Below are 57,671 nucleotides of genomic sequence, written 5' to 3'. Positions count from 1 at the left end.
GCGCTGGCGGCCGGCAAGCACGTACTGATGGAGAAACCCCTCGCGCAGGACCTGGTCACGGCACGGCGGATGGCGGAGGCCGCCGACGCGAGCGGGCTGACGACCGGTGTGCTGTTCCCGACACGGACGGATCCCCGCTTTCTCCGCGCACGCGAGGCGATCGAGACCGGGGCCATCGGAGCGCCCCTCGGCGTAGCGGCCCACTACCTCGTGGACAAGGACGCGGAGTACTTCCACGGCGGCCTCAGCGGCCGGTCCCCGTCCACGTGGCGGCTGTCGAAGGCCCGTTCCGGCGGCGGGTTCCTGATCATGAACCTGATCCACCAGGTCGACACGATCCGCGCGCTGCTCGGCCGCGAGGCCGACCACGTGTACGCCGAGACCGCCCCGTCCGTCGTGGTCGACGCCCCGGACATCGAGGACGCGGTGACCCTGGTCATCCGGTTCGGCGGTGTGATCGCCACCTTGGTGGGCGCCTCCAGCGTGGTCGGCGGGGACGGGCAGCACACCCGCGTGTGGGGGGAGGAGGGGCACGTGCAGGTGATGCCTCACTACGCGGTCACGACCCGGGGCCGTTCCGCCTCGGCGGAGGCCGCCCCCGCCAAGCCGACCGCGATCGACCTGCGGGCCTGGGCCTTCACCAGGTTCTCGGCTTCCGTGCGCGACGGCGCGCCCGTCGACGTCAGCCTGTCCGACGCGCTGCGGACGCAGGCTGTCGTCGAGGCGGCGTACGCCTCCGCCCGGCTCGGCCGGGCGACCGTCCCCGCGCCCGACGACGCCGGGGGTGCGCGGTGAGTGGCTGGCGGCACATCCCCCGCCGCCCGGACGGCGGCTACGTAGTGCCCGACGAAACCGGGCCGGACACGGTGTACTTCGTCGAGGGGACGGCCGAGACGGAGACCTGGGGACACGGCTACCCCGCACAGGGCGCCGACGAGGCGGCTGCCCGGGCATGGGCCGCCACCGCCCAGGCCACTGCCGAGGCCGCCGCCCGGGCCACTGCCCAGGCCGTCTCACAGGCCGCGGATCAGGCGGCGGCCCAGTCCGGCGCGGCGGTGGCCGTCGTCGGCGAGGGGGCGCTCGCGGTGCTCGTGCGGATGGCGATGGCTACGGCTCTGCCAGCCGGTGGCGTACGCCCGGACGCCCCGCCCGACGTCGTCGTGGAGACCACCGGGACCGCCGCGGGCATCACCCGGGCCCTCCGGGCGGTGCGCGCCGGAGGGCAGGTGCTGCTCGCCGCCCGTCCGCTGGCGCCGACCACTCCCGTCGACACCTATCGCGACGTGCACGTGCGCGACGTACACCTGGCGTCGGTCCCCTGGGCGGGTGAGGACGCCCGGCCCGCGCCGGAGCACCTCGTCTCCTGGGCGCTTGCCCACCTCGGCTCCGCGCGGCCGGACCGGCCGGACCGGCCGGCACCACCGGGGCACTGGCACCGTCTGACGGAAGGCCCGGCCTGATCGACAAGACGCCCCTGGCCGTGTCGTGCCGATCAGGCCGGGCTCGCGGCGAGGGCGGCGCGCCGGCCGCCGTACGAGGAGATCTCGCGGGCGCCGTCCAGCGCCTCGGGCTCGCAGAGGAAGTGAACTCGGCCTCGACCAGGCGGCTGCCCTCGGGCACCGCGAGGGCCGCGTCCACATCGGGGAGGAGCCCGGTGCCGGGCGCGAGCGGCACCCCGGTCGACTGCCGCCTGGGCGGCGGCGCGTGCGGTGTGCTTCGTCCCGAACAGTGCCAGCTGTTCGGGGGTGGGGCCGACGAAGACGAAGACGATGCCGGCGTCGGCGCTCGGGCGGCCCTCCCGTGCTCGGCGGGAACCCGTCAGGCCAGTTCGGCGGCGCCGAAGGACACGTCGAAGCGGTCGCACCAGATGGTGACGCTGGTGAGGCCGGTCAGATCGACGTCCGCGGGGACGGCGTAGTTCTGATCGCCCCTGTTGCCCTTCAGCTTGCCGAGAGCGACGTGCGTACCGTCGTCGAACACGCGCCAGCCCGCGGTGCCCTCCTTGACGGGGGCGTCGGTCAACCAGACGCGTAGGTCGGGGCCGTTGCTGGTGTCCAGGTTCTCCAGACGCACGGTGTGCGAGCCGTCGGACAGCCGGATGAGCTTCACTGTCCCGGAGGTCGTGTGCTCATGGCTGATGAAGGTGCCCTCGGACACGGTCGTCGGTCCGGCCGGTGTGGCCGATGTGGCCGGTCCGGCCGGTGTGGCCGGCTCCGTCGCCTTCCCCGTCGCATTCGCCTTCCCCGTCGCGGTCGCGGTCGGCAGCGCCTCGTGCACGGTCTCGTCGACCCAGAGGGCCCAGGGCTTGAACCACATCAGTCCGGCCACCAGGACCGCCGCGCCCAGCACCGCCGCCCCCGCCCACCACTTCTTCCGCACGACACGCCCCACGGCGCACCTCCTTCACCCGCTGCCACTGTTCCGGTCCATCCAACGCGACCAGGCCGCGGATCGGGAGGCCTGGCCCGATGACGGACGTCTTACGGCCCGGCGCGGGCCGCATACGGCCGGCGCGATCCGCATCGCCGAGCGGCGCGGCATGACGTGGCGCGGCACCGGGCGTCGGGCGTCGTTGCGGGCACCTGCCGCGCGGTGACGCCGGAAGTTGGTGATCACAGGCAACTCACGTCTCCTGAGACAGCGTTGACACGCTCCGTACTCGATCGCTAACTTCACGTCGTCGTCGCCACACCAGGAGCACCAGGCTCCATCGGGACTTGCGACGCGGAGGACACTCTCCGTTGACGACGTTGACCACCGCGACACACACAACCCCTTCCTCTCCCCCTTCCGCCGAACTCTTCGACGTTCGGCCCTACACCCCGCATTGCCAGGTGATCCAGGCGGCCGGGGACCACGCCCTCATCGGCATATCGCCCGGCAACAGCTACTTCTCGGCGCAGCGGGTCCTGGACCTCGGCCGCTGGGGAGCCGAGAGCTTCCGCCGGGTCGACATCCTCTACACCGACCTGTACGTGGCCGAGATGTACGAGGCCTTCGGATACGACCCGATCGACGCCCAGCGCAAGGCCGTCAAGAACCTGCGCGGCGTCCGGGCCAAGGTGAACAACGCGGCGGCCGCCCTCGATCAGGGCGACGGCACGATCCGTGCCCGCGCCCTGTCCGAGTTCACCGACCACGAGGCGTACCGCGAGATCCACACCCGGATCCTGCGGCTCCTCGACTCCGACCACGAGTTCCGCCGGATCTGCGAGGAGCTCGCGACGTACTTCCTGTCGACCAAGGCGGCCGGCCCCAGCACTCGGCGGCAGCGCGAGGTCTGCCTCGACTACATCTGTGCGGAGGCCCCGCTGTTCCTGGACACCCCCGCCATCTTCGGGGTCCCGTCCTCGCTCAACTGCTACCACCAGCTACTGCCCATGGCAGAGCTGCTGTACTCCCGAGGCGCCGGCCTGCGCGCCTCCCGCAACCAGGGCCACGCCATCATCACGCCCGCCGAAGGAGCCCCCGATGCCCGTTGAGACCCTGACGTCCCCTGAGGTCCTGACGCCCGCCGCGGCCCCGATCGGCTTCCCGTTCGACTGGCGCGGTGACCGGCTTCCGGCCGAGATCGAGGCGCTGCGCTCGGAGCCGGTCAAGAAGGTCCGTACGATCGCGGGCGACGAGGCCTGGCTGGTGTCCTCCTACGCCCTGTGCAAGCAGGTTCTGGAGGATCCCGGATTCAGCCTCAAGGAGACCTCGTCGCCGGGCGCGCCCCGACAGTACGCCCTGACGATTCCACCCGAGGTCGTCAACAACATGGGCAACATCACCGGGGCCGGCCTGCGCAAGGCCGTACTGAAGGCGATCAACCCGAAGGCCGAGGGTCTGGTCGACTGGATGCGCGCGCATGCCGCCCGGCTGATCGACGAGATCGTCGCCACCGGTGCGCCGGCCGACCTTCGCGGCGCGTTCACGGGCCCCTACTCGGAGGCGCTGCACTGCCGGATCCTCGGCATCCCGTTCGAGGACGCGCCGAGGCTGGCGGCCAGCCTGGACATCGCGTTCATGAACTCGGCCTGCCCGGTGACCGGCGCCCGGCTCAACTGGGACCGCGACATGGCCTACATGGTGGACCGACTGGACGACCCCGCCACCACCGGGTTGATGGCCGAGCTCGCCGCGCTGCGCGAGGACCCGGAGTACGCGCATCTGACCGACGAGATGCTCGCGACGGTCGGTGTGACCTTCTTCGGCGCCGGCGTGATCTCCACGATGGGCTTCCTCACCATGGCGGTCTTCGCGTTGATGCAACACCCGGAACTACAGGCGGAGTTGCTGGCGGACCGGGCGAAGATCCCGGCAGCCGTCGACGAGTTGCTGCGGATCAACCTGTCCATAGCCGACGGCCTGCCGAGGCTGGCCACGGAGGACGTGGAACTGGGCGGGGTCCTGGTGAGGAAGGGTGAGCTGGTCCTGGTCCTGGTCGAGGCCGCCAACTTTGACCCGGAGGCGTTCGAGAACCCGCACAGGGTCGACCTGGCGCGGCCGAACAACCACGCGCACCTGTCCTTCGGGCTGGGCGGCCACTACTGCCCGGCGACCGCGCTCGCCAAGAAGCACGCCGAGATCGCCCTGGAGGCGCTGCTCGACCGGATGCCGGACCTGCGGCTCGCGGTGCCGGTCGACCAACTGGTGTGGCGCACACGCTTCATGAAGCGGCTTCCGGAGCGCCTGCCGGTGATGTGGTAGCCCGCCCCGCCTGAGCGCGGGCGGGCGGATGCCTGGCCGGTCGGTGCGGTGCGACGCGGTTCGTGGTGCCCGGTTCCGGCGACGGCCTGTCGGGCGTCGCCGGAGCCGGACTTGCCGAGAAGCGGCACCGTACCGGCCGGACTCGGTTCCGCCCTGAGGCAGTGCCGACGGGCGGGGTGACACGGGAGGATGACCCGGCGGACACCACTCGACGTCACGGGGGAGACATGGTCGCACTGTCACGCCAGGGAAACGGCGAACCACGCTCCAGGGGGCACATGGTGGTCTGCGGGGACGACGGGCTGGCGCGCCGGCTCGCCTCCGAGCTACGGGAGGTCTACCGCCAGCGGGTGGTGCTCGTCGTCCCCGCCGAGCAGGCCGAGCAGCACGTGGCCGAGGCCGGCCCGGCGGTGACCGACACGATGAGCGGCGCCACGGTCTTCCCCATCCGGGTGGAGACCGCGCGGGCCCCCACGACAGAGGTTCTCCTCCACGCGGAGGCGGACAGAGCCACTGCCCTCGCGCTGCTGTACGAGGACGACGAGACGAACCTGCGTGCCGCGCTCGCCGCTCGTCGTCTCAGCCCCGGCCTGCGCCTCGTGGTCCGCATGTACAACCGCAAGCTCGGCCAGCACCTGGAGGAGCTGCTCGACGAGGCGGCCCTCGTGGCCGTGCCCGGTATGGACAGGGCCGTCCTGGACGCTTCCACGACCGTGCTCTCCGATGCCGACACGGCCGCGCCGGCGCTCGTGGCCACCGCCATCGCCGACACCTACAAGGTGGTCCAGGCCGACGGTCTGCTCCTGCGCGCCGCCGAGCGCCCGGTGCCGGGCCGGGGCGAAGTACCGGATCCGGGACTGTGCACGCTGGCTCTGCTGTCCTCGACGGCGGCCGACCCGGCCGGCGCCGAGGGCTCGGACACGAGCGGGACGCCCGCCCCGGAACTCCTTCCCGACGACCGGACCTTACGCGGCAATTCGGCGCACGGCACCGTCGTCCTGGAGGCGGTCCGTCGCGAGGGACCGGCCATACCCGTACGTCGCCTGTCCCGCCGGGGAGTGCCGCTCGGGGAGGTGATCTCGGCCCGGCTGCGATGGGCGCTCGCCGGCATCGTCGCGGCGGTGCTCGCCCTCAGTGTCACCACCACCGTCCTCACGGACGCGGGCCCCGTACACGCCACGTACCTGACCCTGCTCGACCTGTTCTCCATCAACGATCCGGCACTCCAGGACTCCACCACCCGGCAGATCCTGCAACTCCTGTCCGGCCTGGTCGGACTGGCCCTGTTGCCCCTTCTGGTGGCCAGTGCCCTGGAAGCCCTGGGCACCTTCCGTACGACCGGGGCACTGCGCCGCCCGCCCCGCGGACTGTCCGGTCACATCGTGCTGCTGGGGCTGGGGAAGGTCGGCGCGCGCGTCCTGGCCAGGCTGCGCGAGCTCGACATCCCTGTCGTCTGCGTCGAGAAGGACCCCGACGCACGGGGCATCGCGCTCGCGCGCGACCTGGGCGTGCCGGTGGTCGTCGGTGACGTCACCGAGGACGGTGTCCTGAACGCGGCCCGCATCCACCGCGCCGCCGCCCTCCTCGCCCTGACCAGCTCCGACACCACCAACCTGGAGGCCACCCTCGCCGCCCGGGTCCTCAAGGGCGACGTGCGGGTCGCCCTCCGGCTGTACGACGACGACTTCGCCACCGCGGTCTACCGCACGTTGCGCTCCGCCCACCCCGAAGCCGTCACCCGCAGCCGCAGCGTCTCCCACCTGGCCGCCCCCGCCTTCGCCGGCGCCATGATGGGCCGCCAGATCCTCGGGGCCATCTCCGTCGAGCGGAAGGTGCTCCTCTTCGCCGCGCTCCCCGTGGCCGGACATCACCAGTTCGAAGGCCGTACGGTCTCCGAGGCCTTTCGGGCCGGCGCGTGGCGGGTCCTGGCACTCGACACGGCGGGGCCCGAGGCCCGCTCCCCCGACCTCGCGAACACGGGCCACGACGGACACCCCTCGCTCCTGTGGGAGCTCCACCCGGGACACGTCCTGCAACCCCACGACCGTGTCGTCATCGCGGCGACGCGACGAGGGCTCGCGGAGCTTCTCGACCCCACCGCGCCGTCCAGGCAGACCACGAGGTGACGAGCTCGGCGTACCCCGGACATGGGGCGGCGCCAGGCACACCGAACTTGCACTACCTAAGGCCCCTAGGTTAAACCTAGGGGCCTTAGGATCACGAGGAGGGTGTATGGGGCGGGCCGGGCTGACAGCGGAGAGTGTGACGATCGCGGGCGCCGAGCTGGCGGACGAGGTCGGGTTCGACAAGGTGACGATGTCGCAGGTGGCACGGCGACTGGGGGTGAAGGATGCGAGCCTCTACACCCATGTCCGCGGCCTGGAGGACCTGCGCGGACGGATCGCGCTGCTGGCGGCGGACGAGAAGACCGTCCGGATCGCGGAGGCGACCTCCGGGCGGGCGGGCAAGGACGCGCTGGTCGCGTTCGCCGACGCCTGGCGGGAGTACGCCCACGCTTATCCGGGCCGCTACGCCGCGACGCAGACAGCGATCCGGATCGACCCCGAGCTGGCCGCGACGGCTCCCGGACCGCGGCGCGCGGTCTCGCTGACCTACGGCATGCTGCGCGGCTACGGACTGGCCGAGCCCGACCTGACCGACGCGGTCCGGCTACTGCGCAGCACGTTCCACGGGTTCGTCGCCTTGGAGGCCGCCGGCGGGTTCGCGCACGAGCGGTCGCCACAGCGGTCCTGGATCCGCGCCCTCGACGCCCTCCACACCCTCCTGGAGCACTGGCCCCCGTCCCGAGAAGGAGACCCCGCATGACCGACCCGACCCTCGGCACCCTGCGCGTACACGGCGCGACCCTGCACTACGAAGTACGCGGCCAGGGACCGCTCCTGCTGCTGATCCCCGGCGGGGCGGGCGGTGCGGCCTCCTTCGACGGCATCGCCGACGGCCTGGCCGCCGAGTACACCGTCGCGACCTACGATCCGCGCGGCATGTCCCGGAGCACGCTGGACGACCCCGAGGCCGAGCAGCACGTGGCCGAACACGCCGACGACGCACTCCGGTTGCTCGAACTCCTCTCGCCTGAGGGCCCCGCGTTTCTCTTCGGCTCAAGCTCGGGCGCCATCACCGCGCTGCATCTGCTCACGGCCCATCCCGAACGCGTCGCGCGCCTGGTGGCGCACGAGCCGCCGGTGGTCGAGGTCCTGCCGGACGCCTCCGCCCATCGCGCACTCATCGCGCGCGTGGAGGCGACCTTCCACGCGGAGGGGCTCATGCCGGCCATGGCCGTGTTCGCCGCGGGGCTGAAGAAGGACGGCGACACCACCGAGCCGAGGGCCGCGACCGAGCTCCCGCCACAGGCAGCGGCACGGGCCGAGCGCACGATGGCCAACCTGCCCTTCTTCGTCGGGCGCATCGTGCCGCGCTTCATGTCCTACGCCCCGGACATCCACCTGCTGGAGCCCCTGACGGACCGGCTCGTCCTCGCCGGCGGCCAGAACTCACACGGCGAACTGCCCTACCGCGCGGCCGCCTTCCTGGCCGAGCGCCTCGGCACGGAACTCCGACACTTCCCCGGCGGACACACCGGCGTGACCACCCACCCCGCCGACTTCGGCGAACTCCTCCGGAAGGCCTTCCGCGCCTAGGGCTGTCCGACTCCGAGGGTAGGACCGTGGCGGGGACAGCGGTCAGTCGGGAAGGCGGTCAGTCGGGAAGGCCGTCAGTGCGGTAGACCGACCGCGCGTTCGCCGCTGCGGCGCTGCTGGATGACGACGGCGATGACCAGCAGCGCGCCCTGGGCGACGTTCTGCCAGAAGGTGTTGATGCCCTCGACCGTCAGACCGTTCTCCAGACAGCCGAGCAGGGCCACCGCGAGGAGGGTGCCGCCGATGCCGCCCTTGCCGCCCTTGAGGGCGGCGCCGCCGAGCGCCGCGGCGGTGATGGCCTTCAGTTCGAGGCCCTCGCTCCCGGAGACCGGCTGACCGGAGCCCGTACGGGCGGTCAGCAGGATGCCGGCCACCGCGGCCACCACACCGATCAGGGTGTAGACGCAGATCAGGTACTTGTTGATGCTGATGCCGGCCAGCCGTGCGGCGGTGTCGTTGCCGCCGATCGCGTAGAGGTTGCGACCGATGTCGGTGTACTTGAGCAGCAGGTGCACCGTCGCGGCCACGACGATCAGGATCCAGACCATGGCCGGGATGCCGGCGATCTTGCCGCGCCCCAGGAAGACGAAGATGTCGTCGTTGAGGACGTAGCCCTGGGCACGGCCGTCGGACAGCAGCTGGGCGAGACCCTTGTAAGCGGCGAGCCCGGCGAGCGTGGCGATGGTGGGATTGACCCGCCCGTAGACGATGACCAGGCCGTTCAGCGCACCGACGAGAACACCGACGCCGACGGCGGCGGCCATGCCGAGGAAGGCGCTCGACCCGGTCGTGGTGAACACCATGGCGCTGACGACCGACGCGACGCCGACCTGCGAGCCGACGGAGATGTCGAGTCCGCCGCAGATGATGACCACCGTCTGCACGATGGCGAGCAGTCCGGTGATGGTCGCCGCCTCGGCGATCACCTGCATGTTGGACAGGCTCAGGTAGTTGTCGTTGAGGAGGCCGAACAGGGCGAGGACGACGACGAGTGCGCCGATGAGGCTGATGTTCTGGCCGTCGACGCCGGCCGGGAACCCGGGCCGGAGCGAGGCGCCGCCGTCACGGCCCCGGGGGTTCTTCGCGGCCGGTGCGGGGGTGCTGGTGAGGGTCATGACGATGCTCCGGTGCCGGCGCCGACGATGTCGTCGGCCATGGCGAGTTCGAGGATGGCTGCTTCGGTGGCTTCGGCGCGGTCGAGTTCGCCGGTGATCCGGCCGCCCTGCATGACGACGACCCGGTCGGCGAGACCGAGGAGTTCGGGGAGTTCGGAGGAGATGACCAGGACCGCGACGCCCTCGGCGGCCAGGTCGGCGATGATCTGGTAGATCTCCGCCTTCGCGCCGACGTCGATGCCGCGCGTCGGCTCGTCGAGGATCAGCACCTTCGGTTTACGGGCCAGCCACCGGGCCAGCACGACCTTCTGCTGATTGCCGCCCGACAGCTTGCGCACCTCGTGGTCGATCGACGGGGTGCGCACCCTGAGCCGATCGGAGAACTCCTGCGCGAGCCGGCGTTCGGCCGTCCGCCGTACGAACCGGAAGCGCCGCAGCCGGTCCAGTACGACGAGGGTGGCGTTGTCCTTGACGGACTGCTGGAGGAACAGCGCCTGCGCCTTGCGCTCCTCGGGCGCGAGACCGAGCCCGGCCCGGATGGCGTCCCCCGGGCGGCCGCTGCGCAGCGGCACCCCGTCCAGCGTGGCGGTGCCACCGCGGACGGGCAGGTCGCCCGCGAGCGCCAGGGCGAGTTCGGAGCGGCCGGCACCGATCAGGCCCGCCAGGCCCACGACTTCACCGGCGTGCACGCGCAGCGAGATGCCGGTCACGTCGTCGGTCGTCAGGTTCCGGACGTCGAGGACCAGCCGGTCCGTGGCGACCCGCTGCCGTACGAACAGGGCGGAGAGATCGCGGCCCACCATCAGTCGGACGAGCTCGCTCTCGTCCGTGGTCCGGGCGTCCTGGACACCGACGAGGCTGCCGTCGCGCAGGACCGCGATGCGGTCGGCGAGCTGGAAGATCTCCTGCATGCGGTGCGAGACGTACACGATCGCGATGCCCTCGCCACGCAACCGCCGGATGAGCGCGAACAGTGCGTCGACCTCGTGCTCCGACAGGGAGGACGTGGGCTCGTCGAACGCGATGAGCCGGGCGGTGGTGCCACCGGTCAGCGCGCGCATGATCTCCACCAACTGCCGCTGTGCGGGGGTGAGCTGAGAGCCGATCAGATCGGGGTCGAGTACGTGCGCGAAGCCCAGCCGGTCGAGGTCCGCCCTGATCCGCCGGTCGAGTTCCGCCCGGTCGAGGAGGCGCCCCCTCTTCCGGGGCAGGGCGCCGGCGTAGACGTTCTCCGCGACGGAGACGTGCGGGACGATCTCGGGTTCCTGGGGGATGATCCTGATGCCGGCGGCCCGGGCGCGGGCCGGGGAGTCCAGCGCGACGGGCTCTCCGTTCACGACCACGTGCCCCTCGGTGGGCTGGTGGTCGCCGGTGAGGATCTTCAGCAGCGTGGACTTTCCCGCGCCGTTCTCTCCCATCAGGGCGGTGACCTGTCCGGCGGGGAAGTCGAGCGTGACGCCGCTGATCGCCCGCACCTCGCCGAAGCGCTTGACGATGCCGGACACCCCGACGGACGAGGAGGGGGACCCTGTGGCGGAGGGCGGGTGATGCGATGGGCTCATGTCTCGGTTCACCTCGAAGGCAGAGGGCAGGCGGCGTGGCGGGGAGGGCCCCGACGCGTCGGGGAGCGGGGGTGGATGCCCGGCGCGTCGGGGAGCGGGGTGGGGGGTGGGGGTGGTCACCGGTCGGCGGACGCTTCCGTGGTGGCCGCCGGCCGGGGACACTCACCCGCAGGTGAGTCCGGCGCTCTTCCACGAACCCTTGTCGACCATGGTGGTCGGGGCGAAGGCCTCGGCAGGGAAGTCCTTGCCGTTCTTGAGCTTGTCGTACATGGTCTGGACGGCCAGGGCTCCGACGTCCTTGCCGTTGATGAACAGCGCGGCCTTCATGCCGGACGGCTTGTCCGACTGCCACTCCTTGCAGGCCAGGTAGGCGCCCAGGCCGACTCCGACGACGCGGTCGGGGGCCACTCCGGCGTTGGCGAGCGCGGTGACACCGCCCATCACGTTCTCGTCGTTGCAGCCCCAGATGACCCAGTTCTTCACGCCCGCGTTGGCGGTGACCGTCGCGGCGATCTTGTCCTGGGCCCCGGTGGGCGTGTTGTCGGTGGGGACGTCGATGGTCTTCACGCCGGGAACGGCCGCTTCGAACGCCTTCTTCGCGCCCGCGACCCGGTCACCGCAGACGGTCACGTCCTGCTTCCAGGCCGAGACGACCCGGGTGTCGGCGGCCGTCCAGCCGGCCTTCGCGAACTCGGCGGCGGCGCGCTTGCCGACCTCCTCGCCCATCTGGGCGCCGCTGAACCCGATCCGGGGCACCAGGTCGCTCTTGCCGCAGGCGGCGGGGTCGGGGCCGGTGGTGCAGATCTGGTCGTCGGAGGTCAGGAGCGCGACCTTGCCGTCCCTCGCGGTCTGGACGACCTGAGGGCCGACAGCCGGGTCCGGTACGACGATGATGACGCCGTTCGTCTTCTGGGCGATCGCCGACTGCACTTCGCTGACGGTCTTGTTGGCGTCGTTGCCCAGGTTGACGACCTTGAGGTCGATGCCGAGCTCCGCGGCCTTCGCCTTCGCGCCGGCGGCCTCGCCGATGAAGTACTCCTGGTCGCCCTGCTTCTGGAGGTACGTGATCGAGATCTTGCCGTCGACCTTGGCGACCGGGTCTCCGGTGGCGCTGCTCGCCGTCTGGCCGGACGAGCAGGCTGTGCTCAGTCCGAGCGTGACGAGAAGGCCGGTGGCGGCGGCCGTGCGACGGGGGGCGGATCGGAACATCGGGGGCTCCTTGATGCGGGCAGCGACCGGCGCACCCGGGGCGTGCGGGGCCGGTCGGAGAGGGAGGAGAGGAGAGGAGAGCGGAGGAGAGGAGAGGGAAGGAGAGGAACGGGCCGGGAGGCGCGGGGCGCCTCACCTGGGCATCACAAACCCTCGAACTCAAACAAATTCAAACGCTAGACTCCATGACACAACGCAACGCCCGAGCCGTCAAGGGGTACAGCGAGCCCGAGATGCGTCCGTAATCTCCAGATTGGATCCCCCAACAGCCTGACGAAGAAGGGAAGTTGAGTAATGGCATGCCCATGACATCTCCCTTCGAGAAATCAAACATAAATCACCATCCAACCCACCCGAGCGGCTCCGGCCGCCCCTCCAGGGGAGACCGGAGCCATGAACGCGCCAGCGCCTACTTGTTGACGGCGAAGCCCTGGTCCTTGCCGTACTTGACGGTCACGTCCTGCCAGGCCTTGAGGCCGTCGGAGAGCTTGGTCGGGGAGACGTAGGCCTTGCCGACGGTGTCGTTGAAGACCGAGTTCGCGTACACCTGGTAGGGCAGGTAGTTCCAGTCGGCGCCGACGTTACGGGCGGACTCGGCGAAGATCCGGTTGGCCTTCTGGCCGCCGAAGTACGGGAACGGGGCGTCGAGGAACGCCTTCGACTCCAGGTCGGCGCGGGTGGCCGGGAAGGCGCCCTCGGCGACGCGGGCGCTCGCGCCGGCTCCCGTGGTCGCGAACTCCGTGAAGGCGTAGGCGAGTTCCTTGTTCTTGCCGGCCTTCGGCACGGCGAGCGAGCTGCCGCCGTTCTCCGCGCTCGCCTTGGCGCCCTCCGTCCACTGCGGGAGCGGGGCGACCCTCCAGTCGCCGGAGGCGGAGGCGACGCCGGACGTGAGGTTGGCCGGCATCCAGGCGCCGATGGAGAGGGTGGCGATGGAGCCGTCGGCCAGGCCCTTGTACCAGGCGTCGCTCCAGGAGCTGATCGGCGCGACGAGCTTCTCGTCGAGGAGCTTCTGCCAGGTGGCGGTGTACGTCGTGGTGCCCTCGTCGCCGAAGTTCACGGTGACGTCGGTGCCGTCCGTCTTGTACGGGCGGCCACCGGCCTGCCAGATGAGACTGGTGGTGGCACCGGCGTCGCCCGTGTCGTTGGTGATGAAGATCTTCGGGTCGGCCTTGTGGAGGGCGCGGGCCGCCTCCACATACGCCTCCCAGGTGGTCGGCACCTTGATGCCGTGCTTGTCGAAGACCTTCTTGTTGTAGAAGAACGCCATCGGACCGGAGTCCATGGGCAGCGCGTGAATGGCCTTGTCGTCGGAGACCGCGTTCCACGGGCCGGGCGTGAAGCTCGTGCCGTACCGCTTGGCGCCGTAGGGGGAAAGGTCCTCGACGGACTTGCCGATCGTGAACTGGCCGAGGGCGTAGTACTCGATCTGCGCCACGTCGGGAGCGCCGGATCCGGCGGCTATCGCGTTCTGCAGGGCGGTGTACTGCTTGTCGCCGGTACCGGCGTTGACCAGCTCGACGTCGACCTTGGGGTACTTCTTCTCGAAGTCCTCCGCGACCTTCTTGAGCGTGGGTTCCCAGGCCCACACCGTCACCTTGCCGCCCTTCTCCAGAGCTGCCGTGACGTCCTTCGGGCCGGCGTCGGCGCCACCGCCGTCCGACGCGTCGGAGCCGCAGGCCGTCGTGGTGAGGGCGAGGGCGGAGACGGCGGCGAGCGCGGCGAGGAGTCTGCGGGTGGTGCGAGTTCTCATGGGGTGTGCTCCTGGTCGGTGGTACGGGCGTGAGGGTGTGCGGGAGGAAACGGAGCCGTCATTCCTTGACGCTGCCGGCGGCCAGGCCGGACTGCCAGAAGCGCTGGAGCAGCAGGAAGATCGCGACGATCGGGACGATCGTCAGCAGGGAGCCGGTGATGATGAGGTCGAAGACGGCCTCGCCGCCGGCCGTCTGGGCCTGGGCGTTCCAGGCGTTGAGGCCGAGCGTCAGCGGGTACCAGTCGGGGTCCTTGATCATGATCAGCGGCAGGAAGTAGTTGTTCCAGGTCGCGACCATCGAGAACAGCAGCACCGTGACGGTGCCCGGCATCAGCAGCGGCAGCGCGATCGTGAAGAAGGTACGCAGCTCGCCCGAGCCGTCGATGCGCGCGGCCTCCAGGAGCTCCGCGGGTACCGCCTCGACGGCGAAGACCCACATCAGGTAGAGCCCGAACGGCGAGATCAGGGACGGGATGATCACCGCCCAGGGCGTATTGGTCAGGCCCATGTTGCTGAACATCAGGAAGGTGGGGACGGCGAGCGCGGTGCCGGGCACGGCCACGGCCCCGAGGACCACCGCGAAGACCGCCCGGCGGCCCGGGAACTGGTACTTGGCGAGGGCGTACCCGCCGAGGACGGCGAGGACCGTCGCGCCGCCCGCGCCGGCGGCGACGTACAGCAGGGTGTTGAGCAGCCAGCGGACGAAGACGCCGTCGTCGTACGTGAGCGTGCGGGTGATGTTGTCCCAGAGGTGCGTGTCGTCGGCGAACCAGAGGCCGAAGGAGTCGAGCAGTCCGTTCTGGTCCTTGGTGGCGTTGATGAGGAGCCACGCGAGAGGGAGCAGGGTGTAGACGAGGACCAGGCCGGTGACGGCGGTCAGCGGGATGCTGGGCCGGGGGTTGAGCGGGGTGTGCGGCAGCCGCCGCTTCCGGCGCCGGGCCGCCGGTGCGGCCGAGGCGGAGCCGTCAGCGGAGCCCGTACCGGAGGCCGTCGTCGAGGCCGTGGTGGAGCCCGTCGTGGATGCCGTCGTCGCGAGGGGGGTGGTCATCGGCTCAGCCCTTCCGCATGCCGCGCAGCTGGACCGCGTAGGCGATGATCGCGGTGATCACGCCCATCACGATCGCCACGGTCGCCGCGTAGTTGTGCTGCTGGCCCGCGAAGGACAGCGAGTAGGTGTAGAGGTTCGGGGTGAAGTCACTGGTGATCGCGTTGGGGGCGAGCTTCTGGAGGATGCTCGGCTCGTTGAACAGCTGGAAGCTGCCGATGATCGAGAAGATCGTGGCGATGACGAGCGCGCTGCGGATCGCCGGCAGCTTGACCGAGGTCACGACGCGCCACTCCCCCGCGCCGTCGATCGCCGCGGCCTCGTAGAGCGAACGGGGCACGACCTTGAGCGCCGAGTAGAAGATCAGCATGTTGTAGCCGACGAACTCCCAGGTCACGATGTTGCCGATGGACGCGAGGACCAGCGAGGGCGAGAGCGGGTCGGGCAGCGTGATCCCGAGCGCGTCGTTGATGTTGCCGACGAGGCCGAACCGGGTGCCGTACATGAAGCCCCAGATGAGGCTGGCGACGACGGCGGGGACCGCGTAGGGCAGGAAGACCGCGACCCGGAAGAAGCTCTTGCCGTAGAGCCGGCCGCTGTCGATCGCGAGGGCGACGAGCAGGGCGATGCCGAGCATGACCGGCACCTGGATCAGGAGGAACAGGCCCACCCGGGCCAGTCCGTCCCAGAAGCGCGGATCGGTGAGCGCCTCGCCGTAGCTTTCGAGGCCCACGAACGAGGTGCCTCCGATGAGCCGGTCCTTGAAGAGGCTCAGGTACAGGGCGTATCCGATCGGCGCGAGGAACACCAGGCCGAAGACCGCGACGAACGGGCCGGCGAACCCCCATCCGACCAAGGCCTCCTTGCGGAGACGGGAGCGCGCTCGGCGGCGGGGCGGCGGGGCCGCCTGTGCTGACGTCGACAGGAGCGTCATGGTGGTTCCTTGCGTCGGTGACCGACCGGTCGGGAACGGAGCGGGGAAGCAGAATCTCCGGGCCGGAAGGCTGGAAGAAGACTGAGCCGATGAGTCGATGTTTACGTAATCATCGATGACTTGATGTTGGCACCACCCCCAGATGGGCGTCAAGCACAAGGAGGCAGCGATCAGGCGGAATTCAGCTGTCGAACGCCGGCGGGTCGTGGATCCACGCCGTCGCGGCGGCCGCGCGCCCTGGCCGCCACCGCGAAGGCGCGAGGGAACACCGCAGGTGGGAACGGGTGGGAGGGTGGGGCCGGACGGGAACGGAGGACGACCCGCTCGGCGGGTACGCGAGCGGCGTCCCCCGGGAGCTGGAGGGGTCAGGTCGACGGGCCCGGCATACCGGCGGAACGGAGAGCGCGTCCCCCGCCGGAGGGAGCGACACCCCTCCGGAGGCCACGCGCCGACAGCCGCGCGCGGTCGGACCGCGGCGGCTCCGCTTGGGCGCGGGAGTCCGTCAGGCGGGCGGAGGCGCCGTGCTGCCCCGCACCACGAGGGTGGGTTCCACGGCGAGTCGCCGGGGGCCGCTGCCTCGGCGTTCGATCTGTTCGAGCAGCAGGGTCACGCAGTGCCGGCCCACCACGTCGAAGTCCTGGTGGACCGTGGTCAGCGGCGGCTCGAAGAAGGGAGCCTCGGGAACGTCGTCGAAGCCGGCGACGCTGATCTCGTCCGGCACGGACCGCCCCGCCTCGTGCATGGCGCGCAGGACCCCCAGAGCCATCTGGTCGTTCGCCGCGAACACCGCCGTGGCGTCGGGGATCTGCGCGAGCGTCCGCCCCGCCAGGTAGCCCGACTCGGCGGTCCAGTCCCCGTACAGCGTCGGGCGTACCGGGGCGCCGGCCGTGACGAGCGTGCGCTCCCACGCCTCGGCACGCCGCCGGGCGGCGAAGGAGTCGCGCGGGCCGCTGACGTGGTAGACGGTGCGGTGCCCGAGCTCCAGCAGATGGCCGACCACGCTCTGGGTGCCGCGGGCCTGGTCGAAGTCGACGTTCGGGTACTGGTGCCCCGTGTCGCCGTCGGCGACCACCACCGGCATCGTGGGCGGCAGGTGCAGCGACGGCGTGTCGAGCATCTGCGACTCGACCAGCACGATGCCGTCGACCGACTGCAGCATGAGGTGCCGGAACGCTTGCCGTACGGCGGCTTCGGTCTGCGCCCGGATGCCCATGAAGTTGACCGAGAAGCCCGCCTCACGCGCCGCGTCCGCGATGGCTCCGAGCGTACGGGCGTTGCCGTGCGCGCCCACGTCGAAGCTGACCACGCCGATCGCGCCGAACTTGCCGGTGACCAGGGCGCGCGCCGCCGCGTTGGGGCGGTAGCCGAGCTCCTGCATCGCGGCCAGCACCTTCGCACGCGTCGTCTCGTCGACGTTGTCGTGGTTGTTGGCCACGCGCGAGACCGTCTGCGAGGAGACTCCGGCTCGCGCCGCGACCTCCGCCATGGAGGGCCACTTGCGGGGCGGACGCGAGCGGGGCGTTCTCGTTGCCTTGTCCGCCACGTTCGACCGTTCCTTCCCCGGGGCCTCCGGGGCGCATGCCGACGCGCCCCATCAAGTCATGTTGACGCAAACAGGCTCCCGGGGTCAAAACCCTGATCTCTTTCGTCCGAATCCTTGACAGGCTCCCGGGCTCCTCCGAAACTTCCGGCTACACCGTGTTTACGAAAACATTACGTAGGCCGCGGTGTTCCCCACGGTCTGAACGACCGGTGTCCCCTCCAGGCGCCTCACCGCTCCGGACCTCCGGCGCGGTCGTCCGCCGCACTCTCCGCGCGGAGCGCCCGGTCCGACGCAACACCACGAGGTATCGCGCCATGCGACTCAAGTTCTCCGGGACGGCGGCATTCCTGTGCGCCCTCCTCCTGTCCCTGGTCACCGCCGCGGGCACCGCCCACGCCGCCCCGGTGTCCATCTCCAACGGAACCCAGTTCACCGATCCGGCCGGCAACCCCGTGCACGCCCATGGCGGCGGCGTACTCAAGGTCGGCGGGTACTACTACTGGTTCGGCGAGAACCGGAACACGGACAACACCTTCCGCTACGTCTCCGCCTACCGCTCCACCGACCTGAAGACCTGGGAGTTCCGCAACCACGTCCTGACCGAGGCGTCCGATCCGGAGCTCGACTGGGCCAACATCGAGCGCCCCAAGGTCGTCTACAACAGCGCCACGCAGCAGTTCGTCATGTGGATGCACAAGGAGAACGGCTCGGACTACGGGGAGGCGCGCGCCGCCGTCGCCGTCTCGTCCACGGTGGACGGCGACTACACCTGGCGCGGCAGCTTCCGCCCCCTGGGCCACATGTCGCGGGACATCACGACCTTCGTCGACACCGACGGCACCGGCTACATGATCTCCGCCGCCAACGAGAACGCCGACCTGCACGTCTACCGGCTGACCCCGGACTACACGGCCGTGGAGGCGCAGGTCCAGCGGTTGTGGGCGGGCCAGTGGCGCGAGGCGCCGGCCATGTTCAAGCGGGGCGACGTCTACTTCCTCCTGACCTCCGGCGCCACCGGGTGGTCCCCCAACCAGCAGAAGTACGCCACGGCCACCAGCGTCACCGGCTCGTGGAGCGAGCTGAAGGACGTCGGCGACGGGACGACCTTCCGCAGCCAGACCGCCTACGTCCTGCCGGTCCAGGGCACGAAGGGCACGAGCTACCTCTACATGGGAGACCGCTGGGGCAACTCCATGGGCGGGACGGTCAACGACTCGCAGTACGTGTGGCTGCCGCTCGCCTTCCCCACCAGCACCACCATGACCATGGACTACTCGCCTCAGATCACCGTCGACACCGCGGCGGGGACCGTCAGCGGCATGAACGTGCCGTGGGAGTCGCTCGCCGCCCGCAGCAGCGGCAAGTGCGCCGACGTGGCGAACTTCGACTCGGCGGACGGGGTGCAACTCGTCCAGTGGGGCTGCGGAAGCGGTGTGAACCAGCACTTCTGGATCAAGAAGCTGGGCACCGGATACGTCCAGATCATGGCCCGGAACAGCGGTAAGTGCCTCGACGTCGCCGGGGCCTCGGCCGCGGACGGCGCGCTCGCCGTGCAGAACACCTGCGACGGCTCGGCCTCCCAGCAGTGGAAGGTCCGGACGACGGACGTCGCCGGGTACGTCGAGCTCGTCGCCCGCCACAGCGGCAAGTGTCTCGACGTATCGAACTGGTCGAGCGCCGACGGAGCCGCCCTCGCGCAGTGGACCTGCAACGCGGGCGACAACCAGAAGTGGCGGCGCTCGGCGGTCTGACCGCCGCGTACGCCGTGAGACCGACGCGGGGCGGCCACCGTCCCCGGCCGCCCCGCGTCACCCACCCACGCCACTCACCCACATCGCCCCACGCGCGTCACCCATCAGGCAACCCCCACGCGCGTCACCCACCTCGCATCCCCCACCCGCGTCACCCACCTCACATCCCCCACCCCCTCGAAGGAGCAGGTCGTGTTCCCCACCCGCCACCGAACGGCGTCACTCCGCCGGTCTCGGCTCACCACGCGCCTGGCCGCCCTCGGCACCGCCACGGTCCTCGCCGCCACGGCCTTCAGCGCGGTAGGACCCGGCTCGACGCCGGCGATCGCCGCGGAGGCCCCCGCGGCGGCCCTGACCGTACGCCTCGACCCCGGCTACCAGCACCCGGCCTTCCAGGGGTGGGGCACCGCGCTCGCCTGGTTCGCCAACGTCACCGGCGGTTGGCCGACCGCCCAGCGCGATGCGCTGGCGGACGCCCTCTACGGCGCCGACGGCCTGGGATTCACGATCGCCCGCTACAACATCGGCGGCGGCGACAGCCCCGAGACCGCCCCCTACATGCGGGCCGGCGCGGCGGTGCCCGGCTACTGGAACCGGCCCGGCGCGGAGGCCCCCGACTGGTGGGACCCGAACCGCGCCGACCACTGGAACCCCGGTGCCGACGCGAACCAGCGCTGGTGGCTGACGGCCGCCAAGGCGCGCGGAGCCACCACCTTCGAGGCCTTCTCCAACTCGGCGCCGTACTTCATGACCAACAGCGGCCTGGTCTCGGGCGCGGTCAACGGCTGGCAGGACAACCTCCGCTCCGACCAGTACGACCGGTTCGCCGCCTACCTCACGGGCGCGCTCCAGCGTGCCCAGTCCGCCACGGGCGTCACCTTCGACTCCCTCTCACCGGTCAACGAGCCCGACACGGACTACTGGCACGCGGGCGGCCGCCAGGAGGGCTCGCACTGGGACCCGGCCTCCCAGGCCCGCATGATCACGACGCTGCGCGCCGCGCTCGACGCCAAGGGCGTGACGACCCCGATCGCCGGGATGGACGAGACGAACCCGGGGAAGTTCCGGTCCGACTGGGAGTCGTACGCCCCCGCCGTCCGGGACGCGGTGGGAAGGCTCAACACGCACACGTACGGAACCAACGGCCGCACCGGAGTCCGGGACATCGCCAAGGGCGAGACCACGCCCCTGTGGATGTCCGAGGTCGATCTCGGCGGCAGCGTCCCCCAGAGCTTCACCTCCATGAGCCCCGCGCTCGACCTCGCCCAGCGCATCAACGACGACATACGTGAGCTGGAGCCGAGCGCCTGGGTGCTCTGGCAGGCCGTCGAGGACTACGAGAACATGACGCCGGGCCGCGAGAACTCCAACTGGGGCCTGATCCAGACCGACTTCACCCCCGACGACGCGGCGACCGAGCCGCTGCGCAAGAACAAGAAGTACTGGGCGATGGCGAACTACAGCCGCTTCGTCCGCCCCGGCGCGCGCATCGTCAACACCGACGACCCGCAGACGCTGGCGGCGGTACGGCCGGGCGGGAACGGCGTGGTCGTCGTCCACACCAACCCGACCGGCGACGAGCGCGAGATCACCCTGAACCTCGACGGGTTCCAGGCGGTCACGGCCGGACCCGTCGAGCGGTGGACCACCGACGCGACGAGGAACCTCCAGCGTGACGGCGACGCGGCCGTGAGCGGCCGGACGCTCAAGGCCACCGTCGGCCCCGGCTCCGTCACCACGTTCGTCCTGCCCACCGTCACCGGCGTGAACCCGGCGACGACCACCGCGCCCACCGGCACGCCGCGCCAACTGCTCAACGACAACAGCGGCAAGGCGCTCGCCGTCGCCACCGTGGGCGGCAAGAGCACGGTCGTCCAGCGCACCTCGGCCCCGGCGGACAGCGCGCAGCAGTGGACCTTCACGAAGTCGTCCGCCGCCGACTGGGGCAGCACCGCCGCCTATCGGATCACCAACGCCAAGACCGGCAAGGCGCTCTCCGTCTCCGACGGCGCTCTGACCTTCGCGTCGCCCGGATCGTCCACCGCGCAGCAGTGGATCCGCTCGACCACGGGCGACGGCCACAGCACCCTGATCAACGCGGCCGACGGCAAGCTCCTGGACGTCACCGGCGCCTCGACCTCCGACGGGGCTCCCGTCGGCGTCCACCAGCCGACCACCGGCGCCAATCAGTCCTGGACCTTCCCGGGCACCGCACCGGACGTCTGGAAGACGCTGTCCTTCCGGCACAGCGGCAAGTGTCTCGACGTCAGCGGTGCCGGCTCGGGCGACGGCGCGTCCGTCGTCCAGTACGGCTGCAACGCCGGGTCCAACCAGCAGTGGTCGCTCCGCTCCACCGGCGGTGGATACGTGAACGTCGTCGCCCGGCACAGCGGCAAGTGTCTCGACGTGAGCGGTCTGTCCACGGCCGACGGTGCCGACGTGTTCCAGTACTCCTGCAACGGTGGCCGCAACCAGGAATGGGCGGTCCGGAGCACCGGCGACGGACACCTCACCCTGACGGCCCGGCACAGCGCCAAGTGCCTGGCGGTGAGCGGCGCCTCGACCGCGGACGGCGCGGTCGTGGAGCAGCGGACCTGCGACGGCACCGCCGCTCAGCAACTGAGCTGACGTCCGAAGAGCCGGGCCCCGACCGAAGCCGGCGGGCTCCCACCGAAGAGCCGGGCTCCGACGGAAGAGCCGGGCCCCGACCGATGGGTCGGAGCCCGGCTCTTCTCCGCGCCGTCGTGGCTACTCCTCGGTGGGCCCGAGGTCGGCCGCGTCGCGGAAGTCGACCGTACGAGCCCGGGGCGCCGCGTGGAGCTCCAGGACGACGACCTCGTTCGTGCCGGAGCGGAGGACCGGTGCCGGCACGTACAGGGAGCGCTGCGGGCCGCGGGACCAGTAGCGGCCGAGCGCGAAGCCGTTGACCCAGGCGTTTCCCTTGGTCCAGCCGTCGAGGTGCAGGAAGGCGTCGGCGGGGTCGGTCACCTCGAAGGTGCCGCGGTGGAAGGCCGGTCCGACGACCGTCGCGGCGGCAGGCGCGAAGGGAACGTCCCGCGGGTCGGCGAGCGGGAGCGCCCGGCTGGTCCAGCCCGCGAGCTCCGTGCCGTCGAGCAGGACCTTCCCGAGGAGGCCCTTGCGGTCGTGGATGCCCTGACCGTAGTTCACGCGGCCCTGGTTCTCGACGAGGACGGTGAGCGTGCTGCCGGCCCTGGGCACCATGAAGGCGAGGGCGTGCTCGTGGTTCTCCCGCTCCAGAACGCCCACGGGCTGGCCGTCGACGAACACCTGGGCCCGGTCACGGACCTGCTCGACCTCCAGGAGGGCCGGCCCCTTGAGCGGCAGGATCGTCTCGTACAGGACGAAACCGAAGTCCTGCTCCAGTTCCTCCATGGTGAGGGGCCGGCGCGCCTCGACGGAGCTCCCGAGGGCCGCGGCGTGGGCCAGAAGGCCGGCGCTCTCGGTCAGGGGCACGGCCCGCGGGGCGAGCTTGGGGCCGGGCGGCGGGACGGGGACGTCCGGCACGGGGGCGTACTTGGCGATCACGTCGCGGAAGGCGGCGTACTTCGGCGTCGGGTCGCCGGCCTCGTCGAGGGGCGCGTCGTAGTCGTAGGAGGTGACGGTGGGCCGGTAGGTGTGCTTGTCGTTGGCGCCGTTGGTGAAACCGAAGTTGGTGCCGCCGTGGAACATGTAGAAGTTCACCGACGCGCCGGTGGCGAGGAGTTCGTCGAGCTCGCGGGCCGCCTGGCCCGGGTCGCGGACCACGTGGTGCGCGCCCCAGCGGTCGAACCAGCCGATCCAGAACTCCGTGGTCATCAGGGGGCCTTCGGGGCGCCGGGCGCGGAGGTCGGCCAGGTGCTCGGCGGAACGGCTGCCGAAGTTCGCCGTGGCGAGGACGCCGGGCAGGGATCCGCGCTCCAGATCGGCGGGCTGGTCGCAGGTGAAGAGGGGGACGTCGACGCCACAGCGGCGCAAGGTTCCGGCGAGGTGCTCCAGGTAGGCGGTGTCGTCGCCGTAGGCCCCGTACTCGTTCTCCACCTGGACGGCGAGGACCGGGCCGCCGCGAGAGGCCAGGTAGGGCCGGAGGGGGGTGAGGAGCCGCTCGAAGTAGTCGTCGACCGCGGCGAGGAACCGGGGGTCGCGGGAGCGCAGGCGTATGTCCGGCTCGGCGAGCAGCCAGGACGGGATGCCGCCGCCCTCCCATTCCGCGCAGATGTACGGGCCTGGGCGGAGGAGGACGTACAGTCCCTCGGCGGCGGCGAGGTCGAGGAACCGGGGCAGGTCGAGGCCGCCGTCCAGCGTGAAGCGGTCGGGCCGCGGCTGGTGGAGGTTCCAGGGGACGTACGTCTCGACGGTGTTGAGCCCCATGAGCCGGGCCTTGCGGAGTCGGTCCGCCCACTGGTCGGGGTGCACGCGGAAGTAGTGGAGACCGCCGGACAGGAGCCGAAACGGTTCGCCATCGAGGGTGAAGCCGCCCTCGTCGATCTGGAGAAGAGGCATGGACGGATGCTCCTGTGCTGGGGAGGTGCGCTGTCGCGGAACGGGAAGATCCCCGATGCGAGTATGTTTGCGTAAACACAGCATGCCTGGCAAGCCTTCACCGACCCCACTCGCGAGCCACCGGCACGCGGCACGGAGGCGGACCCGCTGGAGAATCCCCCAGCCTCAGTGGCTCCGCACGGATATGGACACGCTCTCGCGGCGTGTGCCGCACTGACGCGGAGCCTGAATGTTTACGTTCACATTGCCTACGAGTCACAGCGGAGCTGTCCACGAGCTGCTCGACCGCGCGCCAGAACGACGACCGGTCGGTCGTCGACCTCGCGCTCCTGGAGCGGATGCACGACGCGGGACGCCGACTGTTCGTCTGCTCCAGCGGCGTCCTGCCCCCACGCCTCACCGGACTGTGGGCCGGCAGCGTCTCGTCGCTGTCCGCCGGGACTCGGCGAGGCCGGAAAGGAGCGCCTCGGCATCCGTGGGTGCATGACCTAGAGTGCCGGGGTGTCGTCGTACAGCATTGGGCAGGCCGCGAGGGTGCTCGGAGTCAGTTCGGAGACCGTTCGCCGGTGGGCGGACGGCGGCAGGCTGGGCATGGAGCGCGACGGGGCCGGTAAGCGGGTCATCGAGGGCGCGGCCCTGGCCCGCTTCGCGAAGGAGCGGGGTGCGGGACTGCACGCCGTTCCGGAGGACGACGTGCCGACCTCCGTCCGGAACTCGTTCGTGGGGATCGTGACGGCCGTACGGGTCGACGACGTGGCCGCGCAGGTGGAGGTCCAGTCCGGTCCGCATCGGCTGGTGTCCCTCGTGACGCGCGAGGCCGTCGAAGAGCTGGGGCTCGACGTCGGCGTCACGGTGACGGCGCGCGTGAAGTCGACGAGCGTACACATCGACGTGCCCTGACCACTCCGCTCCGGGACCGTCAGCGGCAGAGCAGCGCGGCGCGCAGGTCCGTCTTGCGGTCGAGGCGGGACAGGTCCCGGCCGGTGAGTGCCTCGATGCGCTCGACGCGGTAGTGGACCGTGTTCGGACGGACGGACGTGCAGGGCCTGGGCGGTCCTCGCCCAGGAGCGGTCGTGCGCCAGGAAGACTCCAGCGTCTCCAGGAGCATGGCGCGGAAGCACGCCCGGCGCCCAGCAGCGACCTCAGGACCGTCTCTCGGCAGACAGCCCGTACGTCGGGCCGGGATGCCGGCCATCACCATCACCAGCGCGCCGAGATCACCGAGGCCGGCGACACGCACCACCGACGGTGCCCTCAAAGGCGGGGAGGCGCGGAGCGCCGGGTCATGGACCTCGCGACCCGGTTCGACGACGAGGGCTCGACCCGCCGGACGGGCCCGTTCGTCGATTCCTCCAGTCCCTCTCGCATTCGCGATGGAGAGACCCACAGCTTTGTTGCATATGAGATCCAGTCCGCCCTACCGTGTGGCACATGCAGTCCTACACCCGGTCATGCGGCGCGGCGCTGGGGCGACGCGGGCCGGGCCGTGGATGAGCCGGGACTGAGAGTCGGCATGCAGGCCACCGCCCGCGTGAAGTCGACCAGCGTGCACATCGATCGCACCTGACCACCCCCTCACGCAGCACCACCTCACCCCGGTACCGCAGCACCTCGGCAGTCGGCGCGGCCTGCCATCCCCGTACTGTCCGTTCGCCCCCCAAGGAGCTCAGACCCTCATGCCCCTCACCCTCACCAGACGTCGTGCCGCCGCTGCCGCGCTCACCGCGGCCCTGCTGGTCCCCCTCGCCGCCTGCGGCAACAATGACGACACCGATAGGGACACCGCCGGGTCCACGCGCTCCGGCTCCGCGAGCGCCGCGCCCCGGGCGAACCTCACCGTCCTCGCGGCGGCGTCCCTCACCAACGTGTTCAAGACGGCGGGTGCCGCCTACGAGAACTCCCACCCGGGCACGAAGATCACCTTCTCGTTCGCGGGGTCGCAGGAGCTCGTCGCCCAGGTGTCGCAGGGCTCGCCCGCCGACGTCCTGGTCACTGCCGACACCAAGAGCATGGACAAGGTCAGGGCCGACACCGGCACCCCGGCGATCATCGCGAAGAACCGGCTCGTCATCGCCACCGGCGAGGGCAACCCGTTCAAGGTCGACGAGCTGAAGGACCTTGCCGACACCAAGCTCAAGGTCGTCCTCGCCGCCCCCGAGGTGCCCGCGGGCAAGTACAGCGAGCAGGTCCTGGACGCCCAGAAGATCGCGGTGAAGCCGGTCTCCCAAGAGCCGAACGTCCGCGCCGTGCTCAGCAAGGTCGAGCTGGGCGAGGCCGACGCCGGCCTCGTCTACAAGACCGACGCCGCCTCCGCCGCCGACAAGGTCGACGCCGTCGAGATTCCCGACGCGCAGAACGCCATCGCGAAGTACCCGGCCGCCACGCTCAAGGCCTCCAGGAACGCCGAGGCCGCGGCCGCGTTCGTCGCCTGGCTGTCGTCGACCGAGGGGCAGAAGATCCTCCAGGACGCCGGCTTCCAGAAGCCGTAATCGACCCGGCACCGGTCGGAGCGTGAGGGCTGCCCGTACCGGGGGGGGACGGGCAGCCCGTCTCCCTCCGGGCCCTCGGGCTGTCGCTGCTGCTCGGGGTCCCGCCGCCCTGGCTGCTCGCGCGGGTGCCGTCCCGCGGCAAGGCGATCGTCCACTCCCCCGTCCTGCCGCCCAAGCTCCTGCCGCCGACCGTCGGCGGTGTCGCGCTGCGGGGACGGCGGACAGGCCCAGCGCGTCACACTCGCCGAGACCCTGGGCGCCCGGCCGTGCGCCCTCTACCCCTGCCTGCCGTTCACGCCCGGCGCAGGGCGGAGCGGCCCGCAAAGCGTGCCGAGTCGCCCAACTCCTCTTCGATACGAATCAGTTGGTTGTACTTCGCCGTACGGTCGGAGCGGGAGAGCGAGCCGGTCTTGATCTGACCGCAGCCGGTCGCCACCGCCAGATCCGCGATGGTGGTGTCCTCCGTCTCGCCCGAGCGGTGCGACATGACAGCCGTCCAGCCCGCCTCGTGGGCGGTCGCCACGGCGGCCAGCGCCTCGGTCAGGGTCCCGATCTGATTGACCTTGACCAGGACCGAGTTGCCGACGCCGGTGCGGATGCCCTCGCGCAGCAGCGTCTCGTTGGTGCAGAACACGTCGTCGCCGGTGAGCTGGCACCGGTCGCCGACGCGGGCGGTCAGCTCGCGCCAGCCGTCCAGGTCGTTCTCCGCCATCGGGTCCTCGATGGAGACGACCGGGTAGGCGTCGATGAGCTTGGCCAGGTAGTCGACGTTCTCGGAGGGGGTACGGCGCACCCCCTCCCCCGCGTAGTCGTACACCCCGTCGCGGAAGAACTCCGACGACGCCGGGTCCATGACCAGGCCGATGTCCGTGCCGGGACGGTAGCCGGTGCGCTCGATGGCGGCCATCACGAAGTCGAGCGCCTCCTCGGCGGTACGCAGCGCGGGCGCGAAGCCGCCCTCGTCGCCGACTCCCGTGGAGTGCCCTGCGGCCAGCAGATCGCGGCGCAGGGTGTGGAAGACCTCGCTGCCCATGCGGACGGCTTCGGCGAAGGTGTCCGCGCCCACCGGCGCGATCATGAACTCCTGGAAGTCCAGCGGATTGTCGGCGTGGGCGCCGCCGTTGACGATGTTCATCATCGGCAGGGGCAGGAGGTGGGCGCCGGCGCCACCGAGGTAGCGGTAGAGGGGCCGGCGGTGGGCCGCCGCGGCGGCCTTGGCGGCGGCGAGGGAGACACCGAGGATCGCGTTGGCGCCGAGCCGGGACTTCGTGGCGGTGCCGTCGAGGGCGACCAGCGCGGCGTCGAGGCCCGCCTGATCCGCCGCGTCCCGGCCTCGTACGGACACCGCGATCTCCCCGTTGACGTGGGCCACCGCGCGGTCGACGCCCTTGCCGTGCCAGCGCCCGGCGTCTCCGTCGCGGAGCTCCACGGCCTCCCGGGCACCGGTGGAGGCGCCGGAGGGGACCGCCGCGCGCCCCAGGGATCCGTCCGTCAGGACGACGTCGACCTCGACCGTGGGGTTACCCCGGCTGTCGATGATCCGGCGGGCGGTGACGGACTCGATGGCGGCTTCGATGGTGTCGACTGCCTCTGTGGACATGGGAGTTCCTTCCCGTTGCCGTATGCCGTGGCCCCGGCTGCGGCAACGCTGACGCTGAGCCCGACAAGCCCAAACCCTACAGCAATGCTGCTCAGTTTCGCTGTACAGCATTGCTGTACAGGTCAGGTGCACAGCAATGCTGACCAGCGGGGTAAAGTGCCCTATGCCCACCTCGGAAGCCGCCGCCATCGCCGCCGAACTGCGCACCGCGATGGGCAAGCTCACCCGGCGCGTCAAGCACGAGGACCGCATCCCGCTGGGGCAGGCCGCCGTGCTCGGCGCCCTCGACCGCAACGGCGCCATGACCACCAGCGACCTCGCCGCCGATCAGCGCGTACGCCCCCAGTCGATGGCCCGGTCGGTGGGGCTGCTCATGGAGCAGAACCTGATCACGCGCCGGGCGCACCCCACGGACGGCCGCAAGTCCCTGGTCGAACTGTCGGACGCGGGCCGGGCCGCACTCGAAGCGGAGCGCGGCCGCAGGGCCGGCTGGCTCGCCCAGGCCATCGAGGCCGAACTCACGGACGATGAGCGCGAGTTGCTGGCACGGAGCGCCGCCCTCCTGGAGCGACTCGCCACACGCTAGGCCGCGTCCGGACGCGGCTGAGAAGTTCCTCCAGCCCGGCGACACGAGCCGGCCCGGGCGGGTCGGCAGCGGTCATCACCGACAGGCCGCCACCACCGGACGCCGTGCCCGCCTCCTCATGCGGAGGCAGGGGCGGCCGGCACCGACGTCTGGTGCTCGCCGGGTCTACTTGTCGCGGTCCATGGAGTCGCGGATGCCCTTGGCGCGCTCACGGACCGCCTCGACCGCTTCCCGGACCCTGCCCTTCGTCTGGTCCGCCTTGCCTTCCGCCTCCAGGCGCTTGTTGCCCGTCACCTTTCCGGCGGCTTCCTTCAGCTTGCCCTTCGCCTTCTCCATGCCCTTGCCAGCCATGACGGGACTACCCCTTTCCTGCGGCTCAGCCCCCATGGCCACGCTAGTCACGCACCGGGAATCCCGCCCGGCGGCAGAACGTCGTGGCACTGGGGGCACAGCCCCCGGTAGGTGACCTCGACCTCGTACACCGTGAAGCCGAAGCGCTCCTGCTCCGGGAGACAGGCCAATGGATCGCCGGTCGGGTGGACGTCGCGAATGGTGCCGCAGCCCGAGCACACGAGGTGCTCGTGCGGGTGGTGCGCGTTGGGGTCGTAGCGTTTCGCGCGGCCCTGGGCCGAGACCTCCAGCACCTCGCCGAGCAGGACCAGTTCGCCCAGGATGTTGTAGACGGCCGCCCGGGAGATCTCGGGCAGTCGCTGTGTGGCACGGGCCTGCACCTCGTCGGCGGTGAGGTGTACGTGCTCGCCGTCGAGGACCTCGGCGACGACGCGTCGCTGGGACGTCATCCGCCAGCCACGCCCTCGCAGTCGCTCCAGCAGGTCGCTCATGATGATTCACCTGTCCAGGCTCGATGGGTGACAGGAGTTTACCGACAGGTGTCCACAGAGAAGCACGGGAACGCCTCCCACAAATTCCAGCCGCGCTATCGCGATGATCAGAAAATGAGACCCCGCCCCCGGGAATTTGACCGTGTTATACGGGGCGCTCTGCGTGTTCCCCTGCCCGTGCGGTCCACGGTGCGCGACCATACGGACGCTGACGCGGTCGTACAGCGTTCAGAGCAAGCAGACGGCAGACGAGAACACCGAGACAGGAAGAAGGACGGACGTGTCCGGCAGCGAAAGCGAGAACCCGGTAATCCCCGCCCCCACGCCGACGCCGACCCGGCCGAGGACGAATCGGGACTGGTGGCCCGATCAACTGGACCTCCAGGTTCTCCACCAGCACTCGCCCCAGTCCGATCCGATGGACGCGGACTTCGACTACGCGGAGGAGTTCGCGACCCTCGACGTCGACGCGCTGAAGCGCGACGTCATCGAGGTGATGACCACGTCGCAGGACTGGTGGCCGGCCGACTACGGACACTACGGGCCGCTCTTCATCCGGATGAGCTGGCATGCGGCCGGGACGTACCGCATCGCCGACGGCCGAGGCGGTGGCGGGTCCGGCGCTCAGCGCTTCGCGCCTCTCAACAGCTGGCCGGACAATGCGAGTCTCGACAAGGCACGCCGTCTGCTCTGGCCGGTCAAGCAGAAATACGGACGGAAGATCTCCTGGGCCGATCTTCTGGTCTTCGCCGGTAACTGCGCCATGGAATCGATGGGATTCAAGACATTCGGGTTCGGCTTCGGGCGAGAGGACATCTGGGAACCCGAGGAGATCTTCTGGGGGCCCGAGGACACCTGGCTCGGGGATGAGCGGTACAGCGGCGACAGGGACCTGACCGGTCCTTTCGGTGCCGTACAGATGGGCCTGATCTACGTCAATCCCGAAGGGCCCAACGACACCCCCGATCCGATCGCGGCCGCCAAGGACATTCGTGACACGTTCGCGCGGATGGCGATGAACGACGAGGAGACGGTCGCGCTCATCGTCGGCGGTCACACGTTCGGAAAGTGCCACGGCGCGGTCGATCCCGAGTACATCGGTCCGGAACCCGAGGCCTGTCCCGTCGAACAACAGGGTCTCGGCTGGCGGAACACGTACGGCAGCGGCAGCGGCGCCGACACGCTCACCAGCGGGCTGGAAGGCGCATGGACCTCCGCGCCGACGACGTGGGACAACGGCTACCTGGACAACCTGTTCCGGTACGAATGGGAGCTGACGACGAGCCCGGCCGGCGCGAAGCAGTGGACCCCCACGGATCCCTCGGCGCGGGGCACGGTGCCCGACGCTCATGATCCGTCGAAACGACACGCTCCCATGATGCTGACGACGGACCTCTCCCTGAAGCTGGATCCGGTCTACGGGCCGATCGCGAAGAGCTTCCACGAGAACCCGGAGAAGCTTGCGGACGCGTTCGGCAAGGCGTGGTACAAGCTGTTGCACCGTGACATGGGCCCCCTCTCCCGCTACCTCGGCCCGTGGATCCCGGCGCCGCAGCTGTGGCAGGACCCCGTCCCCGAGGTCGATCACCCGCTCGTCGGGGACGAGGACGTCGCCGCCCTCAAGAGCAGGATCCTCGCCTCGGGACTGTCCGTCTCCCAGCTGGCCACCACCGCTTGGGCGTCGGCGGCCACTTTCCGCGGCACGGACAAGCGGGGCGGGGCGAACGGAGCACGGATCCGGCTCTCCCCGCAGAAGGAGTGGGAGGTCAACGACCTGCCCGAAGTGACCGAGACCGTGCAGGGTCTCGAACGGATCCGGCAGGACTTCGACAGCTCGCAGTCCGGCGGAACGAAGATCTCGCTCGCCGACCTGATCGTCCTGGGCGGATGCGCGGCCGTCGAGCAGGCCGCGAGGAACGCCGGGCACGACATCACGGTCCCGTTCACGCCGGGGCGCACGGACGCCTCGCAGGAGCAGACGGACGTGGAGTCGTTCGCCGTGCTCGAACCCAGGGCGGACGCCTTCCGCAACTACCTCCGGGCCGGAGAGAAGCTGTCGCCGGAGACCCTCCTGCTGGACCGCGCCAGCCTGCTGACCTTGACCGCTCCCGAGATGACGGTCCTGACCGGCGGCATGCGGGCGCTGAACACGGGCTTCGGGCGCTCCCGGCACGGCGTCCTCACCGACCGGCCGGAGACGCTGACCAACGACTTCTTCGTCAACCTGCTCGACATGCGCACGGAGTGGAAGCCGTCGGCGTCGGAGGAGAACGTGTACGAGGGCCGGGACCATGCCACCGGCGAGACCAGGTGGACGGCCACCGCCGTCGACCTCGTCTTCGGTTCGAACTCCCAACTCCGGGCGGTCTCGGAGGTCTACGCGTCCGCGGACGCCGGAGCGAAGTTCGTCCGTGACTTCGTGGCGGCGTGGGACAAGGTGATGAACCTCGACCGGTTCGACCTCGCCTGAGCCCGATGTCCCGGTCGGCCGTCCGCGGCGGACCGGGACATCACCAGGATTCGGTCCGGCGTACGGGCCCGCCCGCACCGCGCACGGTACCGACCGCGGGCTGCCGGCTGCGGCGTGGTCCCCGACGCCGCTCTGATCACGATCACGGGAAGTACAGGGCGGCCTTCTCCCGTACATGGCCCGTGAACATGCCGCCCCAGGCGACCCCGCCCCGGTACATCGTGGTCCGTACGGCGTCCGGGGCGGTCTCGACCGTGAGGGGGCGGCTGATCAGCGTCGTGTCGAGGATCCGGGCATCCTGGGCCGCCCACTGGGCCGCCTCGGGCCGGACGCGCGCGCTCACCAGGGCGGGGAGCACCAGTGCCGCGTTGCGGGCTCCGGGTATGCCGCCGCGGAGGCCCTTGGCGTAGCGCATGGCCCACGCGGTGAACTCCCCCAGCGTGGCCACATCGATCTCGGGTACGGCAGTCGCGAAGACGAACAGCTCGGCCTTCGTCCCGAACCAGCGGACCTTGCGGTCGGCGCGGCTGCCGGTGACCACCCGGCGGCCGTCCCATTCCGGCAGGGTCACCGTGCAGCCGTCGGCCGTCAGCCGTTCGTGAAGCCCTGTGAGGTACGTGGCCGCCGCGTCGGCGGTCGGTTCGGTCGCATGCGGGTTCATGCCTGGATCTTCCAGCACCCTTGCGAAGCAGGGGAAGAGGAGCGACGCTGCCCCTCACCGCATCGCCCCGTTCTGTGACGTGATCGGCACCACCCACGATCCGCGGGGCGCTAGCGTTGGGTGCCATGATCGTATGGCTGAACGGCACCCACGGGGCAGGCAAGACGACGACCAGTGCGCTCCTCCAGCAGCTGATCCCGGATTCACGGGTGTTCGACGCCGAGAAGGTCGGCGAGACGCTCATGGACATCACGCCGGGGCTGCCCGAGACGGACAACTTCCAGCACTGGCCGCCGTGGCGGCCGCTCGTCGTCGAGACCGCCCGCCGCGTACTCGACTACACGGGCGGCACCCTGGTGATGCCGATGACGGTCCTGGTCGAGCGGTACTGGCGCGAGATCAGTACGGGTCTCGCCCAACACGCCATCCCCGTCAGGCACTTCGTCCTCCACGCCGACCAGGAGACCCTCCGCGGGCGCATCGAGGGGGACGCCGTCATGGGCCCCTCCCCCTTCCGCCTCAGGTACCTCGAGCCCTACGCCGAGGCGGCCCGCACGTGGCTGCACGGAGAGGCCGAGGTCGTCGACACCACGCACCTCACTCCCGCACAGGCCGCCCTGCGGATCGCGGCAGAGGTCACGACGTCGGATGGTTCAGGGAGCCTCTGCCCAGCCGTTTCGTACGGCGTGGGCGCCGAGCTGCATCCGGGTCCTGACTCCGGCCAGGTCCATGAGGTGGCGCAGGCGCCGGTGCAGCGTACGCGGTGACAGACCGAGTTGCGTCGCGGCGGTCAGGTCCGTCAGGCCGGCCAGGAGCAGGGCGAGGATCCTCCGGTCGAGGTCGGTGGGGCCTTCCGTACCGACCTCGACGGTGGGATCGGCCTGCGCCCCGGCGCCCGACAGTTCGAGGGGGCGGGCGGTGCGCCACACCGTCTCGAAGAGTGCGTCCAACGCGTCCAGGAGGCCACTGCGGTGCAGCAGCACGGCTCCGGGTTCTCCGGCCGCTGTGACCGCGAGCGGGACGAGTCCGAGGTCGGCGTCGGCCAGGACGAGTTTCATCGGCAGCTCGTCGGCGACACGCAGGTGCACGCCCTTGCCCAGGGAATCGATCGCGTCGTCGATGATGCCGGGTTCCGCCAGTACGGCCCGGTCCAGCACGGCGCGGAAGTGCACACCCCGGCCGATGGCCATGGGTTCGGCGGTGTTCTCGTCGGGCGGCAGGGCGACGAACGGGGCGGTGATGAAGGAGCGGACCTGCGTGCGGGCCGCCTGCTGCACCTGGAGGAATCGATGCCGGATGGCGTCGACGCCGGTGACGACCTCGATCAGGTCGCTGATGCTGCTCCCGGTCATCGCCGCCCGGTGCTCCTCGGCGAAGGTCACCAGGGCGTGCTCGGCCATGCGCAGCCCGTCCCGGCGCTGGCTGATGAGCGCGCCGAGCGCCATGGCCGGCGGCGCGGCGGTGAACCGTTCGTCCGCCGACCTGGTCGCCAGCCCCCACTCGACGAGGCGGGACAGTGCCTTGTCGACGTGGGCCTGCGACAGGGCGGACAGGTCGGCGAGAAGGACCGCGGTGGAGTCCGGCCGTCCGAGCAGCGCCCGGTAGACGCGCTCGTCATCGGGATCGAGGCCAAGGACATCCAGCATCGGCGATCGACTCTCCCTCGCTTGCCGCAGCGGGGAGAGTATCCGCCATGGCGGCAGACCGTGAATAGTCCCTGCTGGGAGCTGGTGTGAGGGGAAGGGCCCCGGGGAGTCGCCTCCCCGGGGCCCGACGGTGCGGCTCATCGCAGGCCGTACGCCCGGATGATCTCGTTCGTGACGCCGAAGCCGCCGTCCGTCCCGGCGCTCGCGCGGAGCGAGACGAAGCCGCCGGGCTTCTTGGCCGTCCTGAACGAACCCGTCCAGGAGCCGTCGGCCCGCTTGGCCAGGGTCACCTTCTGCCAGCCGGCGCCGTCGTCGTACGAGACGTCCAGCGTCACCTTGGTGACGGTGCCCGGGACGGTCCCGAGGTTCATGGACACCGGCTTGAGCGCGATCTCCTGGGTCGTGCCGGCCCTGACGTCGCCGTGCAGGTCCGTCTCCAGCGCGTAGTCCAGGTTCAGCACCGAGAACGGCTCGAAGAAGTCCGAGTCGACGGTGTCGGACATGAAGGTCCACTCGGTGTGGGTGCGCGTCGACAGCCGGAAGACGTCGCCGGGCCGTTCCACGTCGAGGACGGCGCGGTAGGGCAGGTTGCCCGCCGGGACCTCCACCCACTGCATGTCGCCGCTGACCGGGTTGTCGTGGATCAGCCTGTCACCCTGGAAGACCCGCAGGTGGGATGGTGTCTCGCCCCACGGCAGGTAGCCGCCGAGGCGCATGGTGTCGCTGGCGGAGGCCCACGCCTGCACGTTCCAGGTCATGTGGTTCTTCCAGCGGGAGTTGTACACGCCGAACGACTCGCTCTGGCCGGGCCGGGTCGCCGGAGCGAACCAGTCCAGGCGGGTGGTGCTGCCCTTGGCGTACGTGTTGTCGCCCGACACCATCGACCACGGCAGCGGGCCGTCGACGCCCTGCGTGTGGAACTCCCGCCAGACCTGGCCCGGGGTCACCCACTCCGTGCGGGTGCCCGGGTGCCACTCGAGCTCGGGCATGTTGAAGGACGGGCTGAGGGTGAAGTCGGACCGGTAGCCTTCCGCGAGCCGGCCGCCGGCCGCCGCGTAGTAGCGGGCGTCGATCCGGGCGAGGTCGGCCTTGCCCGGCGTGTAGACCAGGGCCCGGTCCGGCACCTGGCCGGGGTAGTCCCGGGTCAGGTCGTAGACGAAGGGCGTGTGCTCGGTCTGCTTCACGGTCAGGGGGAAGATGCCCGCCTTGGCCATCGCGACAAGGCCCTTGCCCGCGTCGCGGTGCACGGTGGCGACCGGGATGGCCGACTCGCCGACGTACTCCATCAGGCCACCGGCACGGTCGTTGACCACGATCAGCACCTTCGCACCTGCCGCGACCGCGGCCTCGGTGCGCTCCCGCGGCGAGACCTCGTCGCTGCGCTCGACGACGACGATCCTGCCCTTGGCGGTGACCTTCTCGTACGCGGCCGGGGCGCCGTCGCCCGCGTAGACGGCGTGCAGCGTGTCCGTGCGGGTGCCCAGGGCGCTGCCCGCCTGTACCCGCGCCTCGAACGGGAGTCGGCCGCCCAGCGCGCTCAGGCCGAGCTGCGGCTCGCCCTTGCGCCAGCGGGTGATCAGCATGAACTCGCCCCGCGTCATCGCCTCCGTCGGCGTGACGTAGACATCGTCGTACGTCGGCGGCACCACGTACGCGCTGCGGTAGTCCATGTACGGGTCGAGGCCCTCGTAGTGGACGTTGAAGTCGACCTTGCGCTGGCGGTCCTCGGTGCGCTGCGGCGCCTCGGTCCGGAGCAGGCGTGCCTTGCTCGCGTCCAGCACGACGTCCGCGGAGCCGTCCTTGAGCACGGTCTCCGGGTCGACCAGCACGGCCACACCCGAGCGGTCCGCCTTCTCGCCGGGCACGTCGACGTACGCGGCGACGGTGTACAGACCGGGTGCCATGCGCATGGTGGTCGAGCCCTCGACGTAGACGTTCCACGGCCAGGGGTCGCCGGCCAGGTTGACGCCGACCCAGCCGGTGGCGGGCTTGCCGTCCTTGCCGACCAGCTTGATGTTCAGGTCGTAGCGCTCCTCCTCCTTCAGCAGCGCCACGGACGTGCGGGTCACCGGCTGTCCCGTGGCGGCGTCGGTGGCCGTCACGTAGCCGGCGTGGCGACCGGCCGAGGCGGCCCGCGGGTCACCGGTCACCGGGACGGCGGCGGTGCCGCCGGCCGGGACGGTCACCGTGGTGGCTCCCAGCGTGAACGGGCCGTCGTCTTCGGTCAGCGCCAGGTCGAGGGTGACATCGGCGGAACCGGTGTTGGTGAAGGTCAGATCCTTCGTGACGGCGACGTCGCCCGGCTCGTGCGGCCAGGTGTAGTCGCCGAAGAAGAGCGACCCGGTGGCCCGGACCGTGGTGCGCACGGCGGCGGCCACGTCGAGACGGCCGGTGCCGACCTCGTACGGCGAATAGCCGCCGTCCAGGCCCTTCGCGGTGCTCGTCAGGTGTTCCTTGAGCTGCGCGCCGGTCCAGTCCGGGTGCTGCTGGGCCAGGATCGCCGCCGCGCCCGCCACGTGCGGGGTGGCCATCGACGTACCGCTGATGGTGCGGTAGAGACCCTCCCCGCCGTCGGTCATCGCCTGTGAGCGGGCGGCGGTGATGTCCACGCCCGGGGCCGCGATGTCCGGCTTCATGCCACCGGACCAGGCCAGCGGGCCGGTGCTGGAGAAGGACGCGAGCCGGTCCTCCTTGTCCGTGGCGGCCACGGTCAGCGCCGACGCCGCCGCACCCGGGGCGGAAATGCTCTCCGGGCCGGCGTTGCCTGCGGCTATGACGAAGAGGGTGCCGTACTGCGCGGACAGCGCGTCGACCGTCTGGGACATGGGGTCGCTGCCGTCGGTCGGATAGGAGTCGCCGAGGCTCATGTTGACGACATCGGCACCGGACTCGGCGGCCCACTGCATCCCGGCCATGACCCAGGAGTCCTGGCCGTAGCCCTCCGCGCCGCCGAGCACCTTGCCGACGTACAGGTCGGCGCCGGGCGCGACACCCTTCTGGTCGCCACCGGAGGCGGCGCCCGAACCGACGATCGTGCCGGCCACATGCGTACCGTGCCCGTTGACGTCGGTGACGCCCTCACCCGGCACGAAACTGGCCGTGCCGTCGACGAGGCCGGCGACGTCGGGGTGGCCGGCGTCGATGCCGGTGTCGAGCACCGCGACCTTGACGCCCTTGCCGGTGTATCCGGCCGCCCAGGCCTCGGGCGCGCCGATCAGCGGCACGCTCTCCTTCAGGCTGGCCTTGACGCGACCGTCGAGCCACAGCTTCGCGACTCCGGCGCCCAGCGTGTCGCTGCCCTGGGGTGCGACGGAGGTCCAGAAGGTGCGGGTATGTCGCTTGTCGGTGCTGAGCGCGGCGCCCCGGATGCCTTTGAGCGTGCGGGTCAGCTTGCTGCCGCGGGGAGCCCTCGGCTCGGCGGGGGCGCGGGACGTCGGCTTGGCGTAGGTGGCGATCAGCGGGACGGCGGCCGCCTTCTCGTCGTCGTACCCCATCTCGATGAGGTCGGTGACGTTGAACAGGCGCCGGTCCAGCCTGTCCGTTCCCAGCAGCGGCACCGCCTCGTCCGGGATGACGTACAAGTCGCCCTTGATCTCCTGGAGTTTGACGCCGCCGACGGCGCTGTCGGGCCGGTCGACATCGGCGATCTGCTTGCCGTCGGCGGTCGTGGTGACCGTGACGACGTCGCCGGTGACGAGGGTGACCCGGTGGGTCGCCGAGGGCTTCGCGGGGACGGTGGGCTTGGTGGGGACGGTGGGCTCGGCCGGAGCGGCTTGCGCGGGGGCCTGCGCGACGGCGAGCCCCGAGGCCAGCAGGGCCACGGTGACCGCCGCGACCAGCTGCCGGCGCCCACGCCGAAAGGCGGACGGATGAGAGGGGGAGTTCATGCCATGGGTCTATCGACCCGTGAACGCCGCCGTGAAGGCCTCATGACGGCAAGTCCTCGCCATGGCAGAGGCTTGTCAGCCGTGAACCGCGCGATTCCGGGCGGAAAGACCCCGTACGGACGGTCGCTGGTCCGTACGGACGAAGGTGCCGGGCTCGACGGCGCGAGGGCGATTCAGAGGAGAGGCCGACCGCACGCTCCTCGTCGTACGGGGGACCACCGGCCGGCCCCCGTCACGGAGAGACGGAAGACCGTGCCCACGGCCTAGGGTCCGGCGCGCCGCGCGTCCTGAAGCATCGAGTCCAGGGTGATCGCGGCGTCGATCAGTGCCAGATGGGTGAAGGCCTGGGGGAAGTTGCCCAACTGGCGCCCCGTCAGGTCGATCTCCTCGGAGTACAGGCCCAGGTGGTTGGCGTACGTGAGCATCTTCTCCAGCACCAGCCTGGCCAGGTCGGTGCGTCCGGCCCGGGCCAGGGCGTCGACGTACATGAACGTGCACAGGGAGAAGGTTCCCTCGGAGCCGCGCAGCCCGTCGGGGGACACCTCGGGGTTGTAGCGGTAGACGAGGCTGTCGCTGACCAGCTCACGCTCCATCGCGTCCAGCGTGGATTTCCACGCGGGGTCGTCGGGCATGATGAAGCCGACCGTCGACATGCGCAGCAGCGACGAGTCGAGCACGTCGTCCCCGTAGTGCTGCACGAAGGCCCGCTTCCCCGGGTCCCAGCCACGGTCGAACACCTGCGCGTAGATCTCGTCCCGCGCGTCGACCCAGCGTCCGCCGGCCGCGGGACGGCCGTCGTCGAAGGCGATCCGCAGGGCGCGGTCGAAGGCCACCCAGGACATGACGCGACCGTAGGTGAAGTCCTTCCGGCCTCCGCGCGTCTCCCAGAGTCCTTCGTCGGGCTGGTCCCAGTGGTCGACCAGCCAGTCGATCAGGGTGTGCAGGCCCTTCCAGCCACCGTGGTCGAGATGCATACCGTGCTGGTGCGCGAAGTAGATGCTGTCGAGCGCCTCGCCGTAGATGTCCAGCTGGAGCTGGCTCGCCGCTCCGTTGCCGATGCGGACCGGCGCGGAGCCGCGGTATCCCTCCCAGTGGCCGAGGGTCTCCTCGGCCAGGTCGGCGGAGCCGTCGACCCGGTACATGATGTTCAGCGGCCCCGAACCGTTCTCCCGGCCGGCCTCCTGCTTCACCCGGTCGTGCAGCCAGTTGATGAACGCGGACGCCTCTTCCCTGAATCCCAGGCCCAGCAGGGCGTACACGGAGAACGAGGCGTCACGGATCCAGGTGAACCGGTAGTCCCAGTTGCGCTCCCCGCCCAGCTGCTCGGGGAGGCCCGCCGTGGGCGCGGCGACCAGGGCGCCGGTCGGCGCGTACGTCATGAGCTTCAGCGTCACGGCCGAGCGTTCCACCGCCTCCCGCCACCGGCCGGAGTAGGTGGACTGGCCCAGCCAGGAGCGCCAGAAGCCGACCGTCTCGTCGAAGAGGCGCTCGAACTCCTCCAGGCGGACCTCACGTGGAGGCCCGTCGGGGGCGGATTCCATGACCAGGCCGCGCTGCTGCCCCGCCCGCAGGTTCAACGAGAAGCACAGGTCGTCGTTGTCTCCCCGGCGGATGCGCAGCAGCCGCTCGTCCTGCGGCTCACGGACGGGGTGGACGGCGAAGTCCAGGTCTTCCGAGGTGAACAGGGCTCCGTGCTCGGAGACGTGCAGTTCGTGCGGCTTGCGGCCGTAGTCGAAGCGCGGAGCGAACTCCCCTTCGAACGTCATGCTGCCGCGTACGCAGCGGAGCATACGGACGAGACGGTGCCGGTCCGTCGCGATGGTCCCGGTCACCGGCATGAAGTCGACGACCTCCCCCGCCCCGGCCTCCGTCATGAAGCGCGTCACCAGGACAGCCGTGTCCGGGTGGTAGAGCTGTTTGGTCGTGTACGTCTCCGCAACCGGCCGCACGGTGAAGTGGCCGCCCTTGCGCCGGTCGAGCAGCGAGCCGAAGACGCTGGGCGAATCGAACCGGGGGCAACAGAACCAGTCGATCGTCCCATCGGTCGTCACGAGCGCCGCGGTCTGCAGGTCACCGATCAGACCGTGGTCCTCGATCAGGGGGTAGTCCTCCATCGCACGCCCCTTTCAGCCCCGGTCCACCACACGCGGTCCACCACACGCGGGGCACCTGCGCACCGGGGGTGAGGCGGACCGGACAGCACCCGATCAGCTTAGGCCGAGGGTGTCACTCCGTCCTGGCGAGACGGTGACAACGGGTGACGGCGCGGCCGCTGCGCACGCACCTGCTCCTCCTGCGGGAACCGGTCGAGCGGGAGGTCACCGACCCGGCCCGCCGGGCCGTCGCGGAGCAGGCCGGCTACCAGGGCCGCGGCGGCCAGTGGCTCCCGGCGCCCTCCCCACGCCTGTGGTCAGGCGCCCGGTGCGGCTTCGGACGGCGTTCAGGACGGCTGGTCGGAGGTGGACGCCTCCGGCGGTTCGGGCTCGTTCGCGGTCGGCGGCAGCCCGGTGAGAAAGGTGCGGATCTCGTCGGCCTCGGGGACGGCGAGGGCCGTGTAGAGGTCAAGGGCCTGTCGGGCATGGTCGTGGGCGAGGTCCACGCGGCCGAGGTCGCGGTGGACGTGCGCCAGGCCGTCATGGGCGCGGGCCTGCTCGGGGCGGTAGCCGAACTCGCGGGCGAGGGTCAGCGCGGTGTCGTGTTCGGCCGCGGCCTGGGCGAGGTCGCCCATGGACCGGGCGGCTTCCGCCAGGGCGTTGAACGACTCGGCCTCGTCTCCGGGGAAGTCGAACCTGCGGCTCAGCTCCAGGGCCTGGCGGTGATGGTGCCGCGCCTCGTCGTAGCGGCCTTCCCGTTGGTACAGCAGCCCGATGTTGTTCAGCACGACCGTCTCGCCGATGCGGGATCCCGTCTCGCGGTGCACGTGCAGCGCTTGCCGATGGTGCTCGTGGGCGTCCTCGTACCGTCCTTCGCGTTCGTGGAGGATGCCGAGGTCGGTCAGGCATCTGGCTTCGCCACCGCGGTCGCCCAGCTCGCGGAAGAGCACGAGGGACTGCGCGCAGTAGTCGTGGGCCTGGTCGTATTCTCGCCGCCGCGTGGCCGAGGTGCCGAGGTTCTGAAGCGCGCGGGCCTCGGCCATCTGGTCGCCGACCTCGCGCGCGAGGCCCAGGGCGTGCCGGTAGTGCTCGGCCGCTTGCTCGTAGGCGCCGTGCCACCAGAAGTGCACCTCGCCGAGATCGAGGAGGGTGCGTGCTTCGGCGGCGGTGTCGCCGCTCCGGCGGCCGGCGCGCAGGGCCAGGTCGTGGAGGGCCAGCGCGTCGGCCTGGTGGGCGTGGCCCAGCAGATAGCGGTGCAAGGTGGCGGCCAGTTGGCTGGTGTGGGGGAACCAGTCGTGCTCGGCCGCGTACTGGCCGACCGCCATGAGGTTCGCGCGTTCGCTGTCCAGCCAGGTGATCGCCTCGGCCTCGTCCTGTGGGGGGTAGGACGGGGTGTCCGGCACGGGGATGCGCGGCCTGCGGTTCTTGCCCTGGGGGTAGAGGTGGTCGATGGCCGTGCTCGCGGTGTGGAGATAGTGGTGGAACAGTCGGCCGAGGGCCTCGCGCTGGGCGGCGAGGGGGTCCTGGGCGGCCGCGGTGGCGAGGGCGTGTTCGCGCAGCAGGTCGTGGAACGTGTAGCGGCCCAGCTGATGCTGGGTCAGGACGTGGGCGTCCAGTAGGTCTTCCAGGAGTGTCTCGGCCTCGTCGAGCGAAAGGTCGGCCAGCGCGGCTGCCGCCTCGGGGCTGATGTCACGGCCCGGCTGGAGCCCCAGGAGCCGGAACATCCGTTGCTGATCCGGGGTCAGCTGCTCGTAGGACAGAGTGAACGCCGCTGCCACTCCGCGCTCCGAGGTGGCCAGTTCGGAGAGTCTGCGGCGCTGGTCGCGGAGCCGGCCGGCCAGGTAGGCGACGGTCCAGCGGGGGCGATGGTGCAGGCGGGCGGCGGCGATGCGGACGGCCAGCGGCAGGAATCCGCACAACTGCAGGACGTCGAGGACGGCCAGGGGTTCGGCGTCCGCCCGTGCGCCGACGATCGCCGTGAACAACTCCACGGCGTCCGCGGCGGGCAGCACGTCCAAGGACAGGGCGTGGGCCCCGTCGAGGTCGGTCAGCCGTCGGCGGCTGGTGATCAGGACGAGGGTGCGGGAGGCGCCGGGCAGCAACTGGCGTACCTGGTCGGCGCCGAGGGCGTTGTCCAGCACCGCCAGCACGCGGCGGCCGGAGAGTTCGGACCGCCACAGCGCGGCGCGATCGGCGACCGACGCGGGTATGTGCGGGCCGGGTACGCCGAGTTGGCCCAGGAGGACCTCGAGCGCGGCACCGGCGTCGAGCGGCGCCTGGCCGGCGGTGTGCGCCTGCAGGTCGACGAAGAGCTGTCCGTCCGGGAAGTGGTCGGCGAGGCGGTGCCCCGCGTGGACCGCGAGCGTCGTCTTGCCGACGCCGGCCATCCCGTCGATCGCCGAGATCGTGACGACGCCGCCCTTGTCGCCCGACCACAGGCGGATCAGCCCGTCGAGCTCGCCTTCGCGTCCGGTGAAGTCCGGGACGTCGTACGGCAGGAAGTTGATCCCCTGCGGCTTCGTCTGCGCGGTGACGGGTGGCCGCAGATCGGGGGCGTCCCGCAGGATGTCCTCTTCGAGCTTGCTGAACGCGTGGCCGGGGTCCAGTCCCTGCTGTTCCGCCAGGGTCGCCCGGAAGGTTCTCGCCACGTGCAACGCGTCGGTCTGGCGTCCGGCGCGGTGCAGGGCGAGCATCAGCTGGCCGCAGAGCCGTTCCCGCAAGGGGTTGGCCGCCGCGTGGACGGACAGCTCGTCGATGAGGTCGTCGTGCCGCCCCCGGGCCAGTTCCACCTCGGCCAGGCGCTCGACGGCGGTCAGCAGCTGCCCGTTCAGACGTGCTCTGGCGCTCTGGACGTAGTGGGCGGTGATGTCGGCCAGCGGCTCTCCCCGCCACAGGGTCAGCGCGGCACGTATCCGGTCCGCCGCGGTGTCCCCCGGGTCGTCGGAGCCGGCCGGTGCCTTGGCCATCAGGCTGGTGAACTCGTCCAGGTCGAGCTGTCCTGGCTCGGGGGTGATCACGTACCCGGCCGGCCGCGTGGCCAGCATCCCGTCGGCTTCCGAAGCGCGCAGCATCCGTCGGATCGCGGCGATCGTGGTCTGGATCTGGGCGCGGGCGGAGTCCGGCGGCAGCGGCCCCCACATCGCGTCGATCAGGCGATCCGTACTGATCGCCACCCCGGCGTGCAGCAACAGGTAGGCGAGCACCGCGCGATGGCGGGGTGCCAGGCCGGGCGCGTCCGAACCGGGAGCCACGGCCTCCACCGGGCCGAGGATCGTGAACCGCATGCCGTCACTCCAGGGGTCGCCATCGGGTGCATCGAGGAAGCATCGGGAATGTATCAAGATCAACCGGCAGGGTTACCGGCATGCAAGCACTCCACACCGTCGAACCGGAGACGGCGACCGGTGACACCGCGGCCCTGTTCACTGCCACGCACCAGGCCCTGGGGGTCGTCCCCAACCTGGCCAGGGTGATGGCCAACAGCCCGGCCGTACTGAAGGGGTACGTGGGCGTCGTCACCGCCCTGAGCGCGGAGGGAGCCCTGCCGGCGGACGTACGCGAGAGCATCGCGCTGCTGGTGGCGCAGGAGAACGGGTCCGACTACTGCCTGTCCGTGCATGCGTTCCGCGGGACGAGAACCGCCGGGCTGAGTGCGGCCGAGGCGACCCGGGCCCGCCGGGGCGAGGCCGACGACCCCTGGACCGCCGCTGTCCTGGATCTGGCCGCCGCGCTGGTCCGAGAGCGCGGGACCGTCACCGACGAGCAGCTGGCCGCGGCCCGGCGCGCCGGCCTGTCCGACGGGCGGATCGTCGAGATCGTCGCCCATGTCGCTCTGAACGTGTTCACCAACTACCTCGCCACGGCCGCCCGAGTCGACATCGACTGGCCGCTCGTGCGCCACACCGACTGAACGCCCTCGCGCCCTCGCGCCCCTCCCGCCGTACGACCGAACCGACCACGAAGGCCCTCACCTTGACCACATCAGTACACCTCGATCCGCTCCAGCACGTCTCGGCCGCCGAAGCCATCGCATGGCATCGGGTCGTCGCGGCCTCGACGGCCCACGACCTGCCCGGAGTACCGACCCCCGACGCCGGGCAGATCCACGCCCAGCTCACCCGGCCCGCTCTGGGCAGCCACCGGCTGTCCTGGCTGGCCACCGGTGCGGACGGCGTCCCGGTCGGAGTCGCCGGCCTGCGGGTGTTCACCTCTCCGGGCCAGGAGCACCTTGCCGAACTGGAACTCCACGTCGACCCCGCTCACCGCCGTCTGGGAACCGGTTCCCTCCTGCTGTCGGCGGTCGTGGCAGCCTGCCGCACCGAGAACCGGCGCAGCCTGATCACCACGGCCGCGGCCGACGGTCCGGGCGAAGCGTTCAGTGAACGGTGGGGCTTCCGCCGGGCACTGACCTTGGATCACCTCCTGCTGCGCCTCGACGAGACGGACCGGTCCGGCCTGCTCCGGATCGCCGACGCCGAGCACCCCGGCTACCGGCTGACCGGCTGGACCGGTACGGTTCCCGACGAGCTGGCCGAAGCTTTCGCCGCGGCCAAGAACGCGATGAACGACATGCCCGTCGGAGACCTGGACTACGGCAGTGTGGCGTGGGACGCGGACCGCGTTCGCGCCATGGCGGCGGTGATCGCCGACCGCGGGGACACGCTGCTGACCGTCGCCGCCGTGCACGACGGCGGCACCATGGCCGGCTACACCGAGATCCTGATCCCCCAGGGAGCGGCGCCGCGGGTCCAGCAGTACGACACGGCGGTCGTTCCCGCACACCGCGGCCACGGGCTGGGGTTGTGGGTCAAGGCGGCCATGGTCCGTCGGCTGCGCGCCGAGCACCCCGGCGTCGTCGAGATCGAGACGGACAACGCCGACGACAACGTCCACATGCTGGCGGTCAACCACCGACTGGGGTTCCGCTCCTACCGGCGCACGCGCGAGCTCCAGCTCGACGTGTCCGCGACTCACTCGACGAAGGTTCTCTCATGAACGTCTCCTCTTCCACCCTCTCCCTGACCGTCGCCGACGTGGACGCCTCCCGCGAGTTCCTGTGCGGCCACCTCGGCTACGAGGTGGCCATGGCCGACGACGGCTTCGTGTCCCTGACGCGCGGGGACGCCGCCGTCGACGTCGTCCTGCTCCGCCGCGGCACCGACGTCCTGCCGCCCGAGCAGCGCGACCAGCGGGCGGCCGGGCTGATCCTGGCGCTCACCGTCACCGACCTCGCGGCGGAGGAAGCCCGGCTGCGCGCCGCGGGCGCCCCCATCACGATGCCGCTGCGCGAAGAGCCCTGGGGCGAGCGGCTGTTCCAGCTGACCGACCCGAACGGTGTCGTCGTCCAGCTCGTCGAATGGGCAGCCGCCTCGGCAACCGCCCACGCCGCCGATCCGGCCGCCGACGAGAGCGCCGCCGTAATCGTGATCACGCCCTCCGCCGACCACGTCACCGTCTCCCCGAACGCCACCATGGCCGGTCTGGCGGCACCCAGCCGTGGCAGCACCGAACTCAGCACCTGGACGGTCACGATGGACGCCGGCGCCACCGGCCCCGAGCACTCGATCAGCCGTGAGCAGGTCTGGACGGTCACCGCGGGTGTGCTGGAGGTGACCTGCCGAGGCCGTACGGAGAAGGTCACGGCCGGCCAGACCCTCATCCTGCCGCCGGACCGGCTCCGCCGGATCCACGCACCGGAACAGGCCACGGCTCACGTCTCGATGCCCGCCGACGGGGTCGCCTCCGTACCCGGCACCGAGGGCACCCGTGAACTGCCCTGGGCCCGGTAACTCAAGAGACACAGCTGATCGAAACAGGAGATGCACGACATGCGCGTGTTGTTGTCGACGTACGGTTCACGTGGGGACGTCGAACCGCTGGTGGGGCTCGCGGTGCGGTTGCGGGAGCTCGGCGCGGAGGTGCGGGTGTGCGCGCCGCCGGACGAGGACTTCGCGGAGCGGCTGGCCGGGGTCGGTGTGTCCGTGGTGGGTGTCGGAAAGTCGGCACGCGCGCTGACGACCGCGGCTCCGCCGCCGTCGAAGGGCAATCTGCCGCAGCGCGCCGCGGAACTGATCGCCAGTCAGTGCCAGGTGATGCCCGCGGCGGCAGAGGGGTGCGACGTGCTGGTGGCGACGGGCGCGATGCCGGCTATAGCCGGTGCGCGGTCGGTGGCCGAGAAGCTGGGCATCGCCTGCGTATCCGCGATCTTCCAGCAGCTGACCCTGCCCTCGCCGCACCGCCCGCCGCTGGCATACCCCGGGCGGCCGTTCCCGCCGGAGGTGACCGACAACGGGGCGCTGTGGGAGCTGGACGCCCAGAGCATCGACGCGCTGTTCGGTGAGGCGCTGAACACCAGCCGGGTGTCGATGGGCCTGCACCCGGTGGACAACGTCCGCGACTACGGCTTCGGCGACCGGCCGTGGCTGGCGACGGACCCGGTGCTCGACCCGTGGCGGGAGACGCCGGACCTCGACGTCGTACAGACCGGCGCGTGGGTGCTGCCCGACGAACGGCCGCTCCCGGCGGACCTGGTGGCCTTCCTGGATGCCGGCGCGCCGCCCGTGTACGTGGGGTTCGGCAGCATGGCCGTGCGTGCAGGTGAGGAGGCGGCACGGGTGGCCATCGAGGCGGTCCGCGCGAAGGGCCGCCGGGTCCTCGTGGGGCGCGGCTGGGCGGAACTGGGCCTCGTCGACGACCGGGACGACTGCTTCGCCGTCGGCGAGGTCAACCATCAGGAGCTGTTCGGACGCGTGGCTGCCGTCGTCCACCATGGCGGTGCCGGTACGACGACGACGGCCGCTCGGGCCGGCGCTCCGCAGGTGGTGGTGCCCCAGTTGGCGGACCAGCCGTACTGGGGCGCCCGGGTGGCCGAGCTGGGCATCGGCGTAGCCCACGACGGCCCGGTTCCGACCGTCGAGTCCCTGTCGGCCGCGCTCAGGTCAGCCCTGGAACCGGAGACCGGCAGCCGGGCGAAGGCCGTGGCCGGCACGGTCCGTACCGACGGGGCGACGCTGGCGGCAAGACTGCTCACGGATGCGGCGAACCGCCGCCCTGCCACCCCCCGATGATCACCACCACCCGACACGACACGACCACGGAAATGAGAAACACGACATGCGTGTGCTGTTGATGGCGTACGGATCGCGCGGCGACATCGTGCCGCTGGCGGGACTGGCGGCGCAGTTGCGGAGTCTCGGCGCGGAGGTACGCGTGTGCGCACCGCCGGACGAGGAGTTCGCGGAACTGCTGGCCGGTGTCGGCGCGGAGGTGGTGCCTTTCGGGCGGGACGTGCGCGCGCTGCGGACGGGAGCGCCGCCGTCGGACGCCGCCGCGTTCGCGGCCGAGCTGGTCGCCGCGCACTTCGACACGGTCGGCAAGGCGGCCGAGGGCTGTGACGTGCTGGTGGCGAGCGGTCTGATGCCGGCCGGTGCCCGCTCGGTGGCCGAGAAGCTGGGCATCCGGTACGTGTACGTGGGCTTCCACCCGTTCGAGATGCCCTCCGCGCACTACCGGCCGTCGCCGCGGCCCGGCCCGCCGGCTCCGCCCGACATGACCGACAACCAGGCCCTGTGGGACCTGGACGCCCAGAAGGTCAACGCCCTGTACCTCCAGCCCCTCAACACCCACCGCGCGGCACTGGGCCTCGCACCGGTGGACAACGTCCGCGACCACGTCTTCACCGAACGGCCGTGGCTGGCGGTGGACCCGGTCCTGGGCCCGTGGCAGCAGCTGACCGACCTCGACCTCGTACAGACCGGCGCGTGGATCCTGCCCGACGAGCGCCCCCTGCCCGCCGACCTGGAGGCGTTCCTGGACGCCGGCACGCCACCGGTGTACGTCGGCTTCGGCAGCATGCCCATGAGCACGGCCACCGACATCGCCCGGATCACTGTCGAGGCGGCCCGTGCGCAGGGCCGCCGGGTGCTCGTCTCCCGCGGCTGGGCGGACCTGGGGCTGGTGGACGACTCGGACGACTGCTTCGCCGTCGGCGACGTCAACCACCAGTCCCTGTTCCGCCAGGTCGCGGCCGTCGTCCACCACGGCGGCGCCGGCACCACGACCACCGCCGCCCGAGCCGGCGCACCCCAGGTGGTGGTACCCCAGTTCGTGGACCAGCCGCACTGGGCCGCCCGCGTGGCCGAGCTGGGCATCGGCGCGGCACACGACGGCCCGACCCCGACCTTCGAGTCCCTGTCGGCCGCGCTCAGGACGGCCCTGACCCCCGAGACGGAAGCACGGGCGACGGCCGTCGCCGGCACGATCCGCACCGACGGGGCGGCGGTGGCCGCGAAGCTGCTCCTCGACGCGGGCCACACCGCGCCGATGAGCCGCGAGCAGATCTCCCTGATCGCCCACGCCGACCACCCGATCAAGTCGCCGCTCGACGACGACTCGGTCAGCCGACTGCTCGAACGCGGCCTCCCGCGGGGCGACGAGCGGGTGCTCGACCTCGGATGCGGCACAGCGGAATGGCTTCTGCGCGCCCTGGCCACGCGCCCGCACCTGCACGCCGAGGGCGTCGACGTCTCCGAAGTCTCCCTGACGCAGGCCCGCCAAGCGGCGAGCGGACTCGGAGTCGACGGGCGCCTGGTCCTGCACCGGCAGGAGGCCGCGGACTTCGTCTCCGCCCAGCCGTTCGACCTGGTGGTCAGCGTCGGCGCCACGCATGCCTTCGGCGGTCTTCTCCCCACCCTCGCGGCGGCCCGCAAGCACCTGGCGCCCGGAGGCCGCGTGCTGATCGGTGAGTCGTTCTGGGAACGTACCCCTTCGCCGGCGGCCGTCGAGATGTTCGGTGACCTCGCCGACCTGGCGACCACGGTGGACCGCGTCGTCGCCGACGGATGGACCCCTGTCCACGGCCATGTCAGCTCCCGCGGTGAGCTGGACGCCTACGAGTGGGCCTGCTGGGGCTCGCTGGCCTCATGGGCGCTGGACCACCCTGCCGATCCGGCGGGCACACAGGTACTGGAGACGGCCACAGCTCAGCGCTCGCAGTGGCTGCACGGATACCGGGACAGCTTCGGCTTCCTCTGCCTGGTCCTGCGCCGGACATCGGATTGATCGCGCGACGCCACCCGCTAGCCCATGCACCGAGCGCTCGCCGCGCCGGGGCCCCGCCATGGCCGACGCCGAACCGCGACGGCCGGAAAGTGAGTACACAGATGCAACCGACTTTCGTACTGGTTCACGGAGCCTTCGCGAACTCCTTCTCCTTCGCGCCCCTTCAGGCCGAACTCGGGCTCCTCGGGCACCGTTCGGTCGCCGTCGACCTGCCCGGGCACGGGTTCCAGGCGACGTTCACCCGCGCCTATCAGTCACCGCAGGACCCCGCGGGGCTCGCCGGCGCGCCCGGCTCGATCAAGGGCGTCACGCTCGCCGACAACGTCGCACACCTGATCGGGATCCTCGAACGGGCCCAGCGGAACGGACCCGTGATCGTCGTCGCCCACAGCCGAGGCGGCATCACGGCCACGGCAGCGGCCAACGCTCGCCCGGATCTGATCGACCGCGTCGTCTACGTCTCGGCCTGGTGCCCGGTCCACCTCGACGTCAACGACTACTACGCCGAGCCGGAGATGGCCACGGTCGACCCCGCCGCCTTCGCATCGGCGCTGGCCGGAAACCCCGCCGACCTCGGCCTGCTCCGCGTCAACTTCCGCACGGCGAATCCGGACTCGCTCGCGGCGTTCAAGGCGGCCTTCCTCGCCGACGGCACCGACGAGCAGTTCCTCACCTTCCTGAACACCTTCCAGCCCGACGAGAACCTGGACGCCGGCGGCTCCGCCGACCGGGCGCAGGCCGCGACCTGGGGCCGCGTCCCGAAGACCTACATCCGCCTGGCCGACGACGCGAGCCTGCCTCTCGCCCTTCAGGACCGGCTGATCCGCGAGGGCGACGAGCTGACGCCCGACAACCCGTACGACGTCCGCACACTGGAGGGCAGTCACCTGAAGTGGCTGGTCGACCCCGCGCCGGCGGCCCGGGTCCTGGGCGAACTCGCCACGCTCCCTGCCGCGTCCGCTCGGGCCTGATCGGCGGCGAGGGGGCGAGGGGCCGAGGGGGCGAGGGGGGCCGATCAGCCAGAGCGAGGCCCCTGCCGCACCGGCAGGGGCCTACGCTGTCGGTGAGCCGGCCGGATTCACCGACCGCGCGCCCACCATTCCCCGGCTAGGGCGCTTCTTTCGGATCACCACTGACCAGACTATGAGGGCCTTGTGGTGGCTTCGAGACGGCCTGGTTCGTCTCGTACAGGTCCGCTGTCGGGTGCTTGGAGAATTTGTCCTGTCTCCGGGAGCCCAGTCGCTATGGTCGTCATGATCACGCAGACCATGAGCAGGGGGAGCGATGGGCCGGACGGGCAGAACGAGACGATGGGCCGCTGTTGCGGTGGGACTGACGCTGGCGACAACGGCGTTGGCCGCCTGTGGAGGCGGCGGCTCATCGGATGCGAAGGCGCCTGGCAAGTCCCCGGAACAGTCCCAGGCGGCTTCCGGGAAGCCGAGCCGTCCGGTGTTCGACCCGCCCGTGCGCTTCGAAGGGTCCGCGGTCGAATTCCCGGATGCCGAGTAGCCAAGTACGGCGAGCGGGGACGCGACACGGCCCGCGGTCACGCTTGCCGACGGGGTTGCCTACGTCACCGCCGAGGAGGGACTGGAGGCGATCGACACCGAGACCGGTGACCCGCGGTGGGAGGCGACGACGAAGCACCCCGCGGAAAAGGGCGGTTTCGGAAGCAACCGCACCGCTCCCCTCGTGTCGGCTGACGGCAAAACCGTGCACGCGGCTTGGGCCAGGAACGTGAAGGGCGAAGGCACAACGCCCGACCGGGTCGTGATCGAGGTACTGGCCGTCGAGACGGCTACCGGCAAGACGGCGTGGTCGGCTGAGGTCGCTGTCGACGCCACCTCGGTCAGCGCGCCGCGGATCATCGGAGTCGATGCCACCACAGCGCTCGTCACCGGGGCCGGCACCACGTATGCCGTTGACCTCTCCACGGGCACCGTCCGCTGGAAGAAGCCCAAGTTCAGCGCGGTGACCCTGGCCGACGGTGTCGTTGCCGGTGGCGAGAGTACGGGGTTCGGCGAAGGCAGGCTGCTGGGACTTGCCGCGGCCACGGGCGAACAGCGGTGGACCGTGGCAGAGGCGCGGGAGCCGGCCGCAGCCGCGCCGCGGCTGCTGAGCGCAACCCTCAACGGCAAGACACTCGTCGTGGATGCGGTCACCGGTGAGCAGCGAGCGGCGCTCGACGGCAGCGGCTGGCGGTGCCGCCACGACGGACAGTCCCTGGTCTTGTGCTCCACGTACGGGTACGGGGAGGCCGACCGCAGGATCACCGTGTTCGACGCCTCTTCTGTGCAGCAGCGATGGACGTTGCCCGGCGGCTCCGGACGGAAGGTGCCGAAGGTCAGCGGATTCTGGCACGGTGCCGTGTACGGGGAGGTCGGCGACGAGCCGATCGTCCTGGACGGCACGACGGGACAGGACCGACAGACGTCTGCCGGCGCGGCGCCGTACGAGATCGATCGGTACGGCGGTGTGGTGGGATCGAAGTTCTATCGCGCCGCAGGCTGACGATGGCGGACCCCGGAACCTTTGTTGAAGCACCGCTCGACGGTGTTCCGTTGCTTGTAGGCCTCGCGGTCGAAGGCCGGCGGGCGGCCGCCACGGCTACCGAGGCGCTTGCGGTTGGCCGCCTGGTCGGCGGGCTGCGGGATCACCGCCCGGATCGCGCGCCGGCGCAGGTGGGAACGGACGCGCGGGACGAGTACGCCTTGTCGGCCAGGACCACGTCCGGCCTCGCTCTCGGTCTGCCGACCGGCCTCGGCACCCGTAACCGGCCCATGACCTGGGGGAACGCGGGTGCGTCACCGGCTGGCCAGGTGTGATGACGAAGGCCAGGGGCCGGCAGCGGTTGTCGGCGGCCAGGTGGATCTTCGTGGTCAGTCCGCCGCGGGACCGTCGATCCGCGCCAAACAACGACACACATCAACCAACGATCAGATGATCCGAAGGAAACGGCCTAGCCCGGTGCCCCATAGCCACCGCGTCCGCCGCATGCGCGTTCGGTTAGGCTAACCTTGCCTGGCGTGCGAGTTCGGGTTCCGTGCCCAGGCGGAAACCCAGAGGACGGAACGGGCAGAGACAGGGCGCAGGTGAGAAACGGTGACCGAGCTTGTGCGCGTCGTACGCCCGGTGGGGCGGACGCCCATGCGGGTGACAGGGGAGACGGGTTCCGGCCCGGCGCCCGGGACGAGGCCTCGTGAATAAGATCGCGCTCACGGCCGGAGCCCTGTACGTCATCGTTCTGCTCCGCGCCGGAGGGACGTTCGCCGTCGGGTGGCTTGCCGGCGCCGGTGCCCGGCGCAGCAGGTTCGCCGAGCGGATCTCGTCGGCGAAGTTCCAGCGCGCCGAGCGGGCGATTCAGCGGTGGGGCGCGCCGGTGGTGGCCGTCTCCTTCCTGACCGTCGGGTTCCAGACCGCCGCCAACTTCCTCGCGGGCAGCATGCGCATGCCGTTGCCGCGCTACCTCCCCGCCCTGTTCGTGGGCGGAGCGGCCTGGGCGCTGATCTACGCGACCGTGGGGCTCGGCATGCTCGAAGTGCTGGGAAGGCTCTTCGCCGAGCGGACGGCCCTCGGGGTGTCCGCCGTGGCGGTCCTCTTCCTCACGGTGTGCGGGGTGGTGGTGTACCGCAGAAGGATGGCGCTCCCACCCTCCGGTGCCACCACGGCCGACGATTCGTGAGCCCGCCCCGCGGGGGCAGGTGACCTGGCGGGCTTCTCAGGCGGCGAGGGCCTTGGCGAGCTCGTCACGCGTCATGGCGGAGCGCCCCCGTATCCCGGCCTCGGAGGCCATGTCGTAGAGCTCGGACTTGGTGAGGTCCCCGAGGTCCCCGACATCGCCGGACCGCCGCGCGGTGCGGGTGCGACGCTTCGGCCGGGCCGGTTTCCCGGAGTGGCGACGGCCCGCCCTGCCACGCCCGCTCTTGGTGCCGCGCGCGTTCTCGACGCTCGCGCGCAGCGCCTCCGTGAGATCCACGACGTTCGTCGCCTCGGAGGCGGGCTCCGCCTTCTCCACGGTCTCCCCCGCCTGCTTCGCCTCGATGAGTGCGGCGACCTTGTCCCGGAAGGTGTCCTGGTACGCCTCGGGGTCCCAGTCGATGGCCAGTGTCTCGATGAGCTGGTCGGCCATCTTCCGTTCCTTGTCGGAGGTCCTCGGCCGACCGGGGAGATTCGCGATCTCCTGCTTCGGATCACGAATCTCGTCGGCCCAGTGGAGGGTGTGGCACGTCAGCAGTCCGTTCTCAGCCTTCACCGCGACGAGGTACTCGCGCTGCCGCATGACGAACGTGGCGATGCCGGCCCGGTTCGCCCGGGACAGGGCCTGTTCGAGCAGGCGGTAGACCTTGCCGTATTCGGCGCCCCGCGGACCGAGGTAGTAGGTCCTGTCGAAGAAGATCGGGTCGACGTCGTCGAGGTCGACGAAGCCGGTGATCTCCAGCGCCTTGGAGCGGCCGGGGGCGATCTCCTCCAGTTCCTGGGGCTCCACGAGCACGTACTCGTCGCCGGCATCGAAGCCCTTGACGATGTCTTCGACGTCGACCTCCTCGCCCGTCCGCTCGTTCACCCGGCGGTTGCGGACACGGTCCGAGGTGCCGCGCTGCAGCTGGTGGAAGTGGATGGTGTGACTGTCCGTGGCCGTGTACAGCCCGACCGGCACGCTCACCAGCCCGAGCGTCAGGACTCCCGACCACACCGGCCGCGCCATGACCACCACCGCCTCGTCGCAGCCCCCACACCACGCGACTTCCCGATCGGTCCCTCCGCACACGTACGCCGGCAAGCGCAGCAGGGATCGAGGCCGGTCCCCGCCCCTCACCCGGTGGACATACCCTGCGTAGTCCTCAAGGTGCGCAGAGTGACGACTTGTGTCAGTGTGAAAGAGCCAGTTCCACTACGCATCACAGAGGAGTCGCCATCATGGGCGGTATGCAGGACAAGCGTCAGAAGCCGGGCAAGGGCCGCGAGGAGCAGGTGCGGACGCGCCGCCCGGGCCAGGACCCGGTCCATCCCGGAGTCGGCCAGAAGGGAACCCGGGGCACTGGCCCGGAGGACCTGGAGCGGCCCCGTGAGCAGATGAGCGGCGAGCGGCGCGAGGACGAGACGCGCGACCAGCAGCTCTGACCGACTCGCCCCAGCATCAGATGCCCCATGCACAGGACCCGGCCGGGCCCGCAGTCGTCCCGGCCGGGTCCTGTCATGCGTCGCGACCGGCTTCACGGGCGGGTGGACGGACGTCGCGCAGCCGGTCTCGGCCGTGGATGTCACCGGCCGACCGTCGTGCCGAGCCCAGGGCCGAGGTCCCATCGGGCTACCGTCAGCGATACGACGGATGGTGTCCGACTCCGTGATTAGTCCCGCTGGGCGGCAGAACCGAGCGAAGGGGCCGAGGTCGAGTGGAATGGTCGCTGTCGCTGTTGGGTGTGGCTCTGGTGGCGTTCATCCTGCGCGAGGTGTTCCACACGCTGTGGCATCCGACGCGTCACGGCGGGCTCAGCAGGCTGGTGATGACGACGCTTTGGAGACTCTCCGGTCACCTCGGCGGCCGTCGCGGGACGGCCGGGCTTTCGGGCCCGCTCGGCATGGTGTGCGTCGTCTTCATCTGGGCGCTGGCCATCGCCGTCGGATGGGCGCTGTTCTACTGGCCCCGCATGCCCGAGTCGTTCACGTACCCCGCCGGGCTCGAGCCCTCCGCTCACGCGGGACCCGTGGACGCACTGTACGTCTCGCTCGTAACGCTGACGACGCTCGGTCTGGGCGACATCGCACCCGCGACGGGCTGGCTACGGATCATCGCGCCGCTTGAGGCCCTGGTCGGATTCGCCCTGCTGTCAGCGACCGTGACCTGGATGCTGGGCCTCTACCCCGCGCTCGCCCGGCGCAGAACCCTGGCTTTGCGCCTCTCTCACCTACGCCGCACGCACGCAACCACCGAGGCACTCGACTCCGACGCCGGAGTGGCCATCCTCGACAGCGTTGCCGCCGACCTGTGTGCCGTGTCGATCGACTTCCTGCAATACCCCGAGTCGTACTACTTCTACGACGTCGACGATCGCGCGTCGCTTGCCGAGCAGATCGGCTACGCGGCCGAACTCGCCAGGCACGCGGCGAAGGCCCGGCACCCCGACGTCGGCCTCGCCGCCGAAGTCCTGGACGCGGCACTGCACGATCTCGCGACCATCCTGGACGAGCAGTTCCTCCACACCGAAGGAGGCACGGGAAGCATCCTGGACGCGTACGCCGCCGAGCACAGCATCACAAGGGGAACGCGGCGCTGATACGCCCGCGGCCGAGCCGATACCGCATCGTGCCGAGACGCGGTTCCCCGCCGCACCGGGGTCTCCGCGAAACCGTTCACCGGTTCCGTGTCTGTCCGCCGTCGTCCCGGGCAGCCGCGGCGATGACACCACGAGCCCGGAGGAGGCCCGCAGATGAACGGGAACGCCGTGGGCCGGGGGGGTCCGAGACCGGGGCGGGCTCTCGGACGAGCAGTTCCGGACGCTGATGGCGGGAGGCCCGCGCCGAAGCGCGCCGGCGCTTCCTGGGCAGACCGCCCCGGAGGAACCGGCCGTCGCGCTGCGCACGCAGCACGCCGAGTTCGGTGCCGCCGCCCATTGACCTGACGGAGCGGCTCTTCGGCCATCAACTGCCCGCCGTAGCGCGGGTCTTCGTCCATCCGACGGCGGCGAACGCGGGCAGCCTAGGCCCCTCGGACGTTCCGTGATCACGTACGACGAGGAGCAGCGGCGGCAGCTCCAGGACCCGGCCGGCTGGACGCGTACGTCCGCTCGGCCGGGTTCTGGAACCGCACGCTGCCGAACTGGCAGTCGATGGTGGTCCTGTCCGTCTACCTGAGGCGGCGTGGCTCCCCGGAGTCGAAGCCGGTGGAAGCAGTCGGCGCCGCCCGGCTACCAGTAGTGGCGTCGGCCGCCCACGGCGTGGCCGACGGATCCGAGGATCCAGAGGGCGGCGCCGATGACCGCGAGGATGATCCCGATGGTCCACAGGACGGAGCTGCCGATGACGAAGCCGATGACGAGCAGGATGACTCCGAGGAGGATCATGGCGTGCCTCGCTCTCTTGACGGGGTGCCGGGCTCGTGGTCAGGCCACGGGCGCGCGGCGGGCGACGCCGGTGTGTCACGTCACCTATGAACCGCGTCTGCCCGCAATCCCGTGGCTCTATGGGTGTTCCGGCGGTACATTCCCGGCTTCTCTGACAGGTCACCGCAGGAAGGCCCGTACCGGATACCCCTCCGAGGCGGTGCAGGGTCAGCCGTGGAGCGCGCGGGGTCTCGGCAGGTCCTCGCATGGCGCAGACCTTGGCGATGACCGACCGGTCGTGCGGCGGCGATATACGGTCCCGGGGGCCCGTCAACGCGGAGCTTGGATAGAACGGTTCACTAAAAAGGCCCCGCGTCCGTATGACCGTCAAGGGTGCCCTGCCGCATCATTCAGCAGCGTTTTACTGAACCGACTCCGCTCATTCATGTCTTCGAAACTCAATCCACGCTCTACCTTGACACGCCCCCCGAGCTCGGTGCCTCATGGTGGGAAATCCCGACTTGCAGACCAGCGGCTCGGTTCGTGAATTCTGACAACGTTGTCCATTTCGCTGACCAGGATTCTCGACGCAGGTAGGAAACTCCTTTCCGTCCCTTTTGGAGGACAGGCATGTCAAGGTCGCCACACAGCAAGTGGCTCACGTCAGCGGGGAGCGCCGTCGCCGGCGTCGCCGGTCTTCTGCTGCCCGTGCTCGGCCCCACCGGAGCCGCTCAGGCCGCCGACACCGGTATCCACGTCAGTAACGGCCGCGTGTACGAGGCCAACGGCAACGAGTTCGTGATGCGCGGGGTCAACCACGCCCACGCCTGGTACCCCGGCGAGACCGGCGCCATCGCCGACATCTCCGCCAAGGGCGCCAACACCGTCCGGGTCGTGCTCGGCAGCGGCGACCGGTGGGCCAGGACCGACGCGTCCACGGTGACGTCGATCGTCGACGACTGCAAGACCAACAAGGTCATCTGCGTGCTGGAGGTGCACGACACCACCGGGTACGGAGAGGACGGGGCGGCCGCCTCTCTCGACAAGGCCGCCGACTACTGGGTCGGCATCAAGAGCGCCCTCCAGGGCCAGGAGGACTACGTCGTCGTCAACATCGGCAACGAGCCCTTCGGCAACAGCGGTTACGCCGCCTGGACCGACGCCACCAAGAACGCCATCGGGAAGCTCCGCAACGCCGGCATCTCGAACGCGCTGATGGTGGATGCCCCCAACTGGGGCCAGGACTGGTCGAACACCATGCGGAACAACGCCGCCGCGGTCTTCGCCGCCGACCCGCACCGCAACACCATCTTCTCCATCCACATGTACGGCGTGTACGACACGGCCGCCGAGGTCCAGAGCTACCTGAACCACTTCGTCAGCAACGGACTCCCCATCGTGGTGGGCGAGTTCGGCGACCAGCACAGCGACGGCAACCCCGACGAGAACGCCATCATGGCGACGGCTCGCTCGCTGCGCGTCGGCTACCTCGGCTGGTCGTGGAGCGGCAACGGCAACGGCGTCGAGTACCTCGACA

General features: G+C 70.8%; 43 protein-coding genes and 5 pseudogenes (2 of these 48 running past the window's edge). 27 read left to right on the top strand and 21 right to left on the bottom strand.

The window, feature by feature from the left end; genetic code table 11:
- A protein-coding gene (locus ACFWWU_RS08025; protein WP_384140568.1) for a bi-domain-containing oxidoreductase crosses the window boundary here: on the top strand, window positions 1-795 show its final stretch. It extends 1,284 nt beyond the left edge of the window; the window shows 795 of its 2,079 coding nt (coding positions 1,285-2,079); its start codon lies off the left edge, out of view; the stop codon is at window positions 793-795.
- Window positions 796-839: 44 nt separating this feature from the next.
- Window positions 840-1,460, top strand: coding sequence for a hypothetical protein (locus ACFWWU_RS08020; protein ID WP_384140695.1), 621 nt, complete (start codon window positions 840-842; stop codon window positions 1,458-1,460).
- Window positions 1,461-1,818: 358 nt separating this feature from the next.
- Here ACFWWU_RS08020 and ACFWWU_RS08015 read toward each other — a convergent pair whose 3' ends face one another.
- Window positions 1,819-2,391 carry a DM13 domain-containing protein gene (locus tag ACFWWU_RS08015; RefSeq protein WP_384140565.1) on the bottom strand — a complete coding sequence of 191 codons (573 nt, stop codon included), beginning with the start codon at window positions 2,389-2,391 and terminating at the stop codon, window positions 1,819-1,821.
- 326 nt (window positions 2,392-2,717) lie between these two features.
- Here ACFWWU_RS08015 and ACFWWU_RS08010 point away from each other — a divergent pair, with 326 nt between their 5' ends.
- The 5 genes from ACFWWU_RS08010 to ACFWWU_RS07990 all read left to right on the top strand — a co-directional run bounded on the left by ACFWWU_RS08010 (window position 2,718) and on the right by ACFWWU_RS07990 (window position 8,351).
- A complete protein-coding gene (locus ACFWWU_RS08010) occupies window positions 2,718-3,482 on the top strand; it encodes a tRNA-dependent cyclodipeptide synthase (RefSeq protein WP_384140562.1) in 765 nt (254 codons plus the stop codon).
- Window positions 3,472-4,692: a cytochrome P450 gene (locus ACFWWU_RS08005; protein WP_384140559.1), complete on the top strand. Its 1,221-nt coding sequence runs from the start codon at window positions 3,472-3,474 to the stop codon at window positions 4,690-4,692. Before ACFWWU_RS08010 ends, ACFWWU_RS08005 begins: the two co-directional genes overlap by 11 nt.
- 227 nt (window positions 4,693-4,919) lie before the next feature.
- Complete coding sequence (locus ACFWWU_RS08000) at window positions 4,920-6,818, top strand: NAD-binding protein (RefSeq protein WP_384140556.1); 1,899 nt, start codon at window positions 4,920-4,922, stop codon at window positions 6,816-6,818.
- A gap of 106 nt (window positions 6,819-6,924) precedes the next feature.
- Window positions 6,925-7,518, top strand: coding sequence for a TetR/AcrR family transcriptional regulator (locus ACFWWU_RS07995; RefSeq protein WP_384140553.1), 594 nt, complete (start codon window positions 6,925-6,927; stop codon window positions 7,516-7,518).
- Complete coding sequence (locus ACFWWU_RS07990) at window positions 7,515-8,351, top strand: alpha/beta fold hydrolase (protein ID WP_384140550.1); 837 nt, start codon at window positions 7,515-7,517, stop codon at window positions 8,349-8,351. The genes ACFWWU_RS07995 and ACFWWU_RS07990 overlap by 4 nt, the downstream gene beginning before the upstream one ends.
- A 74-nt stretch (window positions 8,352-8,425) precedes the next feature.
- Here ACFWWU_RS07990 and ACFWWU_RS07985 read toward each other — a convergent pair whose 3' ends face one another.
- The 7 genes from ACFWWU_RS07985 to ACFWWU_RS07955 all read right to left on the bottom strand — a co-directional run bounded on the left by ACFWWU_RS07985 (window position 8,426) and on the right by ACFWWU_RS07955 (window position 17,452).
- A complete protein-coding gene (locus ACFWWU_RS07985; protein ID WP_384140547.1) occupies window positions 8,426-9,466 on the bottom strand; it encodes an ABC transporter permease in 1,041 nt (346 codons plus the stop codon).
- Window positions 9,463-11,028 carry a sugar ABC transporter ATP-binding protein gene (locus ACFWWU_RS07980; protein WP_384140544.1) on the bottom strand — a complete coding sequence of 522 codons (1,566 nt, stop codon included), beginning with the start codon at window positions 11,026-11,028 and terminating at the stop codon, window positions 9,463-9,465. Before ACFWWU_RS07980 ends, ACFWWU_RS07985 begins: the two co-directional genes overlap by 4 nt.
- Window positions 11,029-11,190: 162 nt before the next feature.
- Window positions 11,191-12,237: a substrate-binding domain-containing protein gene (locus ACFWWU_RS07975; RefSeq protein WP_384140542.1), complete on the bottom strand. Its 1,047-nt coding sequence runs from the start codon at window positions 12,235-12,237 to the stop codon at window positions 11,191-11,193.
- Window positions 12,238-12,646: 409 nt separating this feature from the next.
- The gene (locus ACFWWU_RS07970; RefSeq protein ID WP_384140539.1) at window positions 12,647-13,987 is read right to left on the bottom strand and encodes an ABC transporter substrate-binding protein; all 1,341 of its coding nucleotides are present in this window, start codon (window positions 13,985-13,987) and stop codon (window positions 12,647-12,649) included.
- Window positions 13,988-14,045: 58 nt separating this feature from the next.
- Window positions 14,046-15,035 carry a carbohydrate ABC transporter permease gene (locus ACFWWU_RS07965; RefSeq protein WP_384140538.1) on the bottom strand — a complete coding sequence of 330 codons (990 nt, stop codon included), beginning with the start codon at window positions 15,033-15,035 and terminating at the stop codon, window positions 14,046-14,048.
- A gap of 4 nt (window positions 15,036-15,039) precedes the next feature.
- Window positions 15,040-15,966 (bottom strand): carbohydrate ABC transporter permease, encoded by a 927-nt coding sequence (locus tag ACFWWU_RS07960; protein WP_384140535.1) that lies wholly within the window; start codon window positions 15,964-15,966, stop codon window positions 15,040-15,042.
- A 502-nt stretch (window positions 15,967-16,468) separates the two neighbouring features.
- Window positions 16,469-17,452 (bottom strand): LacI family DNA-binding transcriptional regulator, encoded by a 984-nt coding sequence (locus tag ACFWWU_RS07955; RefSeq protein ID WP_384140681.1) that lies wholly within the window; start codon window positions 17,450-17,452, stop codon window positions 16,469-16,471.
- A gap of 371 nt (window positions 17,453-17,823) precedes the next feature.
- Between ACFWWU_RS07955 and ACFWWU_RS07950 the strand changes: the two genes are divergently transcribed.
- Complete coding sequence (locus tag ACFWWU_RS07950; RefSeq protein ID WP_384140533.1) at window positions 17,824-19,260, top strand: RICIN domain-containing protein; 1,437 nt, start codon at window positions 17,824-17,826, stop codon at window positions 19,258-19,260.
- Between the two features lie 192 nt (window positions 19,261-19,452).
- Complete coding sequence (locus tag ACFWWU_RS07945) at window positions 19,453-21,888, top strand: RICIN domain-containing protein (RefSeq protein WP_384140530.1); 2,436 nt, start codon at window positions 19,453-19,455, stop codon at window positions 21,886-21,888.
- A gap of 120 nt (window positions 21,889-22,008) precedes the next feature.
- Here ACFWWU_RS07945 and ACFWWU_RS07940 read toward each other — a convergent pair whose 3' ends face one another.
- Window positions 22,009-23,760 carry a beta-galactosidase gene (locus tag ACFWWU_RS07940; protein WP_384140527.1) on the bottom strand — a complete coding sequence of 584 codons (1,752 nt, stop codon included), beginning with the start codon at window positions 23,758-23,760 and terminating at the stop codon, window positions 22,009-22,011.
- 501 nt (window positions 23,761-24,261) lie between these two features.
- On the opposite strand from ACFWWU_RS07940, the gene ACFWWU_RS07935 reads away from it, so the two are divergent.
- Window positions 24,262-24,660, top strand: a complete 399-nt coding sequence (locus ACFWWU_RS07935; protein WP_384140524.1) for a molybdopterin-binding protein — start codon at window positions 24,262-24,264, stop codon at window positions 24,658-24,660.
- A 19-nt stretch (window positions 24,661-24,679) separates the two neighbouring features.
- Here ACFWWU_RS07935 and ACFWWU_RS07930 read toward each other — a convergent pair whose 3' ends face one another.
- The gene (locus ACFWWU_RS07930) at window positions 24,680-25,003 is read right to left on the bottom strand and encodes a helix-turn-helix domain-containing protein (protein WP_384140521.1); all 324 of its coding nucleotides are present in this window, start codon (window positions 25,001-25,003) and stop codon (window positions 24,680-24,682) included.
- Window positions 25,004-25,243: 240 nt separating this feature from the next.
- On the opposite strand from ACFWWU_RS07930, the pseudogene ACFWWU_RS07925 reads away from it, so the two are divergent.
- Together ACFWWU_RS07925 and modA are read left to right on the top strand one after the other, a co-directional pair.
- Window positions 25,244-25,327: pseudogene (locus ACFWWU_RS07925) on the top strand (MerR family transcriptional regulator); the annotation flags it as partial.
- Window positions 25,328-25,436: 109 nt separating this feature from the next.
- Complete coding sequence (gene modA, locus ACFWWU_RS07920; RefSeq protein ID WP_384140519.1) at window positions 25,437-26,249, top strand: molybdate ABC transporter substrate-binding protein; 813 nt, start codon at window positions 25,437-25,439, stop codon at window positions 26,247-26,249.
- 292 nt (window positions 26,250-26,541) lie between these two features.
- Here the strand turns inward: modA and eno are convergent, their stop codons facing one another.
- Entirely contained in the window at window positions 26,542-27,849 is a 1,308-nt protein-coding gene (eno, locus tag ACFWWU_RS07915; protein ID WP_384140517.1) for a phosphopyruvate hydratase, read from the bottom strand.
- A 163-nt stretch (window positions 27,850-28,012) separates the two neighbouring features.
- On the opposite strand from eno, the gene ACFWWU_RS07910 reads away from it, so the two are divergent.
- Entirely contained in the window at window positions 28,013-28,435 is a 423-nt protein-coding gene (locus ACFWWU_RS07910) for a MarR family winged helix-turn-helix transcriptional regulator (protein ID WP_384140514.1), read from the top strand.
- A 165-nt stretch (window positions 28,436-28,600) separates the two neighbouring features.
- Here ACFWWU_RS07910 and ACFWWU_RS07905 read toward each other — a convergent pair whose 3' ends face one another.
- Together ACFWWU_RS07905 and ACFWWU_RS07900 are read right to left on the bottom strand one after the other, a co-directional pair.
- Window positions 28,601-28,786: a CsbD family protein gene (locus tag ACFWWU_RS07905; protein ID WP_384140511.1), complete on the bottom strand. Its 186-nt coding sequence runs from the start codon at window positions 28,784-28,786 to the stop codon at window positions 28,601-28,603.
- 47 nt (window positions 28,787-28,833) lie between these two features.
- Window positions 28,834-29,277: a Fur family transcriptional regulator gene (locus tag ACFWWU_RS07900; protein ID WP_384140508.1), complete on the bottom strand. Its 444-nt coding sequence runs from the start codon at window positions 29,275-29,277 to the stop codon at window positions 28,834-28,836.
- Between the two features lie 280 nt (window positions 29,278-29,557).
- Here ACFWWU_RS07900 and katG point away from each other — a divergent pair, with 280 nt between their 5' ends.
- On the top strand, window positions 29,558-31,747 hold the full coding sequence (katG, locus tag ACFWWU_RS07895) for a catalase/peroxidase HPI (RefSeq protein ID WP_384140505.1): 2,190 nt from the start codon (window positions 29,558-29,560) through the stop codon (window positions 31,745-31,747).
- A gap of 142 nt (window positions 31,748-31,889) precedes the next feature.
- Here katG and ACFWWU_RS07890 read toward each other — a convergent pair whose 3' ends face one another.
- Window positions 31,890-32,408 (bottom strand): hypothetical protein, encoded by a 519-nt coding sequence (locus ACFWWU_RS07890; protein ID WP_384140502.1) that lies wholly within the window; start codon window positions 32,406-32,408, stop codon window positions 31,890-31,892.
- A gap of 125 nt (window positions 32,409-32,533) precedes the next feature.
- On the opposite strand from ACFWWU_RS07890, the pseudogene ACFWWU_RS07885 reads away from it, so the two are divergent.
- Window positions 32,534-33,046, top strand: a pseudogene (locus ACFWWU_RS07885) (AAA family ATPase); the annotation flags it as partial.
- Between the two features lie 15 nt (window positions 33,047-33,061).
- On the opposite strand, the gene ACFWWU_RS07880 reads toward ACFWWU_RS07885, so the two are convergent.
- From ACFWWU_RS07880 to ACFWWU_RS07865, 4 genes are all read right to left on the bottom strand, one after another.
- Entirely contained in the window at window positions 33,062-34,054 is a 993-nt protein-coding gene (locus tag ACFWWU_RS07880; RefSeq protein ID WP_384140499.1) for a helix-turn-helix domain-containing protein, read from the bottom strand.
- Between the two features lie 137 nt (window positions 34,055-34,191).
- Complete coding sequence (locus tag ACFWWU_RS07875) at window positions 34,192-37,941, bottom strand: S8 family serine peptidase (protein ID WP_384140496.1); 3,750 nt, start codon at window positions 37,939-37,941, stop codon at window positions 34,192-34,194.
- Between the two features lie 263 nt (window positions 37,942-38,204).
- Window positions 38,205-40,055, bottom strand: a complete 1,851-nt coding sequence (locus tag ACFWWU_RS07870) for a glycoside hydrolase family 15 protein (protein ID WP_384140493.1) — start codon at window positions 40,053-40,055, stop codon at window positions 38,205-38,207.
- A 326-nt stretch (window positions 40,056-40,381) separates the two neighbouring features.
- Complete coding sequence (locus tag ACFWWU_RS07865) at window positions 40,382-43,318, bottom strand: BTAD domain-containing putative transcriptional regulator (protein ID WP_384140490.1); 2,937 nt, start codon at window positions 43,316-43,318, stop codon at window positions 40,382-40,384.
- An 80-nt stretch (window positions 43,319-43,398) separates the two neighbouring features.
- On the opposite strand from ACFWWU_RS07865, the gene ACFWWU_RS07860 reads away from it, so the two are divergent.
- The 8 genes and pseudogenes from ACFWWU_RS07860 to ACFWWU_RS07825 form a co-directional block, all read left to right on the top strand.
- Window positions 43,399-43,944 (top strand): carboxymuconolactone decarboxylase family protein, encoded by a 546-nt coding sequence (locus tag ACFWWU_RS07860; protein WP_384140488.1) that lies wholly within the window; start codon window positions 43,399-43,401, stop codon window positions 43,942-43,944.
- Window positions 43,945-44,006: 62 nt separating this feature from the next.
- Window positions 44,007-45,029 carry a GNAT family N-acetyltransferase gene (locus ACFWWU_RS07855; protein WP_384140485.1) on the top strand — a complete coding sequence of 341 codons (1,023 nt, stop codon included), beginning with the start codon at window positions 44,007-44,009 and terminating at the stop codon, window positions 45,027-45,029.
- Window positions 45,026-45,823: a VOC family protein gene (locus tag ACFWWU_RS07850; protein WP_384140482.1), complete on the top strand. Its 798-nt coding sequence runs from the start codon at window positions 45,026-45,028 to the stop codon at window positions 45,821-45,823. The genes ACFWWU_RS07855 and ACFWWU_RS07850 overlap by 4 nt, the downstream gene beginning before the upstream one ends.
- A gap of 39 nt (window positions 45,824-45,862) precedes the next feature.
- Window positions 45,863-47,101: a glycosyltransferase gene (locus ACFWWU_RS07845; protein WP_384140479.1), complete on the top strand. Its 1,239-nt coding sequence runs from the start codon at window positions 45,863-45,865 to the stop codon at window positions 47,099-47,101.
- A 46-nt stretch (window positions 47,102-47,147) separates the two neighbouring features.
- Window positions 47,148-48,338: pseudogene (locus ACFWWU_RS07840) on the top strand (glycosyltransferase); the annotation flags it as partial.
- Between the two features lie 18 nt (window positions 48,339-48,356).
- The gene (locus tag ACFWWU_RS07835) at window positions 48,357-49,094 is read left to right on the top strand and encodes an SAM-dependent methyltransferase (protein WP_384140677.1); all 738 of its coding nucleotides are present in this window, start codon (window positions 48,357-48,359) and stop codon (window positions 49,092-49,094) included.
- 101 nt (window positions 49,095-49,195) lie between these two features.
- Window positions 49,196-50,065, top strand: a complete 870-nt coding sequence (locus ACFWWU_RS07830; RefSeq protein ID WP_384140476.1) for an alpha/beta fold hydrolase — start codon at window positions 49,196-49,198, stop codon at window positions 50,063-50,065.
- Between the two features lie 583 nt (window positions 50,066-50,648).
- A pseudogene (locus tag ACFWWU_RS07825) lies at window positions 50,649-51,605 on the top strand (PQQ-binding-like beta-propeller repeat protein); the annotation flags it as partial.
- A 20-nt stretch (window positions 51,606-51,625) separates the two neighbouring features.
- Here ACFWWU_RS07825 and ACFWWU_RS07820 read toward each other — a convergent pair.
- Window positions 51,626-51,992: pseudogene (locus ACFWWU_RS07820) on the bottom strand (transposase); the annotation flags it as partial.
- A gap of 301 nt (window positions 51,993-52,293) precedes the next feature.
- Between ACFWWU_RS07820 and ACFWWU_RS07815 the strand changes: the two are divergent.
- On the top strand, window positions 52,294-52,776 hold the full coding sequence (locus ACFWWU_RS07815; protein WP_384140473.1) for a DedA family protein: 483 nt from the start codon (window positions 52,294-52,296) through the stop codon (window positions 52,774-52,776).
- A gap of 36 nt (window positions 52,777-52,812) precedes the next feature.
- Here the strand turns inward: ACFWWU_RS07815 and ACFWWU_RS07810 are convergent, their stop codons facing one another.
- The gene (locus tag ACFWWU_RS07810; protein WP_384140470.1) at window positions 52,813-53,799 is read right to left on the bottom strand and encodes a Ku protein; all 987 of its coding nucleotides are present in this window, start codon (window positions 53,797-53,799) and stop codon (window positions 52,813-52,815) included.
- A 212-nt stretch (window positions 53,800-54,011) separates the two neighbouring features.
- Here ACFWWU_RS07810 and ACFWWU_RS07805 point away from each other — a divergent pair, with 212 nt between their 5' ends.
- Complete coding sequence (locus tag ACFWWU_RS07805) at window positions 54,012-54,215, top strand: hypothetical protein (RefSeq protein WP_384140467.1); 204 nt, start codon at window positions 54,012-54,014, stop codon at window positions 54,213-54,215.
- A gap of 272 nt (window positions 54,216-54,487) precedes the next feature.
- Window positions 54,488-55,369 carry a potassium channel family protein gene (locus ACFWWU_RS07800; protein ID WP_384140465.1) on the top strand — a complete coding sequence of 294 codons (882 nt, stop codon included), beginning with the start codon at window positions 54,488-54,490 and terminating at the stop codon, window positions 55,367-55,369.
- A gap of 630 nt (window positions 55,370-55,999) precedes the next feature.
- On the opposite strand, the gene ACFWWU_RS07795 is transcribed toward ACFWWU_RS07800, so the two are convergent.
- On the bottom strand, window positions 56,000-56,155 hold the full coding sequence (locus ACFWWU_RS07795; RefSeq protein ID WP_384140462.1) for a DUF6131 family protein: 156 nt from the start codon (window positions 56,153-56,155) through the stop codon (window positions 56,000-56,002).
- Window positions 56,156-56,764: 609 nt separating this feature from the next.
- Here ACFWWU_RS07795 and ACFWWU_RS07790 point away from each other — a divergent pair.
- Window positions 56,765-57,671 carry the 5' portion of a cellulase family glycosylhydrolase gene (locus ACFWWU_RS07790; RefSeq protein ID WP_384140459.1) on the top strand. It continues 392 nt past the right edge of the window, so 907 of the gene's 1,299 nt are visible here — the first part of the coding sequence; its start codon is at window positions 56,765-56,767; its stop codon lies off the right edge, out of view.

The organism is Streptomyces sp. NPDC058650 (assembly GCF_042717315.1).
In the GTDB taxonomy this organism is placed as follows: Bacteria; Actinomycetota; Actinomycetes; order Streptomycetales; family Streptomycetaceae; genus Streptomyces.
Note: the sequence above shows the minus strand (reverse complement) of the source record. Positions and strands in the feature narration are given on the sequence as shown.

Bases quoted from the DNA above. Each gene is read 5' to 3' on its own strand.
- ACFWWU_RS08005 (WP_384140559.1), top strand. From the start codon at position 3,472: ATGCCCGTTGAGACCCTGACGTCCCCTGAGGTCCTGACGCCCGCCGCG.
- ACFWWU_RS08000 (WP_384140556.1), top strand. From the start codon at position 4,920: ATGGTCGCACTGTCACGCCAGGGAAACGGCGAACCACGCTCCAGGGGG.
- ACFWWU_RS07995 (WP_384140553.1), top strand. From the start codon at position 6,925: ATGGGGCGGGCCGGGCTGACAGCGGAGAGTGTGACGATCGCGGGCGCC.
- ACFWWU_RS07990 (WP_384140550.1), top strand. From the start codon at position 7,515: ATGACCGACCCGACCCTCGGCACCCTGCGCGTACACGGCGCGACCCTG.
- ACFWWU_RS07985 (WP_384140547.1), bottom strand. From the start codon at position 9,466: ATGACCCTCACCAGCACCCCCGCACCGGCCGCGAAGAACCCCCGGGGC.
- ACFWWU_RS07980 (WP_384140544.1), bottom strand. From the start codon at position 11,028: ATGAGCCCATCGCATCACCCGCCCTCCGCCACAGGGTCCCCCTCCTCG.
- ACFWWU_RS07975 (WP_384140542.1), bottom strand. From the start codon at position 12,237: ATGTTCCGATCCGCCCCCCGTCGCACGGCCGCCGCCACCGGCCTTCTC.
- ACFWWU_RS07970 (WP_384140539.1), bottom strand. From the start codon at position 13,987: ATGAGAACTCGCACCACCCGCAGACTCCTCGCCGCGCTCGCCGCCGTC.
- ACFWWU_RS07965 (WP_384140538.1), bottom strand. From the start codon at position 15,035: ATGACCACCCCCCTCGCGACGACGGCATCCACGACGGGCTCCACCACG.
- ACFWWU_RS07960 (WP_384140535.1), bottom strand. From the start codon at position 15,966: ATGACGCTCCTGTCGACGTCAGCACAGGCGGCCCCGCCGCCCCGCCGC.
- ACFWWU_RS07955 (WP_384140681.1), bottom strand. From the start codon at position 17,452: ATGGCGGAGGTCGCGGCGCGAGCCGGAGTCTCCTCGCAGACGGTCTCG.
- ACFWWU_RS07950 (WP_384140533.1), top strand. From the start codon at position 17,824: ATGCGACTCAAGTTCTCCGGGACGGCGGCATTCCTGTGCGCCCTCCTC.
- ACFWWU_RS07940 (WP_384140527.1), bottom strand. From the start codon at position 23,760: ATGCCTCTTCTCCAGATCGACGAGGGCGGCTTCACCCTCGATGGCGAA.
- modA (WP_384140519.1), top strand. From the start codon at position 25,437: ATGCCCCTCACCCTCACCAGACGTCGTGCCGCCGCTGCCGCGCTCACC.
- eno (WP_384140517.1), bottom strand. From the start codon at position 27,849: ATGTCCACAGAGGCAGTCGACACCATCGAAGCCGCCATCGAGTCCGTC.
- ACFWWU_RS07910 (WP_384140514.1), top strand. From the start codon at position 28,013: ATGCCCACCTCGGAAGCCGCCGCCATCGCCGCCGAACTGCGCACCGCG.
- ACFWWU_RS07905 (WP_384140511.1), bottom strand. From the start codon at position 28,786: ATGGCTGGCAAGGGCATGGAGAAGGCGAAGGGCAAGCTGAAGGAAGCC.
- ACFWWU_RS07900 (WP_384140508.1), bottom strand. From the start codon at position 29,277: ATGAGCGACCTGCTGGAGCGACTGCGAGGGCGTGGCTGGCGGATGACG.
- ACFWWU_RS07890 (WP_384140502.1), bottom strand. From the start codon at position 32,408: ATGAACCCGCATGCGACCGAACCGACCGCCGACGCGGCGGCCACGTAC.
- ACFWWU_RS07880 (WP_384140499.1), bottom strand. From the start codon at position 34,054: ATGCTGGATGTCCTTGGCCTCGATCCCGATGACGAGCGCGTCTACCGG.
- ACFWWU_RS07875 (WP_384140496.1), bottom strand. From the start codon at position 37,941: ATGAACTCCCCCTCTCATCCGTCCGCCTTTCGGCGTGGGCGCCGGCAG.
- ACFWWU_RS07870 (WP_384140493.1), bottom strand. From the start codon at position 40,055: ATGGAGGACTACCCCCTGATCGAGGACCACGGTCTGATCGGTGACCTG.
- ACFWWU_RS07865 (WP_384140490.1), bottom strand. From the start codon at position 43,318: ATGCGGTTCACGATCCTCGGCCCGGTGGAGGCCGTGGCTCCCGGTTCG.
- ACFWWU_RS07860 (WP_384140488.1), top strand. From the start codon at position 43,399: ATGCAAGCACTCCACACCGTCGAACCGGAGACGGCGACCGGTGACACC.
- ACFWWU_RS07850 (WP_384140482.1), top strand. From the start codon at position 45,026: ATGAACGTCTCCTCTTCCACCCTCTCCCTGACCGTCGCCGACGTGGAC.
- ACFWWU_RS07845 (WP_384140479.1), top strand. From the start codon at position 45,863: ATGCGCGTGTTGTTGTCGACGTACGGTTCACGTGGGGACGTCGAACCG.
- ACFWWU_RS07835 (WP_384140677.1), top strand. From the start codon at position 48,357: ATGAGCCGCGAGCAGATCTCCCTGATCGCCCACGCCGACCACCCGATC.
- ACFWWU_RS07830 (WP_384140476.1), top strand. From the start codon at position 49,196: ATGCAACCGACTTTCGTACTGGTTCACGGAGCCTTCGCGAACTCCTTC.
- ACFWWU_RS07810 (WP_384140470.1), bottom strand. From the start codon at position 53,799: ATGGCGCGGCCGGTGTGGTCGGGAGTCCTGACGCTCGGGCTGGTGAGC.
- ACFWWU_RS07805 (WP_384140467.1), top strand. From the start codon at position 54,012: ATGGGCGGTATGCAGGACAAGCGTCAGAAGCCGGGCAAGGGCCGCGAG.
- ACFWWU_RS07795 (WP_384140462.1), bottom strand. From the start codon at position 56,155: ATGATCCTCCTCGGAGTCATCCTGCTCGTCATCGGCTTCGTCATCGGC.